Here is a 56,807-nt window from a genome sequence, read left to right as displayed (position 1 = left end):
CAGTTTATAGAACTTCCCGCTGCTATCTTGCCGCACGTTGAAATTGGGCAAAGCGTGCGTCTTTTATTACGAAGAAATCATCTGGTGCGGGTCTTTAATGTCTCCACCAACCAATTATATGAATCGGATTTTTTTGCTAATAAGCCCATACAGCGAAAATATCAGATCGTCCTATTTTTAGCCGTCGCTGCCGTTTGCGGGATCCCGGCGGTGGGTGCGCTGTTGGGCCTAGTGCTCATTGCCGCGCTTATCGGAACCACTTTCAGGCGCAGTGAGGCCGGTGCCTTACAGGTCGCGATGGTCAGCACCGTTACGGCATTACTTTATGTCGGAATTGGCGGCTATCTACTGATGACGGGACAGTTTTTATTGGCTTTCGTGGTTTGCACCACGCTGGTTTTCGGTGCATTTCTTTATGCGAGAACCATCAGAACAAAAGAGGCTTTGCTACTGAATCAAACGATAGTGAATGCCGCTGACGTTTAGCTGTCACGCTTAACAGACCTCAACCCCGCATAACGGTGTTGGGGTCTGTCCGGCACGGCTACGTTTGAAGATGAATAAACGCTATTTGATATAAGAGTCCAATACCTTCAACACCACGTCTAGGTCTTCTTCTCTTTTTATTTCATCACCTTGATGCACGATATGTTCGGTCAAATGGCCTTTAATTACTTCACGCATCAAACCATTTACCGCACCACGTATTGCCGCAATCTGTTGAAGCACTGCAGCACATTCATGTGGCTCATCCAGCATTTTTTTTAGCGCGACCACCTGCCCTTGAATCTTACTGGCTCGGGCCTGAAGCTTCTTTTTATCCCGGATTGTATGTGACACGGTGGGCCCTCCATTTTCGTAACGGTGCTCAGTATAGAGTTAATGATCTACTGGGGGGTAGTATTGCATACTGGGGGGGAGTAGAATTCATCCACTTAATATACAATCAAGAACTATTCTCATGAATGAGTTTTCAATACTACTTCAGCAGGGCAACGCTTGGTTCTTTATACCCAGTGCCATCTTATTGGGCGCTTTACATGGTCTGGAACCCGGCCATTCCAAAACCATGATGGCAGCCTTTATCATCGCGATAAAAGGCACCGTGCGTCAGGCGGTCATGCTTGGGCTTGCGGCAACGGCATCGCACACGGCAGTCGTCTGGTTAATTGCCTTTGGCGGCATGTACGTGAGTAATAAATTCACGGCGGAATATGCCGAACCGTGGTTACAACTGATCTCCGCTATCATCATTCTTTCTACAGCTTTTTGGATGTTCTGGCGCACATGGCGCGGGGAAAAAAACTGGCTGGAAGAGATGCAGGAAAGCAAAGGCCATCACCACGATGAGGCTCAGATCATCGACACCGGGCATGGCAAAGTAGAACTGTCTATCTTTGAAGAAGGTCAACTCCCACACTGGCGCTTACGCACGCTCAGCGGTACTAAATGGGAAGCCTGCGATGCCTCTCTAATCACCCTGCGAGACCCAGGAACATTATCGCAGGCCTTTGACTTTATAGACAAAGGTGATTATTTAGAATCACAATCACCCGTCCCAGAACCTCATAGTTTTCGTGCTCGCCTGACGCTCGGCCACCGCGGGCATGTCCATGATTATGATGTTGAGTTTCATGAACACGATCATGACCATTCGGCACTGGAAGGTTTGGATGTCACCTCGAAGGAATATCAGGACGCCCATGAGCTGGCCCATGCTAACGATATTCAACACCGCTTCAACGGGCGAGAAGTGACTAACTGGCAAATCCTGTTATTTGGTCTGACCGGGGGGCTAATTCCCTGCCCCGCGGCAATCACCGTACTGCTCATTTGTATCCAACTTAAAGCCTTAACGCTGGGTGCTACATTGGTGATTTGTTTCAGTATTGGGCTGGCATTAACGCTTGTCACCGTTGGCGTGGGGGCAGCAGTCAGCGTGCGCCAGGTAGCTAAACGCTGGAGTGGTTTTAGCCGTATAGCGAGGAGAGCACCTTACTTTTCAAGTGCGTTGATAGGTCTTGTCGGGCTTTACATGGGGATTCATGGCGTTATTGGAATCGCGGGTTAATTTCGGCCCCAGCCTCTGCCGTTTTATTTCAGATTCGCGCTCAAGGCAGATTTGAGCGCGTTTTCCGAACCAAATCACACTTTTCCATCTAACCAATACCCATGTTAAAACCGTGTGTTATCATTCACCTCGCAAATACCTTTCAACTCTACCCGAGGCTTTGATGCTGGAGAATGTAATCATCCGATAATCAGCTTACCGACCTTTTCAGGCCGGACTGATTATCAATGCGCCGAAATCGAATGCGGACACCGCTGTGTGTTTGCACGTTTTGCACATGATGATTAAACAGGTTTTCCAGTATGAATTTATCCCGTCAGGAACAACGTACCTTACACGTTCTCGCCAAAGGTGGCCGTATTGCGCACGTCCGCGATGCGTCTGGCCGCGTCACCGCCGTTGAATGCTACACCCGCGAAGGGCTGTTGCTCAGCGACTGCACCCTCGCCACCTTCAAAAAACTCAAAACCAAAAAACTTATCAAGTCCGTTAACGGTCAGCCGTACCGCATCAACACTACCGGGCTGAACAACGTTCGCGCACAGCTTGATAACCGCTAAGGAGAGCATGATGGATATCAGCACCCTTATTTCCGCATCCCGACACATCCGGCTATCAGCGGAGGAAAGCAAAATCCCGTGGGATGAACCGGCCTTCAGCCAGCGCATGCTGGCGAACCATTTGTCGCAGGATCACGACTGGGCCAGCCGCAGGCTAGAGGTCATCGAGCAGCAGGTGGCGTGGATCGCAAGCCAGCTATCACCTGGCGCACGCATCCTCGATCTCGGCTGCGGTCCCGGCTTTTATGCCCACCGCTTAGCGGAGCGCGGATTTCACTGCGTCGGCGTGGATTTCTCACCGGCATCGGTGAACTGGGCCCGTCAGCAGGCGCAGAATGCCGGTTTGAATATCGAATATATTCAGCAGGATATCCGCACATACTCGCCAACTCAGCCGTTCGATTTCATCATGATGACGTTCGGTGAACTGAATGTGTTTAGCACAGCGGATGTACGTGCCCTCGTTAGCCGCTGCGCGCAGTGGCTGATGCCTAGCGGAAGACTGCTTATTGAAGTCCATACTTTCGACGAAGTTAAGCGTCAAGGAATGGCTGAAGCAAGCTGGCAACGCTGCCCGGATGGGCTGTTTCTGGATGTTCCGCATCTACTGCTGACGGAACATCGCTGGGATGGAGAAGCCCAGACCAGCTCGACGCAGTTCTGGGCCATAGAGGCAAACGGTCACACCACCCGTTTCGGCAGCCAGATGACGGCCTGGCGGGATGAAGCTTACGCCAGCCTGCTCGAAAATAGCGGGTTTACCCTGCTTCCGCCGCCTGAAAGCCACGACTGGCCAGTCAGCGAGACATTTGAAGGAAAGTTGTTTGCTCTGCTGGCCGAAAAAGCAAAAACCTCAGAGGAACGTCCTCTTAATACTCAACGCAATAAAAGGAATTCCGCATTGGATATCCCACGTATTTTTACCATCAGTGAAAGTGAACACCGTATCCACAACCCGTTCACCGAAGAGAAGTACGCTACGCTGGGCCGCGTGCTGCGCATGAAGCCGGATACCCGCATTCTTGATCTTGGCAGCGGCTCGGGCGAGATGCTCTGTACTTGGGCCCGGGAGCACGCCATTACCGGTGTCGGCATCGATATGAGCCAGTTGTTCAGCGAGCAGGCCAAACGCCGCGCGGAAGAACTCGGCGTCAGCAGACGGGTTCAGTTCATACATGACGACGCTGCCGGATATGTGGCAGAAGAAAAATGCGATGTGGCTGCCTGCGTCGGTGCGACATGGATTGCCGGCGGATTTGCCGGGACAGTCGAACTGCTGGCACAAAGTCTGAAACCGGGCGGGATCATGCTTATCGGTGAACCTTACTGGCGTCAACTACCGGCGACGGACGAGATAGCCCAAGCCTGTGGCGTTAGCGCAATAGCGGATTTCCTCACACTGCCAGGGCTTGTCAGCGCGTTCGACGACCTCGGCTACGACGTGGTGGAAATGGTGCTAGCAGATCAGGAAGGCTGGGACCGGTATGAGGCCGCAAAATGGCTGACTATGCGCCGTTGGCTGGAAGCCAACCCTGACGACGACTTCGCGACGGAAATTAGGGCTGAGCTAAACATCTCGCCGAAACGCCACGTAACCTACGCGCGGGAATACTTTGGCTGGGGCGTGTTCGCGCTCATCAGCAGGTAACAACAGGTTACCGGTATTTCTGACTGGAGATACCGGGACTTCGTCTTTGCTTTGATCTGATGCATCACCTGCACATTACATATTCAGTATGTTTATTAATCAGGACATCACCATAAGGAGCATCATATGTCACAACATGAACAGTTCTGTCAGGCTTGCGGAATGCCAATGTCGGCACCCGATGCACACAGTGCCAGCGATCAATATTGCGCGTACTGCAGCGACAGCAACGGCAACCTTAAACCCTGGGAAGAAGCGGTATCAGGTTTAGCCAGCTTCCTTGATTCCTGGCAAAAAGTCGGCCCGGAAGAAGCACAGAAGCGCGCAAAACGTTATCTGACGGCAATGCCCGCCTGGGCTCATAAAGCGGACGAGTGATTTGAGCTGATTATCTACACTCCCCCTAAATCCATTAAGGAGAGCCAATGTTTTCTGACATTATGCTTGGAACCAATGACCTGCAACGCGCCATTATATTCTACGATCCGCTGATGGATATGCTGGGGTATGCCCGTGGCGGCAGGAATGAGGACATCGCATAGTGGGACGTTTTCAACGGCAACCACACGGCGGCACTGGGGATCGGCAGACCTTTTGATAAACAGGCGACCGGAAATGGTGCGATGGTCGCCCTGATTGCGCGCTCTGCCGAACATATTCAGCCGCTTCACGCGCTCGCTTTAAACCGCGGCGGCACGGACGAGGGAGCACTTAGCCTGCGCCCGCATTACGACGAAGGTTTCTACAGCGCCTATTAAGAGGCAAATCAGATGCCGTAGAAAATACGGTAGCAGCTCATGTTACAGTCAGAGCGACATGTGAAACATAGCAAGTTTTACCATATCGCCTTTTTAATACAGGCAGATGGTTATGAATAATTTAGCGTCACAACCCGAGCTTTAATTATCTTATTTTTAAAGCTGACGGTGACATTTTTAATTGTAGAGATAATACTGGCACCTTGTTTACTGTGACAGATATGTTCAACACCAAACGTCACTGCCTGCTCCACACATTGTTGCCTTGCCGATGCTGCATTATCCACCACCGCCCCAGAAAAATGAATTTTTCCCGCATATACTGGAGCGTTAAATAAGAACATTATAGAAGCAGCAATGCTTAATATGTTTTTCATTGTATCAGCCTCAATCTTAACAGGATAAACAACATACTACTTACAATACATCTTTATTCAAGAGAGAATGTTCAAATAAAAAAACATTTAATTTCAACTCTTCATATGACGATAAACCAAATAAAATAAATGGTTTCATTTTCAATTAACCAACATATTGTTATCATTCAGGTGATTTGAATTGTATACTCAGAAAATTCCGATGTGTTTGCGCATTGCTATTCGAGAAAAAGCACCAGCACTTTACCACTGGTGAGAGCATGCATATTGTGCCGAGGTAGAATTATCGGCAATGATTTTTTAGAGCCGTTGGCAATACCATTGTGCAACCCGTATGCCGCTATCCTCGCCGTTACTCTTCAAAGCTTTTAGTGAAGCACTCAAGCTTTTAGGTAGACTTGATCATCCAGCCAGGCGATAGGTTAACGAGTCAGTCACGAGATGATGGGGATGCGGAGGGGAAAATGATTCTTTGCCCGTCACATTGTGACGTCTACAGTAAGGTAATCTCTTTCTTATTTACCACGATGATCTGCTGCGCAACCATCGTATCAAGCGCCCGCGCCAGCGTTGATTGTGAAATCCCCAGTAGTTGCCCTAACTCTTTCTTGCTCAGAGGAAGTTCAAGATCGTGACAGTCAAAGCCATATTCTTTACGCATATCTGCCATTAGTTGGATGAAATCACTCACTTTCTGTAGCCCGTCGAGTTTTAGTAGCACGCTGATGAACTGCTGCTTTTCTTTAGCGGAGCGCGAGAGAATACGAATAATAAGGTTAGTAAAGTCTGGAGTAATCTGGCTAAGCTGATAAAAGTGGCGGTTTTGTAGCTCGCAAACTTCTACCTCAGTGGCTGCCTGAATGCTGTATTGATAGTGGCTGGCAAAGAGCTCATCCGCGCCCATAACCTGGCCTGGAAAGACAATGCCTTGCAGTGAATTTTGCGCATCGTAAATCTTAGCAATACCGCTTCGCAGCGCATACAATGCGTCAACCGGCGAGCCGCTTTGATAAATATACTCGTTTTTGGCCACTCTTTTTTTGCGTGACAGATCGTTAATAAACATCGGCTCCTGACGGTCGAAAAGATATGACCCGCAAGCGTCTGCAAAGCTACATTTGGCGCAACTAACGCAATTTGTTTTTTTTGTCGCTTGCTGCACAAGCACTTCCTTGTATTGTTGAATAGCCATCAGGATTGAATTACGCAATTCATCAGCGGCGATAGCGCATTGCCGATGGTGATAAAATTATTATCATTTTTCCTTATATACATAGAATACTCGCCATCGAGGAAGAAAATTTTAATGGCAAGCGGAGATAATTCGGCTGGAACGTTATCATGGGCCATCGTTTCCTGAGAAATAACCTTCACTCGGTAGGAATTGTCTTTGATGTTGGTGTAGGTGAACTTGACGTAACGGGATAAGGTATAATTATTGCCATGGTAACCCATATCACCGGATAAATTAAATTGTCCGGTTTTGTTTTTTGACATTTCAAACGCCATATTGCCCTTGAAACTGAAAGCATTACTGTCGGTATGATCGGTGTAAGTGAAGTTCGCAAAGCAACGGTCATCTAAATAGGATGAAGAATGATCCATCCATCCCCAAAAAAACGTCCCCACTAGGGTGGCTATCACCGCAGACAGTATTAGCGCAAACTTCATTTCATTCCCCAATTAAATGCGTAATGGTTTTCACAATAGGTCAGTGCGCCGTCCTCTGGATCCAAAGAGCACAGTGAATAAAAAATGCGCCCACGGCTGCCGTAAAACACGCTTGGCTGAATATTCACCATCAACTGTATCGGATGTTTAAGGCATTTCTCATTTAGATTGGGTTCGACAGCTCGCAGCACTTCCAGTATCCGTTTCCGCGTATCCGCTGAAAGACGTCCGTAGGTGCTGATAGTGCATTTTTCTAAGTTACCCATGAACGCCAGATTGGAATAGCGTTCATTCGTCTGCGAGGGATACCAGACCCACAGGTTAGCAATGAGAAGCACAATCACAATAAAGACGGCGAACGCATATTTTAACGGTGAGGACTTCTTTGGCGTATAGACCTGACCAGGCATCTCGTTGGCCTCATCCATACGCCGAACGTCGATATCCGCAGAAAAGAAAAAGCCCACTTTCGGAACCACAATAATCGATTCCTCAATATCAGTTAACGAAGTGAGCGTTTTGCGCAAAATGCTAATGTACTGATTTAACGATGAGCTTGAGCTAACGTGGCCCACGGACTCCCATACCTGTTCAAGCAGATACTGGCGTTCAAGTACTTCACCGGGCGAGGCGATAAGCAGTGACAGAATTCGGTTAGCCGTATGCGTGAGTTTTTTGCTTTCAATAAGCCCGCTATCAGGAATGTTCAGCTCTCCGCTTTCCGTATCGTAAACGACTTTATTGGCGATCAAATATTTCATTTTTGGTTCTTACAGAGTTAATACATCGCGACAAGTGGCTTCACAGTTGCAATATTATGGTCCAGTAATGCCACGATGTCCCTATCCAACCTATATTTTGCAGCCTCTTCACGGAGGATGGTCAGCGCTTTCTCACTCTGCATGCCTTGTCGGTAAGGGCGGTTCTCTGTCATGGCGGTAAAAACATCCGCGACGGCGAGAATGCGCGAAGGGATATCGAGCGAGGCTGCCCCAAGCCTGAAAGGGTAGCCGCTACCATCGAGTCGCTCGTGATGGTTCGCCGCCCAGTGCAAAATGTTGCCAAGCTCTGGAATCGGGTTAAGCATTACCAGCGTTTTGTAACTGTGCTGTTTCATCATGGCGTACTCGTCGTTTTCGAGTTTGCCCTTTTTTTCTAGGATATTGAGTGGCGTAAAAAGCTTGCCGATATCGTGCAGGTAGCCCGCGATACAGATTTTTTCCTGCATATCGCAATCGTAGCCGTACAGTTCGGCTAAGCGCGCGGCGACATGGGCCACGCTGGTGCTATGGGTGCGAGTAAAGCTGCTGTATTTATCCACAATTCTGGAAATCAGCTGGCATACCTCCAGAAGGTCATGGTGATCGAGCATGTTATCGTGTAACGGACTGATGGCGTTCAGTACCTGAGGGAGCATGGGGTTGCTAAGCCGGAACCAGAAACCGTCCTCGTTGCCGGACTCCTTTAGCGCCTCCACCAACTTTTCGGGCCACTGTTCGGGTTGTTGGAAAAACTGCGTCATAATCTGTTCGCGCTGGGCAATAAAATCGCCTTTAATACTGCGCAGAAAAAGTTCAAACGTGTCCGCCATATGCACCAAATGGTGTATCAGCGGCAGATTTTCGTCGTTAGCATCCGACCACTCCACGTGGTGATTTTCAAGAACCGGCGTAACGGGGTCGAGGAAACGGATCCCCGATGTCATCGATCCTCCCAGCTGTTCATGGTCCTTGAGAAAGTCTTCGCTGTCGACGGTGAGCCTAGTGCGACCTTTGCCGAGCGCGCCAATGTCATGAAGCATAGCGGCCAGAAATGCCGTGCTGACGGACTCTTGATCGAGCCGGGTATGACGGCTCAAATAATAGGTGATAATCGCCGTTCTTTGTAAGTGATTAACCAGATCCGCAGAAACTGGAATAATAATATTATGTAATAAGTTAAGCACGGTCTGAACTGATATTTTCATGGCAACCTTTCACGAAATCAAAAAAATAGATAAATAATTATTTAATCGTAACCAAGCATGATTTGTGCCGTTGCCACAACTGTGCCGGTGCTTAGCGCGGACGCGTTGTAGACTTTGTAATAGGCATGAAGATAAACATATTGGATTTCCTGAATATCATCATCTTTGGCGATATCAAGAATTTGCGTCGCATTTTCCATATCATTGCTGCTGGATATTCTAACTTCTTCATAATCACCCAAAACATAGCGACTGCGAATGGCAATACCGACACCGCCGGCAGTTGTTTCATCATTAACCATGATTTGATAGCTGGAATCAGTGGTGATCAGATCGTTGCTGGATAACCAGGCCTTAACACTCCGGGTCGCCGTTTTGACCCCTGCGAGGTTGCCGCATTTTAAGGGGATAGTGAAATCAGCCCCATTGGCCTTACCGTTTATTTTCAGAGTGTTCAGTGACGCTGGCGGTAATTTTACCGTCATATTATGCGTCATATTGCAGGTGGTCTCTTTAGGCTCAAACTGAATCGTCAGTTTCTCGTAGGCGAGAAAATAATCGGCATCCCAGCTTTTGCGGGCGGTATCCGACATCATATTGTTCCAGGCGCGATAGGCGTAAGTCTTACTGGATAGAAAAGGGGTAGAGGAGCCTGAACCGGTGCCGCTCATCACCGCGGGAATCACACTCAACGCGCCGTTATAAGTGGTCTTGGTATAGGTAGACACTCCGGTTGGTGGAGTGGTCAACAACTCTGCACGCACGGTATATTGCGTCTGGTAGGCAATCGAATGAATGCCAACGATACCGCTGACGGTAACTTTGGTATTACCGATGATTTCCGACGTTACTTTAATCCAATAGCTGTTCTCACCATCAGTGCTATTAAAGTTCAGGTAAACCGGGTTGCTATTGAAACCAGTGAAATAATAGAGGTGATCCTGCAACAGCCCGCCAATACCGACGTTACCATAAACGCAGGTCATACTGCCTGACCAGCTTGTGGTATAGGTTTTCTCGACGACATTCGATGCCATAAACTCGGTAGAAAGATTTAACGATTTATCCGCTTCGGCAACGCTGTTAAAGAGAATGCCACTATTCCGACAGGTATCGCCAGTTATCGCTCGGGCCTGAGCGTCTGCAGCCGCATTGGCGTAATGCAGTGGGAAAAATATCAAACTGAAAACAGCCATGATAATAAATAAGGATTTGTTCATCTTGGAATCAATACTCACGTGAGGTTATCGGCAGATATTGTTGGCATTTTCTTTTGGCTGCGTAATAATACAACTTCGCTTCACCCTACCTTTGCTGGTATTAATATGAATCATGTCAGGCATCGTGTCGGATTTAATAAAAATCTGACTTCCCTGAGACACATAACCCAACTCTTGATTTTGATTATCTGAAACCTGTGCGCCGAACGGTAATAGGCCACCGCTGCTGTCCTGAACCTCCAGCATAAATACCTTGCGGGTATCAGTTTTATATTTCAGATAAGTAATACTGCCTTCGTATGGAGCGATATTCAGCAGGTTTCCCTGTAAATCTACGTCGCTGCTTTTGGTACCATCCTGCTCCAGATGGAAGTTATTTTGCCGGTACGGCGTGGCGCTAGTGACCAAGGCAATACCGCGGCTATTGGTGCGCGTGGAAGAATCGCCGTTCACCACGGCATTTTCTACGCCGGGAGCTTCAAGGATAACGAAGTTACGTCCGGTATTCGGCGAGGCGATCACACCGCCCTGCCAGGCCAGAATATTACCGCTAGCGCCGAGGCTGGTCTGGCGATATTCACGGGCCATGCTCAGCCCGGCGTTAAGGCTGGTGAAGTTATTTTTCCAACTGGTATACAGATCGGCAGAACGCGAGTTGCCGTCGCGATCGTGCGCAAGCATTAAGCTGTAATCAGCATCTTGCGCGTTGCCGCTTAGGCTAACATCAGACGAGGCATACTTGCCCTTCTGAACGCTGGCATGCGTCGCGATACTGCCCGGAGTACCAAAGATAGACATCGGGATATTAACTGAAAAATAAAGATTATTTTCCGTATTACCCCGCGAGCGCAGTGAGCTGACAACGTCACCTTCGTTGTTAGTTTCATAATCGTAGTAGGACTGCGAAACCTCAGAGCGACGCAATGAAACGGAGTAGTTCACGCTGTTATAGACGTTACTCCACGTCAGGTTATATTGACGGCTGGTTTTTTGACCACGCCAGTAATCACGCCAATACGCCGACAGCATAAGTCGGCCAAAATTATCCGGCAGCGGCTGAGTAATATTGGCGCTAAAAGCCTGTTTGCTATTCAGCGTTGAGGTACTCGTGCCGCCATAGTCCGTAATATTAGCGCGGGTCTGAATGTAATCGCTGAACGAGGCGTAATCCTGCGTCCGGTAGAAATAGGAAGCCAGCGTCAGGTTGGTTTTGGTCGGGAAAAATTTACTCCACGAGAGCGAATATTTTTCACCGTGGCGCTGGCTGCTTCCCGGCAGTTGATACTGTGATCTCTCAGCAGACGCCGAGAGCGAACCTGCGTAGGGAATGGACAGCGCGCCGCCAACCAGAAACGAACGATAGTCGGCATTCCAGATGCTTCCCACGGAGGCAGTCACATAGTTGTTAATCCCACGCGAGTAGCTGAATTGCGCGAAGCTGCTGTGGTCGTTGAGACCACGGATATCCACTTCGCCGATGTTGAACTGATAATCGCTAGTCCCCGGGCGGAGCATGTCAGGAATGGAGGAGAAAGGCACTACAAAGCGCTCGGTATTGCCACCGTTGTTTTTCACTTCCACGGAAAGATCGCCTCGCGAACCGGTTGGCATTAAATCCCGAATTGAAAACGGACCGGCGGGAACGGTGATCTGATGAATGATATGCCCGTCCTGATATACACTCACCACCGCGGAACCTGTGGCGATGCCGTTAATCACCGGCATATACACGCGTTCGCTGTCGGGCAGCATCTGGCGACTTTTGTTCAACGTCAGGCCACGAAAGCGCACGGTATCAAAGTAGTCTGAAGTCGTATAAGCACGGCCAACGCGCATCAATGCGCCGATCTGCGCAATTGGCTTTTCCAGATAACGGGTGGTGTTAACCCAGTAGCTTTTACCGAGATTGCTGTAACGCATCCACGTTGAGTTGTCGATCAGGTGCCAGTTATACAGGTTCAAGCCGCTGTTCAAAGACAGATAGACGTTATCGCTGTTGGTATAGCCTTCGTTCAAGCCGTGAAAGTTGTAATAGTTTACGTTGTAATTGGTATAAATGCCGTTGATACCCTGGTCCCATTTCTGCGGGGAAACCCAATTACGGTTGTCCGTCATGACGTAGGCCTGCGGCACTTCCAGATCCAGACGCAACTCTCCCGGCGTCAGATTACTTTTCCCGCCATGCAGTAACGCATTCATATCGATCAGACGCCCTGGCACAGCTTCAAGCGCGGTGTCCAGCTCACGAATACCCAGCAATGACACATCATCGCGTGGAATCTGTACGGTGCCTTTATCGTCGTTGGCGATCGTCATGGCAAATTTGCCGCGCCATACATTGTTCACATAGATATCAAGATCGTACGTACCTGGAGTCATCACCAGTTTTGTATTGCTCCAGTCCATATCTGCGGAATTACCGACCAGTAGGCTACTGTTGAACGTTTCGCCGTGCGCGCCAAAGGTACATAAAGCGAGGCTGACGGAATGAACCAGCAGGCTTTTACGAAACAGAAAACTGTTCTTCATCAGAATGGAACCTGGTATCCGCAATAATTACGATTTATGAAGGAGGCTGAAGCGTTTGGTACCGTAATCATCGAGCCAGGTCAGACGGTACTGTCCACCGGAGCGGATTTTGTCGGAAACCAGTACGCAGCCGAACGGCTGAATAAACGCAGTATCGGAGAGTAAATTGTCTTTTCTGGCCTGCTTTAACTGACCGCCTTGCCAACTGACCACCTGAGGGATGGTTAAGTAGTACGGAGAGTCATTTTTCAGACAGGTCTGGCCGCCCGATGTAGAAATCGAGACCTTTTCGATGGTTTTATTATCTGGCGCCTCCAGCGAGGTTGGGCGATAAAAAACTTTAATGCGGTTGCGAATCGCCACTTGGAGGTAATTATCATTGGCATCCTCTGGCGTCGGTGGAACGTCCAGCACGTTAAGCCAGAATACGCTTTCTCTGTCAGACGGCAGCGTCTGGGCATTTTTCGCGGCGATTTTCAACGTTTGTCCGCTATTACCGCTCATTTTGACCACTGGCGGCATCAATGAGAATGGCACTTTAATCTTTTCTGGTGCGGCAGATGCATCACCGTTATCCAGCCAAGACTGTACCAGGTGAGTTTTATCACTATCGTTAACGAGCTGTACCGAAACAAATTTTGTTTCAGCTGGATAGATAACGCGGGTCTGATTAATGACGACGCTAGCGGCGGCCGTCTGTGAAACCAGCACCGCGAGGAAAAATACTATTAATTTTTTCATGATCTTTGAGGGCCGGGGCTAATGCCCCGGCTGATATTATTAATCGTAGCTAAAGGAATAGGTTGCATCGGTAACCACTTTACCGGTGGTCGCAGCGGCACCGCCGAAGTTGTAGTAGTTAGCGTGCATTGCCAGCGTAACGCCGTCGGCGCTAGATGCGTCAGCGGAGGTCAGGCCAGTGTTAAAGGCAGTATCAAACGGTACAGCGGTGGAACCGTCAGAGGTCAAAGCAATGCCCACGCCTTCTGCGCCGTTGTCGCTGTAGTTTTTCAGGTATTTGCCATCATCAGACAGATTGCTGCTGGTGAAGGTGATTTTCAGAGTCTGCGTATCTGCATCCGCTGCGGAGCAGTTTTTCAGGTTCATGGTGAAGTTTTTGCTGTTAGCAGTAACAATCCCCGTGGCGCTAGCCACATCAGTCAAGGTGATCGGCGCCAGGTTTACCGTGAAATCAGAACCATTATTGGTTGTCACATCACAGGTGGTATCGGAGACGGAACCGTTAAACGTGATGGTTCCCCCTGCTACGCCAGTGCTTTCCGCTGCCATTGCTGCGCCGGAAAATACGATTGCCGCTGCAATTAAAGTCTTCTTGAACATTCTTTTATATCCCGTTTTTCAATATCAATAGTGTTCTATGGGCAGCGATCCGATGAATGATAGAACATCGTATTACACCGCCGATTTTGGTTGGCATATAACACCACCGGACATGAATTCGGTAAACATAAATATCGATTAAATCGGTTTTTTAAACAATAAACACCACCTTTAAATCAATTAATAGATTTATATCCTTTTCACGGGCAAGAGACTAAGTGAAGGAAGAAAGGAATCGCTATTTAAAAAAAACTTAAAAATCTCCATATGACGACTTCCTCATGATGGGCACGGTGGCTTTAAAACACTCGAGCTCACAATGATTAAATATTGCGAAACACAATTAACATTTTGGAAGCATTTACAACGGTAAGAGCACATCAGAGAAAACGAGAAAGGCGGGGTAAACACGGAGGCGTTAATACGTAAACTGGCTTCTCAGGGAATATGAAGTGGGTCTAATCCACACGCTAACCAGAAACTTTAAGGAACTGGACTCAGAGATGCCTGTTAAATCTGCGGCGATCCAACCACCATCGCCCAGTCTGTGGGGTCTTTCATCGGATTTTGCAGTTAAACCTAGCGAGCAGCGAGTTTCATTGGGGGGGACGTCTCAGCAGAGGGAACAATGCTCCCCTATCCATAATCCTGCATTTGGGTTAGCCCAGGAGGGAGTGCCATTGAGGTCAATAGACTAATAGAATGCTATAACTGACTATTTATAAAGGGATATTTTTTGGAGTAGGACTTTAGAGGTGTTGATATTGGAGCGGGCGAAGGGATTAGAACAAGATAACCAATAACTTGAAAAATATAGAATTTTCAAGTTATATCTTAACTTATACCCCCAAAGATACCCCCAAAGCACAGAGGCTTTGAATTCAAGTAATTACCTTTGTCGATAAATCAGCAGGAAGCGAGATGATAGCAAATGGCAGGCATACTCGAAAGCAGCGATACCGTTAGCATCAGACTAATTACGATTCATTAAACCCAGATCGCGACGGGCCCTCATGATATCAATAATCGTGAGATATGGCGTTTGTTCTTGCCAGCTAAACCCTCTGCGATCGATACGAACCAGTTCGTACTTTTCCACTAGAAAGTTAATGGCATTAGCGAGAGTGATACCGGCATCGATATGTTCCTGTATGACGGTTTCATCACAGAAAGGTGTATCGTTTAGTGTCAGGCCATAATGCTGTTCCAGCAGACGACTAAGTAGCATTTTCCAGATAGTCACGGGCGACAGGCATGGCTTCGCCGCCCGCATATTTGTTGTAGGTAGAAATTTCATTTTTTCTCTCGTGAAAGTAATTAACGTTGGGTGGGATAAATGGCGATGTATACGTAGCCACAACTACCAAGCGTATCGGCTTCGCAGGTGAGTCCGTTGTGATAGAGGGTGACACAGTGCTGATGGCGGGGGGAGAGTTCTCCGCTGGTGAGTATCAGCTCCAGTTGTTTGAGAATCAACGGAAAGGCCTGATCCAGGTATAGCGCGTCATCGTCGCAGAAAACACCGTTAAATCCGGCCCGATCAGCAAGAAAATGCAGGCGGTCGCCTTCTTGCACCAGCCGAGCTCCAAAACAGGGTGTGATCTTACTCTTTAGCCCCCAATGCTGGCAGGGGGGATTCTCCGGTATGGCACCAGATTCTGAGTGATAGTTCATTATTGTTCCTGATTAAAGTGAAGGATTAATTGAGAGTGACGCTTCGAAGAATGACATAGGGACCATTGCGGTCCTGACGACGTTCAGCAAACACGGCCAGAACGCCGCGTATGTCCTCCACCTCGCGGCCAGCATAATGGCAGATACTGCCTGACCATTTATATTTGCCCGTACTGAAGCGAAACAGTCGGGAGCCAGGATGCTGCCGGTACAGGGTCATTGCCTGGCGTTTGCTGATGATTTTCATATCCAGCCTCGCTCTGCAAACGACACTATGCCCTCTGAACCGATGACTAGATGATCGAGCGTGTTCACATCAACCAGTGCCAGCGCTTCTTTAAGCCTGCCCGTAATGTTGCGGTCACACTGACTGGGCTCCGGATCACCGGATGGATGGTTATGCGCCAGTACGACAGCTTCAGCATTGAAGCGAAGCGCTGACTTCACTACCTCACGGGGATGGACCTGAACATGGTTAATCGAACCGGCAAATAGCGTTTCACTCTCCAGTAAACGGTGCTGGTTATCAAGATAGAGCACCATAAACACTTCCCGTTCTTGTCCTGCCAGATGTAACCGAAGCCAGTCACGGGCAGCAGTACTAGAGGTAAAGGATATACCGGGCTGGCGCAAATATTTATCCAGCAGGTTGATGGCACGACGAATGGTGCGTTGGGCATAGGGGGTTAATCCGGAGGTCGCGGGGAGCAAACAACCATGCTGGGCCATAATCGCCAGTGGAAAGAGTTCAGGCTGCGATGACACCGGGGATAATGCGGTATTCATGTCAGGCATTCCTCAGTCAATGAGATACATAATGGCGCTGCATTCCGGATGGTTCAGCGCGTAGTCGCGTAAACGATAATAGTGCTCAGTCATCGCGTCACACTCGGTACGACAGGCATGGTGGCTGTAAGCCATCAGGCAGGCGACTATCCCTGCAGCTTCACTGGTAAGCTCTGCGCCATTGCCATTCATGCTGTTGAACAATGTCCACTTCTCATCGTGATCTGACTCGGGAGCCATAAAAGCGCCGCCGTTGCTGAGTGTCGAAAAGCGCCAGATACCACCTTGGTAATCGGCACACAGCCGATCCATCCAGGCGAAAATGCGAGGTTCAAGGGTTATCCATTGTGGGATGGAGCCAAAGTGCTGCGGCCAGAAGCCGATGCGTAACTCGTCCGGGACCACTGAGGCAGTAATTGCGGTATGCTCCGCGAACTGATGATTTTGTGTATTCATTAAACTATCTCCTTATGCCGCAACTGTTTTTTAACGCCCGAAAAAATCGAGCATGTTTTCTGCCATTACCCACAGGGCGCGATTGAGCTTCACATCGCCATCAATACCGGTAACAGCACGGGTGCGGTTGCTTTTCCCCTGAGCGGTTCGCCCTGACAATCCACCTTTCATCAGGTTCTCCTGCACGCGCTGGTATACGGTCCACAGGTCATCGCTGTAGTCCTCCCGGCGACGTGGGGTCAGCAACTGCGATACCGTGACCGGCTGGTGGTCTTCACCAAAGCGATACTTCAGCGCGGCATTCGCCAGGGCGTTACGGGCTGGTTCTGGCAGTGCCAGTGACTGCATTGCATCGCGCTTCTCCTCCACCCGGTCAAACACACCGAGCACTTCGTAAGCCCCTTCAATCACCTTCTCAACAACATTCCCTTTATGTGGTACCCGCACTTCGCCAAATGACTGTCCGCAGACCAGACCGTTGGTACAGACGCCTCGAAATAGCCCCGGCAACATCTGGTAGCTTGATGAGCCGTCATGGCTGTTAAGTAGAATGATTTCCGGCACCTGATGTCCGGTCAGTTGACCGGCACGACGCAGGCGAAGCATATGTTTGGTGTGTTCCCGCTTACTCTGGTCCCGAACCTTCGTCTGGCAGGCAAAGAACGGCTCAAAACCTTCACGCTGCAGGCTTTCGAGGATGGTGATGGTCGGGATGTAGGTGTACCTGTTTGAACGAGATTCATGCTTGTCAGTCCCGAACACGCTGGGCACATGACTCATCAGCTCTTCGTGGGTCAGAGGCCGGTCACGTCGTATCTGGTTTATACGGCCAAAGCGGCTGGCTAATCGCATGGCTAACTCCTTATCTGATAATGAAATAAAAACAAAAAGGCCATGTTCCCGAAGGAGCATGGCCTGTTGCTATCTGGTGTTGGTGTGTTGCGGGCTGTAGAGAACTGAAATGTGGAGGATTAATCGCTGTAATGGGTGGTTCTGCAGCCACTGAGGTCAGATAATTCTTTCTGCGTATTCTTCAGCCCCGGACTGAAGGTGCCGACTTTTTTATCGTTGACGTAAACATCAAAATTCGCAGCCTGGCTCAGGGCGTCAATAAATGACACCCAGGCATTGTCACCGTTTCGCCAGCCGAGGAATGACGGTAACGGATACTGGCTGCTATCCATGACGACCGTTATTTCCGTCCCGTCGTCCTGAGAACTTACTGATGTTCCATTAGGCAGGGTGAGATCAACACCGTGTTGCAGAATATTCTGCGCATCCGGATTGCCAGTACAGTTCAGATTAAACACCACCTTATCCGGGCTGGTAATGATATATTCGGTCACGCCCATCCCAAAACCACTCGTCCACATATTGGGAATAGCCTGTGCTGTTGATACAGAAGCCAGCATAGCTAATGTAAATATTACGTAAGGCAGTCGCATAATGTTGTCCTCAAATCGTGTAATAAAGCTTTTGTTGTTTAAAACAATAAAGTAATGAAAAAACAGTTGGATTATTTTATTTGTTTGTAGCGAAACGCTTCTTTCCCGGCATAAATCCCGACGAGATCGTCATAACGAGGGTCCTTTTTATTCGGGCGGAACGTTACTTTCATATCGGGACTGCACATATCCTTCATGGTCAGATTGAATTCTTTACCCGGAGTAATGGTATACCCTGTTGCCACATCATCTTTACTGGGAGTGATCCACCCCCATATTCCCCCCGGACAATCTCTGGAAGGTTTCGAGCGAACAACAATAAACCATCCCATTGAATCCACTTCCGTCGCTGTACACAGTTTTCTGACCTGTCGATGGGCATCACACCAGAATATATTCCCACTTTTATTATTCACTGCCGCAGGCAGGAACCCGCTATAAGGACGTGCTGCGTGAGCATTACCTGCGATAAGTAAGGGGAAAAACATGACTGGCAGTAAAGACAATAATTTCAATTTTTTCATTAGATTAACCTTACATTCAATTGTGGAGACCATCTCTAATCAGTTTGTCCGGATTGCCCCCGACTTTCTGATGGAGAAAATGAATTCAGCGACTGCTGAATAAAACGGAAATGAGGTAAGGCAGAGATAAAATGTTTGTCCTCCGACAGCTGATAGAGAAGCTCACTGCGAATAAATGTTTCCCGCGATGGCCTTACCAGATGAATCTCATCCAGCCGGAAGACACGTAATTGCCTGTTATGTTCAGCGACAAGATACCAGTAACCGTCAAGAGCGATTAGCCGGTAAGGTGCGATGGCCTCATGACGCTCCCCTTCAGTCAGAACGGTGATGTGCTGACATCCCGAAATAGCTCTGACCAGCCTGTAGAAGGAGAGCTTTCCTGCCGGGGGATGTGGTCTGTCCTGATGCCATACCAGACAGGGTCTATCATCACAGTCCAGCAGGCTGCTGACCAGTCGCCGGTCAAAGCCCGGGAAAACTCCGGCCAACCCCGTGCGGTGAGCAAAGGTCAGAATATCTATTTCCTGCCGCGTACTGTGAATATCTGAGCGCAGACTGCACTGCCCCTGGTAGTAATCCAGGTCGAGATACATCAGACGCTCCCGAAAGTCACGACGCAGCGTGCGCTCTGACACCCCGAATTCAGTTGCCAGTTTGCGAATAAACAGAGTTTCGCCGGACACCAGGCGGCTGATAATCAACGACAACCTGACGGCAAGCCGGTCATGTCGCCGCTCCTGAAGCGTCATGAAAGATTTCTCCTGAGAAGTTAACTATCTGAATTAATAATGATTACTTTAAAGGAAGGGGTGGACAGGGTATGGACAACATCGGAACTATTTTTTATGAGCAGCCCGGCCTTATGAGCGCTCGTCTGACAGATAATGATGCTTCTCCTGATTTAGTTGATGATAAAACGCAATGGAAAGGACATGTCCACAATCAACAAATCATTAACAACCAGTTCATCATTCGCAGAGAAAATTGCGATATCAGAAGAATATCCAGTCCCAGACGGCCCGAGCGGCCGACACCACCGCATCACGCACGCTACGAATCACCGTTTTCAGCGATGCAGACAGGAACGAAGATGATTCTGCGGTATCGAAAACCCGGCTCACAGCTTCACCGAAACTGTCACGGGCCTGCGACTTTACCGGCTCTGTGCAGAATCTCCCTTGCAGTTGTGTCACCAACGGGCTGGTGGCGCGGTCAGGCAGACAGCGCATCATGGTTGCCACCATCTCCTCCACGCCCCAGCCGCTGCAGGCGGATACCACGCAGACCGGGTGATGCGGTTTAAACATCGCCATAATTGCAGCCTGCTTCGCTTTAAGATTTCTCAGTTGGTGCGGTGAAGGTTTGCTGGTGAGAGTATCCCATTCGTGACTGGGTTCGATTTTGTCGGACTGGTTCAGCACGAACAGCACCTGCTGCTGATGCATCTGCATCACGCCGTGCCAGAATTGCTCGTCCACCGACAGTGCCCGGTCATCGGCCTTGATGATCCACAGCACCAGGTCCAGTTCAGGTAGCATGCGCCTGTACAGCGCGCGGTATTCATGGTCCCGCTGCCCGTTTTCACCCACGCCCGGTAAATCAACAATCACTAGGCTGTGACGCCCGCTGCGTAACCGGAAGCGCAGCACGTCGCGAGTACAGGCATTCACGTCACTCACCGGGGACACTTCCCCCCGGAAAAGTTCGTTGCAGAGAGAGGATTTACCTGCACCACTTTTGCCCATGATGCCAATCACCGGTTCGTAGTGGGTCAGGTTCTGGATACGTTCAAGAATAAGCTGGCGAAGCGTGTGCGGAAGCGACGCGAGCGGTTGTTCAAGGGCCTGAAGGCCATCAGGTTTATTCATACAGTAGTCTCAGCGTGAAAAATTAAAAACCCCGCGTTCCAGTCAGGAAGGCGGGGATTCACAGAGATGATATCTATCTGAAATTATTTGGAATATTTGATTAACACGTAAAGGAAATTGTGCAGTCCAGAATTGAACGATGTCCGCTTAGTGCCAGGAGCGGACATTACTAAGATAGTAACGTATCAAACGGTGGGACAAGTCATGCCAAGTGCGGAAGTGGCTAACAACCATCTGTGTTGTTCAACGGGGAACAGGTCATTCCATTGACCCGATCATTTATGTTGCGCTTACGCTTAGGTGATAAAAAGCCGCCTATGCCCGTCTATCTTTGGGGATCCGCAATGAAGTTGATTGTGAGGTTATTAGGCTAGGTCTTCTCATTTATAAGTTGGTGAAGTAGCAACGAATTAGCGAGCGACTTATCCCGATTAAATGTCTCACTATTACTCTTAATCGGTAAATTCATAGTTTGGCTGCATTGAGAAACGCCACAGAGGCAGGCCTCCCCCTTTGTAATCATCAGGGATGGTTATCGTGAAAAGTCTGACATTCTGCCGGGTGTCAACTGACCTGACCTGGCTGTCGTGCACAGTCTGCTCGTTAAAAGCCGACGTGACCAGCGAACTCAGCGTGCCTATAAAGTCGAAACCCTGTCTTTTGTAATTTTCGTCGTCTTCCGGGGAAAATGTGTATCGGATGCTCTCAAGCTGACCATCAGTGAATATTGCCTCCGAACCGGGGCAGAGCCACTCTCCGTAGCGCATCAGATGAAACGCCGTGTTCATTTCAAATTTATCCGTTACTTCTCTGTCATTGCAGTAAATTTTAATCCCGCCAATTGTAAAATGGGCGATGCCTTCGGGACTAACTGAAACTTCTTTGGTCCGGTCGGGGATAAGCTCAAAAACCAGATCGGGCTCTGTTGCTATCGATAGGTCGCCCAGCAGGTACATCTCACTTTTTGCGAGCGCCGAGGCCGGCGTCAAGGTATGTTCACGCTCTAGCTCCTTCATTGAGGAGCGTGCAACCAGCGCCCACCGGCGCAGCATCCTGATGTAGATGGCGTAATAAACTGGAATACCATGGAGCTCACCGTAATTTTCAACCTTATCACTGTACGATTTCTTCAGGTGATAATCGTCAGTCACGTCATCCGCGTTAAAGTTTTTTACTTCCACAAAGATCTGACGGCGATCCTTCAGTATAATGCGGTAGTCAGGTGCCACCAGATCGGGATCGGCTGACATCATGTCTCCGGCGTCTTCCTGTTTAAGAAACTGGCAGTGGTTCAGTGCGGCGCAAACGTGTTTAAATAGGTTTTCTATTCTTTTCCCGTTCAGCAGAATTGGATTCTGATGGGAAGCGATTAATGACGTGGTGACCTTTTGTATAAAGTCATCCTGGTGCTCGGGGTTTTTAATATCGTAATTATAGATCTGGCCCAACGAGGAAAAAAGCTCAAAGGGTTCAAATCGTTCGGGATTCCTCTTGATTCTTTCCATTAATGACTCCGCAGCTAATAAATACAACGAAATGAGATCACTTGTTTCTCTGAAGTTACCTGAAAACTGCATTCTGCACGGCGATTAAAGCTGCTATGGGTCCATGCTGGCACACAGCCGTGCCGTGCGACTAGAGCGCTATCAGATTCGTCCATCGTATAGTTTTGCAATTTCCGTAGCCGCCTTCTCAATACCGGGGTACACCGTGCTTTCGTTAATGCCAAGGCGGCTCAGTTGCTGCATCAGATGCTCTTTGTTTCTAATAACAAGCTTTTTGATGTTCAGCGTACTGAGTCCCGTTTCCGGTAGGTCTACGTTTTCACCAAAGAGCAGGAAAGCGCCTGATTGGGACGAAATACGTGCGTTACTGAGCCGACCTTTGACCACAACAATTTTACTTAGATGGGCCGGATCGATGATGCTTTTGAAATAGGACTTTTCATCGCGGATCAGGTGTAGTAGTTGTCCGCACTCTTCAGATTCGTTAAACGCCGGAATGGTGAGATTAGTTTTCAGGCTGCTTTTGAAGCGAGAGGGAAGACGGGAAAGATTGGCTATGCAACTTACGGTATCCGAGTCGAAAAACTTAATTTCACTTTTGGGCGTCGTCAGAATAATGACGTTCCCGTCAATTTCATGATTATTTTCATCGTGCTTGATTTTAGAACAGGCAAAATATAGTGCGATCAAGGGGTTTGTTGATACATCAAGCAGGCGTGTGGGTAGGCCATAGTGTTGCATGCGCACGAGTTTATCTAGCATATACCGATCGTCTTTGAACTCGGCGGGCTGCACGGTCAGCAGCTCTGTTATCATGTCCGATTCGTGATGGCGGTAGCGATAGTTACCCTGAGTATCCTTGCGGAACAGTGAGGGTTCCAGTTGGTAGCTGATGTCCGAGTGACCGCGGTAAAATACCTCTTCATCGTTTCCCTGTGTATGATCGAGTATCACCTGCAAGTATTGATTGATATCCGCAATGATCTCAAGTTCTTCATTATTCTCCGGTGCTTCCGCACTCGCTGCTGCGGGCTCAACATTAGAATAGCCTTCAAGGCCTAAAACACGCAGAATCTCATTTACGGCAATCTCTTTGACCGCCCAGAACGTTCTGTTTAGTCCGAAACTACCCAACTCCAGCTCACTTACGTACTCTTTATCGCTGGTTAAGGGCTTATAGCCGATATCACTGGTAATTTCATAATCAAACGCTAAAACTTTTTCTCTGTTATACACGGACGTACTTATCTTGCTGATTTTTCCTAAGCGGATGTGGCTGAAATAACCTATTTTTTCATTATCTTCATCGAATTCAATTTCCGGCTCGGACATAAATACAACGGGCAGTTCCTGAAGAAAATGATAGGTTTTTTCAGTCAGGGGAAGCAATCTGCTTCTGAGAGACTCTGGCGTGGATTCGAAGAGTCGTGACACTGGGAAAGAGTCATGGCCGCTGGGTTCAGAAAAAAAAGTGTAGTAGTTGGGGTTTCCGACAACGATAAGATTCAGCATACTTGCGATCCTCGCATAAGTTAAGTTTCGCTCTCATCATGCCAGACTTGATAATTATTTAAACATCAGCACTGCTGTTTATATTTCACACCTTTTTGATCCGAAACAACACTGCCATCGGTAAGCCTGGATGATACATTCTGAAAATTCATCAGAAAAATTTACATCACGCTTTACTCCTGACGTATATCAGCACTAGCGTGCCATTGCGCACGCGCTAGCTATTTAGTAGCGCGTTCGCCGGAAAGAGATTCGGTAGTCAATGACTATATTTCGCTCATAGCGGACCTTCAGAGCTAGCTTGTATGCTTCGAGCCAGAAGTAAACGTTCTAATTTCCATACCTCGACTATGTGCTCTGTACATAACGGGACAAGAGAAAGGTAGCTATAGAACCTTGGTCGATTCAGATACATAACAATACAGAGAAATCAGACGAACAAACCACTGAGATCATAAAGCTATTTAGCGGATCGCCGATAAGATTTTGATGCCTGCCATGCATGTTTCATCTTCTCAATAAACTCCAGCTTCTCTTCAGGCTGGACATTCCACACATCTATAGCCGCAATAATCATGTCATAACGCATAGACGTGTTATATGGGCGAAGATAGCCTGCTATTCGTTTTTTTCCTTTGAGATAGTCCCAGAGATATACTAGCTGAGTTTCATCATCGCGGGACATCCAGTCAAAGTCTGTCAGAAAAAAATCGTATTGCTCAAGCCACCGATCATGCAGCTTTTTGAAATAAGAGATCTTATCTCCAAGGGAGCATGGAGCTTCATCAATGTACCTCATTATACCGTTGATCAGTTCACGCTCAGTTACCGGAGTGGGGTTGTACAGATAGGTACTTGCTCCCGCGTTCAGGTAAAATCGGGAGAAAACACGTTTCGGTTTTTTCGAAGCGGTAGCCTGTGGATTAGTTATCAGATCCCAATCAATATCGTCCAAATCAATATTCAAATTAGAGAAATCAAGATTTGTGAAGATATTGTCGTCCATTAAAAGAGAATTAAAACCACCTGCACAACCGACGTCATTCCCCAATCCACCAAGTGTCAACCCTGCAGATTTTACTGGGTATTCAAAAATATAATGGTGAGCAAACCACGATGCTCTTGTTGAACCTTTGAAACAATCAAAATAATCTTTATCAATCAGTTGCAGGTCGGCCCATTCTTTAAGTATTTTCCGCGCAGCTTTGATTCTGTCCTGATCGCCAAGAAAATGTCGTTCAAGTATCTGAGAGATCAAGCGTCGAAAATCATCCGGCGTATCATAAGTACTGCACAGTAACGAGTGATCTGTATTGAAAAAACTATCCAGCGCTTTTAGGTACATTATCTCGCTGCGGATCATATCGTAATGCAACATCGCCTTTCCCTCTGTTTCTGACTCCCAAAAACAGATTAGCATGAGTACCTTTTTGGTTGGTGGAGTCGGGTCACAGACCTGAGGGATGACTGATTTTTAACTGATATCTTACTGATTTTATTGTGATAATACTCTGATGTTTTACTGCGTTATTCCTATAATTTTTACTCTAGGATCCTCCTCTGTTCACCTCATTAGAATCGTTCACCAGCAGATATGAACATTTGGGTTTTTAGTATAATTAAGGGGCACTCCCTGTTTCTATACCACCCTGTTCACAGCTCCTTCCCCCAACAAGCAACCCTGCCTGTATTCCCCAGGATACACAGTTCCCTGTATCAGCCGTATCCCCGCTTCTCTTAAAAATTACATCTCATCCCATTCCTTTGTACTCCACCTGACAAAGGATAAATCAATGCACACACCTTACCCCTTTAATCCCAGATACACGATGAACTGGTTTCTACTGTCTCTACTCAATGACCATCTGAATCAGCTACTGAACCGATACTCCCGAATACAGGCACTCAGACTCGACCTGTTCTATCAGAAAGGTACAGAGCGCTATAAACGTCATTCCTGGAACGAAACTGAGCGAGAAGTACGCATGCTGGTTGAACGCACCCTGCAGCACACAAATCTGGCTGGGTATTTCTGGGTACTCGAGAATTCTGTAGACCACGGCTGCCATGCCCATATCGTGTTCTATCTCGACAGGCACCTTAACCAGGCCACCTACCCAATAGCTGAGAGAGTAGGAACAATATGGCGGGAAATAACGCAACGAGAAGGCTATTACAACCGCTGCGAATACAAGTCCACTTATGAAGTCAGTATTGATAGGCCAGTGAACTACGATGATACCGAAGCCATCCATAACCTGCGCTACATCATCAGCTATCTCGCCAAAGAAGAGCAAAAAAAAGGTCACTATCACTACGGAGCCAGTGAAGTACCGCCGCCCAGCGGACTGGGGCGTCCTCGCGCGGTGTAACTCACGTTCTGCACTTTTTTACGTATCAATCCATTGATGTGGAAGGGCTGGTGGTAACGAGCAATCAACCACCAGCTCAGGATAACCCCACAATGGAAGACTGCATCATGACAGAACAAATTTCTTTGCTCGATGATCAACTGGTGGATATGCGGTTCATCACGAAGCTAACGGGACTTACGGACAAGTGGTTCTACAAGCTCATTTCATTGGGTGAGTTCCCAAAGCCCATTAAGCTGGGCAGAAGCTCCCGCTGGCTTCAGAGCGAAGTGGAAGCCTGGCTACAGCAACGCATCGCGCAGTCCCGTCAGTAATCTATCGAACGCAATCACATCTCCCACCTGATTTAACTTCATCAGTCGTATGACCTGCACTGATGCTCTTCTTGGGACGGCTTAGCCCTGCGCGTCATCCGCCAAAGAACCAATATTATGACGATTTACGCCAAATCTTTTATCGCGCTTGATGGTAATAAGCGTCTCACGGGCGCGGTCAATGCACAGCTTCATCCTTACGACCGCTACACCTGCCATCTCTGCGGCAGTGCGCTGGTATTCCACCCTGAATGGAGTACTAACCTCCCATGGTTTGAACACACATGGGAAGACCTGACGGAGAACGGACGCCACCATTGTCCGTATGTACTCCCTAAGCCTAAGGAAGCCAGGCGGGTGCGCATGCTGTGTCGCTATGTGCCGGATGTCTTACCGCTGGTGCGCAAGGCGGAATGGCATTGTTCTGGCTGCAATAGCCACTACAACGGTGAACGGTTTTGCCTGAGTTGCCGTACCGGTGAGCACAGTACCGAACATTGCACCGAATGAGCCTACGTTATCTGCCGCTTGCTATCTGGACATCATTACAGGATTGACACCATGCAATTTCGCACCATTCGTACCGGCCTTGACCACAAGGGCGAAGTCACTTACATCCGGGACCTGTCTCCGCGTTCAAGGGGGCCCTAGTACTGCCGCTCCTGCAACAATCCCCTGCGTCTGCACTGGACGCATGATAGCGGCGGTTATTTCGAACATGACATGGAAGATGCTGACGAACGCAATTTAATGCGTTGTGAGTACCGGGTTATTTCTCAGGACAAACCGATATCAGCCTTTGAGCAGGCAGTTAATGCAATGCTGGAACGTGATGATTCAGCCTCCGCTGAGCCCTCAAAAAAATATTATTTCTGCGTACTATGCCAGTATGAATATTATGGTTTTCGATGCTGTCCGGCGTGCAAGCAGCACATCTACAGCACGGAAGTGAAAGATATCGATATGCTAACTGTGCCTGTGACATTTGCGAAATAAAACAGGCTATTCAGTGATAAGTGTGGGTTTACCCCCAAAGAAAAATTCTGTCCTCACGACGAGGCCTGTTCGAAGGCCTCCGGGCTGACGCCGATGAGATGACTTAGGCGCCGGGATCGATTATAGAAGACTTAAATATAATCGAAGATATCGGTCCGGGCCAGATCTTGGGTATTATAGATACGTTTTCTGATCCGTTCTTTTTTCAGCGAACTGAGGAACGATTCAGCCAAAGCATTATTCTTGTAGCTGCCACGCCGGCTCATGCTCGGTGCCAGATTATTGGCTCGACAGACCCATTGCCTAGTGTCGCAGCAGTACTGGCTGCCCTGGACGCCCTTCTAAGAGTGAAGTCATTATTTGGGTACTGTTGATCTTCCGATTTTGATTTAGCAGCAGCGTTTAGACTTCACACGAAATATAGTGCTTATGGCAACGCAGTGCTTCCATTTTAGAATAACCTTCTGCTACCCGCTTTGCCACATATTCCTGTGTTCTCGCGTCTTTCCGTAATCTACCGTTCGCGATAATATACAGGACACTATTGGCTGCGCGAACACCACCACGATTAAGTCGGTTCCGGTTTGTTTTTCCGGAAGTTAACTTTTTCAGCTATGACAGAGCTCCTGTGAGAAAACAGAATTGAATCTCCTGACAGATAACCCGTACAGGTCAGTAAAGAGACAAGCCGTCAGGCCTTTGTTGAGTCACGTACACCAGTGAGGAAATGCCATTTACGCAAGTCTGTTCGATATTAATAAAGGTTCACTGGCGGAATATGCCGCTGCGCTGGAAAGTGCTGCTGCATTAAAACCTAAGTCATTAAGTTTTACCGACGCGGCAAACAGCATTTCATTACTATAACGCTCACCGCAGCACGTCATCAGTGCATTTCGGATATCAATATTTATGATCACAAGACTTTTCATAACAATGATTCATTATTATAAAAATGAACACGATGCGGCAGGATTAAAAATGGCTCCGAATGGGAGCCGTTGATGTTTTTAGCCCTTCATCGCCGCATAGCGCTTGCGGTACTCCCCCGGCGGAATGCCGTTGTGTTTGCGGAACACCTTCGTGAAGTAGACCGGGTCGCTATAGCCGACCGACAGCGCTACTTTATTCAGCGGCAGCGTGGTGGTCTGCAGTAGCCACTTTGCCCGACTCACCCGCTGCATCTCGCGCCAGGCGTAGATGGTCTGCCCTAACTCATTCTTAAACAGGTGCGCCAGTCTGGAAGGCGACAGGAAAACCATCGCTGCCAGCGTCTCAATTTTCATCTCCTGGGCAATATTTTCGTTCAGGTAATCACAGATGGCGTTGATGCGCGGGTCGTGGGCATGGCGGTTGCTGATCGGCTGTAGCTGGAAGCAGCTCAAAATGAGCCTCTCAAGCGCGTTCATCGCCAGCGCTTCGGCGAGCGGGGCGGTATCATTGTGGTGATGGATAACCTCATAAAAAAGATCGCGTAGCGCCTGCTGCTGCTGGGGATCGTTGACCGTGGTTTTGCCAATACTATGGGTAGTGTGGTCCCACTTCAGCCAGTCGACCCAGTAAGGACGTGGAATAAAGTAGATCCACAGGTGGTCCCAATGTTCGCTGTGCTCATCGCGCCCGTAGTGGTGTGGCACGCCAGGCGGAAACAGCAGCAGTTCGTTTTCGCCAAACAGCAGCGCCCCTTCTCCCGCCTTCGCGCGCGCCTGGCCGCGCAGGGTCAGGTTGATGATATAACCCTTCATCCCCTGCGGGCGGTTGATGTAGTAGTCGAGCTTTGAACCGCGAGTAATAGGCGTAAAGCCAGCGACGACCCAGGCGTTGAAGGTGAAGGTTTTTATCAATGGTGAGAAGTGCAAAAACGCTTTGATATCTAACTCCATAACTCCTCCGCCCGTTGCCGTTAACTTTCAATGATACTAAATTCCCAGCCTTTGAGACGCAATGGCTCGCCGAGCGTCACCGTTCTACCGCTTAACAGCTCGGTGCCGCTGGTTTCGGCGAGCATCTCTTGACTATCGCCGCTGTAGTTAAACAGGAAGTGAATGCGTTTGCCGTCGCGGTTACGCAGGGTCCTAGTAATTAACGGATAGCGGTAGGCTGACGAGCGCGAACGGAGTTCCAGTCCGTCGGTCAGGGTGTCAAACAGCTGGCTAATCAGCGCCTTGTGCGGCAGGAAGCCAACGTACAGCGCCCGGCCTTTGCCGTAGTCCGCTTCGGTCGCCGCCGCATACTCGCTCCAGGCCGGATGCTGATAGCGCAGCAGCATGCGGGTACCCGGCGCAGGCGTTAACAGCTCCATCCACAGCTCGGCGGCGTTGTGTTCGCGGCAGTCCAGGGTCGAAGTACAGGCGGCAACGGTCACGTCCTCCGGCAGGGTGAACTGACTGTAGGTGACGCCACATGCACTGTGCAGAATACCCGGCTGCACGCTGCTGCGCACCTTCACATTTTCATCGCTGAAGCCTGACTTAAAGCCAATCAGCGCCCGTCCTCCTTGCTCAACGTAGCGGTTAATCCGCGTGAGCAGACCATCATCGGCGGCGTACAGGCCGGGTACGATTAGTGTTTTATAGCGCGACGTCACCTCGGTGACGTCGTTGATGATATCCAGTGCGATATTGTGGTCATACAGCGCGTCGTGGAAGCGGCGGAAAATATCGTTATAGACGTTGCCCTGCGCGTCGCCGGGGCGGAACTGATTGAGCGCATCCATGGCTTCATTGTTAATCAGCAGCGCCACGTCGTTTTCCGCGCGCAGCCCCGCTAGCTGAGGCGATAGTCGGGCGAAATCAGCGCCGATGGTGGTCGCTTCCTGCCAGGTCGCGTTGCGGGAAAAGTCATGGCTCAGCAGCCCCTTCCAGTAGGTTTCAAATGAATTGTGGATAGAGTGCCAGTGCCAGTACGAGACCATCGCCGCGCCCGACGCCACGTGGCTAAAGGCCTGGAGCCGCAACTGGCAGGGGAATGGCGTCCACTGGGCAAAGCCTTGCGCCTGGGTTTCCAGCACGAAGTAGTTATTGCCGCCTTTTAGCCCGCGGGTAATGGCGCCGCCGAAGGCAATTTCTCGTCCGGTTAAATGCTTCTGGCTGGGGTGATAAATATCGACCCCAGCAATATCCAGCGCTTTGGCCGCAGCAAAGTGGTCCACGCGCGGCTGGACGCCAAACGAATAGCCGCGCCATTCGAAATCAAAGTTGTGGGTGACGAACTGGTGCGGTTGCGCGTACTCGCGCACGATCTCTGCCTGCCACGCCAGATACTCAGTGACCTGCTGGCGCTGATAGCGCGAGAACGCGCAGGCGAGGCTGGCATTGATGGTGTTTTCTACCGGCGGGAAGTCATCCCAGCTGTCGATGCGGTTGCTCCAGTAGTCGAGGCCGAAGTCGCGGTTCAACCGATCGAGGCTGGGATATTTTTCCTGCAAGCTGCGCACAAAGCCTTCCTGCATATAGCGCCCGACGTTGTCGTAGTGCTTGGTTTCGTTATCCAACTGCCAGCCGATAATCGCCGGATGATTCTGCACATGGGCCATCAATGTGCGGAGAATGTTCTCTGCATAGCGGCGAAAAGTGGGGTTCACGATGTCCATAATCTGCCGCGGGCCGTACTTTTGCTGGCCTTCGGCAGTGGTCACCAGAATGTCAGGGTGCTTCGCCACCAGCCATGCCGGTACCGCGTAGGTCGGCGTACCGATAATCACCGCGATCCCCGCCTGGTGCATGGCGTTCAGCACGCGGTCGATGTGGTAGAAATGATATTCGCCTTCCTGCGGCTCCAGCGTACTCCAAGTAGATTCTGCGATGCGCACCACGTTGATGCCTGTCTCTCGCATCAACGCGATGTCCTGCGCAAGGCGATCCTCCGGCATATATTCGTCGTAATAAGCGACACCGTAATATAAATCAGACATGCGGTTACCTCGTGTCATTAGTGTGTGGTTGCGGTCTGCAGGGCGAAAAATCGCGCCTTATCCAATGTGATAAAGGAGAGCAGGGTGAAGCACAGGGCGATGCCGCCCAGCACGATGTAACTGCTGGTGAAACCCATGCTCTGATACATATGGCCAATCCCGGTGGAGAGGAAAATAGAGCTAAAGCTCTTGGCGAACTGGAAGCCAATCAGATAAACGGTGGCGGAAAGCAGCGGATTGAAGTTGGCGGCGATATATTTCAGCGCGGCCACCAGCAGCACCGAACTCTCGAAGCCGTGCAGCAGTTTGATCAGGCTGATGGAAACCGGGCCAATCGCCCAGGCCGAGCCGATGATGCGCAGGCTCATGATCATGCCGCAGTACAGCAGGGCGTTTTTCGGACCGATTTTATTGACGAACCACGGGGCGAAGAACATGACTACCGCATCGAGGAAGATCTGCCCGGTGGTCAGATAGCCGAAGACTTCCGCGCCGCGCGCTTTGCTCTCAAAGAAGTGGCTGTAGTAGATGGCAAACTGCTGGTCGTAGGTTTCATAGACCGCGCCGACGCCGATCGTATAGATGGCGAAAAACCAGAACTTTTTCAGCTTCAGCAGCGCCACCGCGTCGTGAAAGGTGACGGGGATGGTTTTCATTTGCTGTTGACCGGCTGTGCCGGAGGTATCCACCTTGGTTTTCCAGACTATCAGCAGCAGGCAGGCGCCAGCGGCGCTGGCCAGCCAGAAAATCATGTTCTGATCGATACCGTAGAGCTTGCCGGCGGCAAAAGTGCCGATGGCTGCTCCAATACCGCCAAACATGCGCGCGCGGCCAAACTCGAAGCCGGAGGCGCGGCTGACTTTATCAATATAGGCTTCACAGATACCGCAGCCCGCGCCGTAGGCCATCCCGATATACACCCCGCCCGCCAGCGCGCCGAGAATAACGTTGTACTTCAGCAGCGGGGCGAAAACGTAGATCCACCAAGGGGCAAACAGCGTGATGATGATGGCCAGCATCCACATCAGGTGTTTACGGTAGACCAGCTTGTCGGAGATAAAACCGAACAGCGGCTGCACGCAAACCGCGATGATGGCGGTAAACGAATAAACCAGACCAACGTCGGTATAGCTGATACCGATGGTTTCGGTCAGCCACAGCGACAGATAGGGGTAGCAGCAGCCCCAGCCGATAAAGAAAAACAGGAAGAACAAGCAGCTCATAGAGTAATTTTTATTCATGATACCCTCGTTTTCTCACACAGGAATCTTGTTGCAGAGACACGAGAAACGTTACCGTTTCGCATTACGAGGAGTCATAAATGTTTCGCTATCAACCAGTAATAATCTGCTGCGGCGAGACGAGCGTGAACTGCTTCACATTATGCGAGGATACACGGACTCAATACTCCAACACGCGCCAATTCTTCTTGAAGGCCCTTCTTCAATAGCAACGTTGTGAGTTCTGAGGTGGGTAAGCAGTTCTGCCATTGGTAACCGGACGATAAAGCATAAGTCCAAAGATCTGGGCACTGGCAGATGTGCCTTTGGCTCGATTTCCCTGCCATATTCATGGATGTTGATTTTCTGCTGCCCAAATTTAAGTGCCGTTCTGTCTGCACCGAACAGAATCACTTCCATACCAAGCACGTCGCGATAGAAATCGACACAAGCCTGCCGAGCGCGGGTAGTCAGAACATGATGGTCAAGATGAGAAATCATGATGATAAGCCCATTCATTTATTGAAGACTGTCTGGGTATCCTAGGTGTGCAGAAAAATGCATCTTTACTACCGAATGTGATATGTACCGAAAAATATATCCAGCTAATCAAGAAATTTTAGAACCACATGCTCATTCATACTTTACCCTAAGTTTCATCACTGTCTTTAGCTTATGACACAGGAGATGTAATACACCTGAAGCTCATCTTGAATCTGTCGTTCGGTAAAGCCCCAGCATAATGGCGAAACCAATATCAAGATGAGCTTCCTGCTTTTATCGTTGTTTCAGAGTGATCCTTCGTCTGGAATACAACGCATCCAGAGATAGTTGGAACTTATACTCCCCAGCCTTCAGCTTTCTCGATTTAAGCATCTTCATCGTAACACCGCTGATCTGTCCTGCTTCCACCCTTCTCTGAATTTCACCTGCGCTCAGCATGAGCTGCTGCTTCAAAACCGACAACAAGCTGACCTGAAATGAACGGGAAATCCTGACACTAACGCGGACCCACTGGTGGGCGGTGATGCTTACCGGCCAGCGCTCCTGAACGGTAAAATCAGGCCGACCCGATAGCTCCGCATTGTTCCGCTTCAGCATCGCGATATCACTCGCAAAGTGCTGTACCGTGACGGCATCGTTTGTCATTAGCCGATGATAAAGCTGGCGGTCGATTTTGCTGACGTGCAGGCGCGAAAACAGGGAGATATTCCAGGTGTAATGACAGTGTGTGCATTTATAGATACTCCACACGTCCAGCACCTTCTTTTGCGAATTAACCCGAAATGCACCTGACGGCGTGAAGTCCCGTTTAATGTTGCATGAAGGACATCGCTTCGCGATGCGCTGATGCCCCACAGGCGTGACAGTCCATGTAACTTTCATAACGTACCTTTTTTAACCCATACAAAACCGGATCCGTACTGAACGGACCATGAATGTTTATGTATGAAAAATATTTAAGAGATATTTTTCAGTGGGTTAAAAAAAGATTTCCAACGCAAAAATCCTATAGATAGTCAACGAGATAAGTCGAGACTATCAAAATGGCGCTAATCGGGTAAATGAGTTCAATCAATATTTATGGTGGTTAATCACGCTACTTAAACCCGGGAATTCCCTGACCGGGATGTAATTGCATTTATGGCTCATCAGAAGCAATTATCTCTCCAGTTCTCATGAGCGCCTATCAATTAGCGGTACTGGATAGTTCCACATTGTTTATTATTTGAGTGTGTATTATTCGAATGGCATTATTTAAATAAACGCTAAACAACCATTTATTTAATATGGATATACTGATTTTATTCGTTAACCTGTTCTGGCTAACAAACGAACAGCTCCCCAGCAGGAAACTGTCAACTCGGAAGGAAAACGTTTAGCCGCTTGTGGCTTGTTCTTACCGCCTTAACCGTTACGTTAGCTCCATGGCAACTAACCTTGCTCATAAGTGCCTTGCTTGTGGAATGATTCTTTTTTCATTGTGTAGCAGCCTGTGCAGGCGGCTCTTTTTCAGGAGGCAGCATGCCACTCAATAAAATGAAGCGTCATGCCATACTCCACACGCTCTCTATACCTGAACGTAAACTACGCCCCTTAAAATGGCTTGCTCTTATCTCATCCCTGCTCGTTATATTACAACTGGCAATTGAGAGCCTGGTCATAAGCGAATAACGGAATAGCAATTCCTGTACAAAGACCAAATCTGGAATGATTTTCTGATATCTGTCGGGTTCAGAGCACAAAACTTAATGTATTTTTTTTCCAACAACACAATCATTACGTAGAGTTGTGCCTCTGTTGAGTTTCATAGGTAAAGACCTGACTGACAGAATCTGAATAAGGAAATGAACCATGGATAACTATACGCTGCATCGTGGCAGACTTATCGACCATATCCAGCTCGTGGTAAACGACTTTGCCGCAAGCAAAGCGTTTTACACAGCAGTTCTGGCGGAACTTAAGATCCCCCTGGTTATCACCGATGACGATTATATCTGGGCTGACGAACTGGTCATTTCGTCCGTAAAAAGTTCGGAGTCTGGAGGGGTGTCTACAGGACGGCACCATCTGGCCTTTCAGGCCGCAGACCGTGAATCGGTGAACGCGTTTTACCACGCAGCACTAAATCATGGCGGACGTGATAACGGCGCACCTGCCGAACGAACCTATCATCCCGGATACTATGCCGCTTTTGTTCTGGATCCGGACGGTAACAACATCGAAGCTGTTTACCATGGTGAGGGCGATCGCAGTGCCCGCTCTGTAGAAATCAGCTTCACTGTCTGAGAAAACAGGGAGCATATTTTCCCCTGTAGCTCCCGGTAACCGCAATGGAGAGCTTTATCTATGACCGTTATTCCGGTATCAGCCCTTGAATGCAGCATTACTGAGCTGTGCCGTATTCTTGCAGACAGCTTTAATGAATCATTGACACCGTTTGCGTTGCCACCGGAAATGTTTGCCTCACGTTTCATTACCGAAGGACTCAGCCTTGAAGACTCGTTTGTCTGGCTGGTCAATGATAACCCGGCGGCAATAGCCATCGTAACCCGCAGAATGGACAAAGCGCGTCTGGCAGCATTTGGTGTGTTACCCGAGTACCGGAGCCAGGGACTGGCAAAACAGATGCTTACTCCTCTGTTTACCTCCTTAAAAGAGAAAAAGTTATCCAGCGTGAGGCTGGAAGTGATGCGCGAAAATACCCGGGCCATAGCTCTCTATCATGCGCTCGGTTTTCAGGTTCGCCGACATCTGTGCAAATACCGGGGAGATCCACAGTCTCGTCTGGAAATACCTTCAGGGGATATGGAATCCAAGGCTGTTGATGACTTCCTGCGTACCGTCTGGTCTGCACCAGATGATGATCTTCCCTGGCTGGCCAGCCCCCTGCAGCTCTTGTCTATTCCCTGCGACATCCTCAGGGATGACGAACATGCATGGTGTGCTGTCGCGAAGTTCATGGGACAACCTCAGCTCCGCTGTTTGTTTGTGGAACCGGTGTATCGTTACCAGGGACGGGCTAAAAGAATGCTTCAGAAAATGAATGCCAGATGGCCTGGCATAGGCACATCAGCAGCGATCCCAGAAACGCTGGCACCATTATTTACTGCGGCGGGTTATCAGGCTGAACCGTTATGCCAGTTTGAAATGGAACTGACATTTTAAACTATCGTTATGCTGCGTTCCGCATGACAGGAGAACAATGATGAGTTGCAAGTTTGAATGGATCAATGAGCCCGCCGTATGGTGCTACGAAAATAACGCCCTGTCGGTAATCACAGATGAGCATACTGATTTCTGGTGCCGTACCTGGTACGGGTTTGAGCGTTTTACCGGCCACATCTACGCTACTGACGTAACAGGGGATTTTACTTTTCAGGTCAGGATCCGCGCAAACTTCACCACACTCTATGACCAGGCCGGAATTATGATTCTCTCTGACGAACAGCACTGGCTCAAAGCTGGCATCGAATTCAACGATGGCGCACCTGCAATCGGGAGTGTACTCACGCAGGGATATTCCGACTGGGCTACAGGACTCTTTCCTGGGGGATCCGAAGGAGTTCTGGCTGCGTCTGACCCGTAAAAAAGATGCGTTACGACTGCAGTACTCCTCAGATGGACAGCACTGGCCATTACTTCGCTTATGCCATTTCCCTACGGGCCCTGTAAAAACGGGCATCATGTGTTGTACACCTCAGCGCAAGGGGTTGCAGGTAGAATTTCTTGATCTCAGACTGACTCCTGCGATGGATAAGGAACTGCACGATCTAAGTTGATAATAACCATTCAATAATAAAAAACGGAGAACCCGTTTATGAAGCCATTTTCGGGACGCATTGGCAGGTATGGCAGCGTGCTATTATTTCCACTGGCGATGATCATCTACGATTTTTCAGTCTACCTGACAACGGACCTTATTCAGCCGGGCGTCATTAACATTATAAATGAGTTACAGGCGGATGTTACGCTGGCTCCAGCATCAGTCAGTTTGTATATGGCAGGCGGACTGGCACTACAGTGGCTCCTGGGGCCACTCTCCGACAGGATTGGCCGCCGCCCGGTCCTGCTCACGGGTGCAATGATCTTTGCCTTAGCCTGCCTGAGCATGCTGTTTGTCACCTCGATCGAACAATACTTCGTCGCCCGCTTTATTCAGGGCACCAGCATCTGTTTTATCTCCACCGTTGGTTATGTATCAATACAGGAGGCCTTTGATGAAAAAGATTCCATCAGGATCATGGCTGCGCTGACCTCCATTGTTCTGCTCGCCCCAGTTATCGGGCCGGTGGCCGGCGCTGCGCTGATGGCGTTCATTCACTGGAAACTGCTCTTTGCCATCATCGGTGCGTTTGGTCTGATAGCATGGTTCTTACTACTGTTCAAAATGCCGGAGACAGTTATATCTCAGGGAAGAGAATTCAAACCGGGTGAAGTGCTGTCAGATTTCATCGAGGCATTTCGCCATCCAGTGGTGCTGACCGGCTCACTGGCAGTCGCTTTTGGTAACCTGCCTATCATCACCTGGGTAGCGCTCTCCCCTGTGATCCTGATTGAGCACGGGGGTATGTCTCCCGGTACCTATGCCTGGACACAGGTGCCCGTGTTTAGTGGGATCATTATCGCCAGTGCGATCGTAGCGAATTTTATCAAAGACCCGACTTCACCGCGTTTTATCTGGGGTACTGTCCCGATACAGCTTGCTGGCTTGCTGGCTTGCTGGCTTTGCTGGTCGGCAACCTGCTATGGCCACACGTCTGGCTATGGTCAGTACTGGGAACGAGCTTTTATGCCCTGGGTATTGGACTGCTCTATCCGGTGCTGTTTCGCTTCACGCTCTTTTCTCATAACCTGCCAAAGGGCACCGTTTCTGCCACGCTAAATATTCTGGCGCTCGGCATAATTGCCCTTAGCATTGAAATAACCCGCTGGGTTTACTTCCATGCCGGCGGCAGGATTGCTATCCACGGCGCGGCGCTGCTGGCCGGTATAGCCGTCATCATATCAGTTGCCCGCCTGCTTAAACTACGTGGGCAGCATCAGAGCCAGTCAGTATCACCGGCAGGCTGTCAGGAACAATAATACAAATGTAAGTAAGGAGGGGTTATGTTTTCTTACGTGATGCTGGGTACTAGCGATCTGCCACGCGCCATCCAATTCTACGATCCGTTGATGGAATTGCTTGGGTATCCAAAGGCAGGCCGGAATGAAGAAGGCGCGTCCTGGGGCACATTTAGTGCGAATACCACGACTGGCCTTTGCGTGGGCCGACCATTTGATAAACAACCGGCGTCCGTGGGTAATGGGACCATGGTGGCATTGAATGCTGTGTCCGTAGAACAGGTACAGCAGGCGCACACTCTCGCTCTGTCGCTTGGCGGTACGAATGAAGGGGGGCCGGGATATCGCCCCCAGTACGGTGACGGGTTCTATAGTGCCTATGTACGCGATCCGGATGGTAATAAACTGGCGTTTGTGTTCTACGATTTGGTGGAGTAACGGATGTGATATCGAAGACCTGCAGGGCTAAAATGTCTCAACCACTAGCGATCTTTCGAAAGAATCATTAATTGTTCGATTTCAACTGGTTGTTTAAAATCGTTGCCCCGTTGATTTTTACAAAAATAAAAAATTGACGTGATCAGCTTCTCAATTTTGGCACTCAAACTAGACAAGCTAATCCTGAGCATGTTAGTTATTTAAGCACGCAAGAGAACGGATTTAAATATAAACAAAGTTTAAACCCCTCTCAAATTGCAAAACAAATTAACTGATAATGATTTAGATTTCTGAACCATTATCGCAATGGGTATGTGAATAGAAAGCCCTCAGAGACGTGAGTCTCTGAGGGCTTTTTTTGTTTTTTTATCTTGTTAAGGAGTAAATAAATGTCTAAAGAACGCCGTCTCTCAAAGATTTTTGCAAAAGATGGTAAATCAGTGACATTAGCGCTGGATGGTTACTATTTTTCCACGAAAACAAATGGTATTGATAATACGATAAACCAACTGCCGGCATTGGTTGAGCAAGGGCTGGATTGTGCGTTGGTCACGTACGGCATGCTGAAAAATTTTCGTGAGCCATTAAATTCGGTTCCTGTTGTATTACGCGTCGATAGTACAGTCAGTATTTTTGATAATACCGTTCCCGATACTACCCCGATGTTTACCGTTGAAGATGCATTAAAAGTCGGCGCTGAAGGTGTCGTCTGCATGACCTTCCCGGGTGCCTTCAACGAAGAAAAAACGCACATCATGGCAATGCAACTGGCACAGGCCGCAGACCGCTGGAACGTGCCGCTAATTGTCGAATCACTTCCCTATGGCTACCCCGTGACCAGCGACGACTCGAACAACCCGGCAATTATCGCCGCCTCGGCTCGCGCCGCAGTGGAACTGGGGGCCGATGTCATCAAAACACGTTTTACAGGTACAGCGGAAGACCGCTTGATCGTCGAAGCGGCAGGCGTTCCCGTCCTTGCACTTGGGGGCCCAAAAACCGGCATTGATGGTTACTTCAAGTTTGTTCTGCACTGTATGCAGGTTGGGGCTAAAGGGGTGGCAGTGGGTCGAAATATCACTCAGGACCCGCGACCAGACAGAGTGGTCGCAGGCCTGAATGCTATCGTCCACGAAAATGCCTCTGCGGAAGAAGCATACAGCCTCTATATGGCTAAATAACATCGGATACTAATATGTTTTTAAATAACACCATCATTCCTTCAGTTAGAAAGTATAAGCATTTTGACAAGGCATTATCCTGTGCATCGGAATATGTTCTGTTGTCAGAGGCCAATATCGGCAATCTGCAATCACTGATAGGCAAATGTCATCAAAATGGTAAGAAGGTTCTGGTCCATCTGGAGTTACTCGGCGGGTTTAAACCCGATCAGGCTGGGATCAATTTACTGAAAAGTTATTATAAAGTTGATGGTGTTATTTCTTCCAATCTCTCCGCCCTGCGCTATGCAAAAAAAGAGGGGTTATTGACTATTTTTCGGGTGTTACTTATCGATTCTCGATCGCTGGATCAGTCTATCGACATCGTTAAACATAACCCGCCGGATGCAATAGAAATCTTACCTGCTGAATATGCCTGCCAGTGCCTGGAATTGATTAGCCGAAACTTAAATGGCTTTGACGTGATATTCATCGCCGGAGGCTTTGTAAAGCGGAAATACCTTGTAGATAAAATATTCCATGCCGGGTTTAAAGGAATAACCACCAGCGAGCCGGGTTTATGGTAACCAATAAGGAGTCCACGGTAATGAAAGATGAATATGTAATGGGTATCGATAATGGCGGGACAGTCACTAAGGCGGCTATCTACGATCGCAACGGCAGCGTGGTTTCTATCGCGTCAAAATCCACCCAGATGCTGACACCCAGGGAATTTCATACCGAACGCGATATTACCGAGCTGTGGGCGGCTAACATCGAGGTCATCAAAAAAGCGATTGAGCAATCAGGGATCGACGCCAGTAAAATCAAAGGAATCGCCGTCACCGGACATGGGAACGGTTTGTATCTGGTAGATGAAGCTGGCAACCCGGTCCGCAACGGCATTATCTCAACCGACAGTCGGGCAAAAGAGTACGTAGAAAAGTGGCAAAACTCACCCGAGTTTTTGACCGACATCCTGCCTAAAACCATGCAGTCAATCTGGGCCGGACAACCCATTGCTCTGCTGGCTTGGCTGAAGGATAACGAGCCGGAGGTGCTGCAGAAAGCACATACCATTTTTATGGTAAAAGACCTGATCCGCTTCTACCTGACCGGAGAGGCTTATCTTGAGCTTACTGACCTCTCCGGGACCAATCTGATTAACGTAAGTGACCGCAAGTATGACGATGAACTACTGGCATGGTGGGGGCTTGCTGACCTGCGCGCGAAATTGCCCCCCGTCAAACTGTCCACGGACTGCTGCGGTCGGATAACCGATGAAGTCGCCCGTCAGACAGGCTTATGCGCAGGCACCCCCGTCTCTGGCGGCGTGTTCGACATTTCCGCCTCGTCTGTCGCCTCCGGGATTAATACCCTCAATAAGCTGGCTATCATCACCGGAACCTGGAGCATCAATGAATATGTGACTGACCATCCGGTTATCGACAAAGATCTGTTTATGACGTCGATTTACCCGATCGACGGTAAATGGCTGATAACCGAAGCCAGCCCGACCTCTGCCAGCAATCTTGAATGGTTTATCAATAATTTCATGGAGAACGACCGGGAAACCGCTGCTGCTCAGGGATCTTCCGTCTATGAGTTGTGTAACTCGCTGGTCTTATCCACGACGCCAGAAGAAAGCCATCTGCTGTTCTTTCCTTTCGTATTTGGCTCTAACACCATTCCCGATGCCTCAGCAGGCTTTATTGGGGTGAACAGTTTCCATAAAAAAGCGCATTTCCTGCGCGCGATTTACGAAGGTGTGGCGTTCAGCCATCTCTATCACACCGAACGTTTACGAAACATCAATCCGGATTTGAGTCGCACCATACGAATTGCTGGGGGGGTCACCAACTCGCCGGTCTGGCTACAGGTCTTTGCCGATATCTTCCAGTGCACGCTTGAGATTGTCGATGTTAAAGAGCACGGCACACTCGGAACCGCAATGACAGCCGCTGTCATGATTGGCTGGTTTGATGATGTCTTCGCCGCGTCCAATGAAATGGTGCGCGTCGCGCGTACCGTGACGCCGAATCCGGCCCATCAGCAAGTGTACCAGGACAAATATCAGCTCTACAAAAACCTGTTATCTGAAATGCAGTCCCCATGGAAAAGCTGCAGTAACTACATCACGCATTAAGTGAGGAATGAATGGATCTAAATCTGAAACACCGCACAGCCATCGTCACCGGTGGAGCCACGGGGCTTGGCCGGGAATTTGTCCTTTCCCTGGCTAAAGAAGGCGTCAATATCTGTTTCACGTACCTGCGTGATGAAGAGTGCCCGGAATTACTGATTGAACAGGTGAAATCCACCACTGACGTCAAAATTATTGCGGTGAAAACCGATCTTGCCGATGAGAAAAGCCGGGAGCATCTCTTTGCGGCCTGCATTGAGCAGATGGGAAAGGCCGACATTCTGGTCAATAACGCCGGTATCTGGCTCAGTGGTTACGTTACCGAGATAACCCCACAAGACTGGGACTTGGTAATGAATGTGAACCTGAAAGCGGTATTCCATTTAAGCCAATTGTTTGTGAATCACTGCCTGCAACAAGATCAGGCAGGCAGCATTTTGAATATTACCTCACAGGCTGCATTCCATGGATCCACAACCGGCCATGCCCATTACGCGGCCAGTAAAGCGGGCCTGGTAGCTTTCTCTATCTCGCTGGCAAGAGAGGTAGCAAAACAAAATATCAACGTGAACAACATCGCTGTCGGGATTATGGACACCGCGATGATCCGTAAAAATATTGAACAGGACCCAGCCTATTACGTCAGCCGGATTCCAGTAGGTCGGGTAGCTCAGCCAAATGAAATTGCCGACATCGGGGTCTTCATGGTTTCTCCTAAAACCAGCTATATGACGGGAGCAACTGTGGATGTCACCGGCGGTATGTTGATGCGTTAATCTATGGAGAATCACTATGAAATATCTGGCAATTGCCGATCTTTTTATCAACAAAGCGATGATGGAAGCAGGTCTTAATGCGCTCAGGGATAAAGGTATCGACGTTGAAGTTCGTGAATGGTCGCATGATTCGATCGAAAAATTGCAGGAGGATAATCTGCGGGTCGAGCAGGAAGGCGCAGAAGCGGTTACGTTACCCGCAGCCTTACTCGAGGGTGCTGACGACGTTGAAATCCTGATAACCCAGTTTGCTCCGGTCAATACGGCAGTGCTGGATAAACTGCCAAAGCTCAAATACATCGGGGTATTGCGAGGGGGCGTTGAAAACGTCAACCAGCAGGTCGCACTGGCCCGGGGAATTGAGGTAATGAACACGCCGGGGCGCAATGCCCGCAGCGTGGCGGAATTTACGGTCGGGATGATGCTGGCCGAAATGCGCAATATTGCCCGTTCTCATGATGCGTTACGCGATAAGTTCTGGCGTAAAGACAGCCCGAATCATCAGGCTATTCCAGAGCTTGGCGGTAAGGTTGTCGGTCTGGTTGGCCTGGGTCATATTGCTCAACTCGTCGCGGGTTTTCTTAGCGCCTTCGGCACGGAAATTATCTTTTATGATAAGTACGTCTCCGGCCACGAACGCTATGAGAAAGTCGATACCCTTGACGAGCTGGTAACACGGGCTGACGTTGTCTCACTCCATGCCCGTATGACGCCGGAAACCGAAAACCTGATCAACGCACACCATTTCGGGTTAATGAAAAGCAGCGCCATTATTGTTAATACCGCGCGCTCCGGGCTAATCAATGAACGCGATCTGATTGACGCTCTACAGACCGGAAAAATCATGGGGGCGGCGCTGGATACTTTCGACGATGAGCCGTTACCTGACGACAGCGCGTTTTATTTACTGAATAACGTCACCATCACCCCGCATATTGCGGGCAGTACGCTCGACGCCTTCAGTAATTCACCCAAACTATTTGCTGAGATCTTGCTGAAGAAACTCAGTTAAATATAAAAAAGACCTTTAAGGTTTTTATACAGCCCATTGGGCTCGGCTTCGCTCGCGCCCAATTCGGCCGCCTTGTTAAGGAATCATTATGGATATTATCAACAGCATTATTAGTCTGGGGGCATCAGTCATGATGCCAGTAATATTCTTTATTATCGCACTTTGCTTTGGGGTAAAAATCGGTACGGCATTTAAAGCGGGGATGCTGGTCGGTATTGGGTTCGAAGGCGTCGGCCTGGTAATTGGCCTGCTGCTGACGAACATTGGCCCTGCATCACAGGCAATGGTCGAGCGCATCGGCCTGCAACTGAATGTCGTCGACACCGGGTGGCCGACCGCTTCAACGATTGGCTGGGGCTCTCCGCTGATGCTGCCTGTCGTGGTCGGTTTTATTGTCATCAATCTGGCCATGCTACTGCTCAAATTAACCAAAACGGTGAATATCGATATCTTCAACTACTGGATATTCCTGATCATGGGCTCGGTCGTGTATGCCGGAACCGGTAACTACTGGCTTTCTGTTGGCATAACATTTGGTATTTTTGTCTTAACGTTACTGGCAGCAGATTTAACCGCCCCGTATTTACAAAAAAATTATAATCTAAAAGGGATTTCTTTCCCTCACCTTACCTGTATAGCCTACGTCCCCTTTGGCATAGCCTGTAATTACATTATTGATAAGATTCCGCTTATCAATAAAATTAATTTTGATCCGGAAAGCATTAATAAAAAGTTCGGTGTATTTGGTGAGCCGTTAACGCTGGGTTTCGTACTGGGATTGCTGCTGGCATTCCTTGCCGGGTATGACGTTTCGGCTGCCGTTTCGCTGGCAATCAAGGTCTCCGCGGCGATGCTGCTGTTGCCAAAAATGATTGAAATACTGGTGCAGGGATTGCTTATCGTCCGTGATGCCGCAGAAGCAAAATTGAAGGCCAAATTCCCTGACCGTGACTTTTATATCGGCATGGATACCGCGTTATTGATTGGCGAACCTTCAGTCCTGGCCACCGGACTGCTGTTGATCCCGATGGCCGTAGTGCTGTCTATCATTCTGCCCGGTAACCGCGTTCTGCCATTTGTCGACCTCGCTTCATTGATGTTCCTGCTGGCGATGGTCACGCCATTCTGTAAACGCAATATGTTCCGCATGTTCATTAGCGGCACGCTGATCGTCAGCTGCATTTTGTACGTCGGAACGGACATTTCTAAGGAATACACTCAGGCGGCGGTTAACTCCAACATTCCGGTGCCGGAGGGAATGTCTGAAATTACCAATATTGTCGGGGGGGCGACCACACCGGTTGGCTGGCTGGCAGTGAAGTTTGGGGAGTTTTTCAGTACTGCGCCTTAATTCAGAGTCACAACACAAACAGAGGGCAATCCCCTGCCCTCTGTTTCTTTTTAAACATTTCAGAAAAATCTTCAACTGAATGACATATCAACCAGAGCATTCCTTAGAAAAAGATGACTTCAAAAGAAAAATCTTGCTATGAAATTTTCTGTATATGACTCATTTAACTTCGTCTCCAAATTGTGTTTTTTTTGAAAATAGAATTAACATCAAGCTCACGCTATTAATATCCCCATCCATTAAACCAGTTAACTACCCTGTTCTTTTCTCTTAGGGACATTAACTTACAAACGCCCACGTATAATCACGCCTCTCCCGAATAACGAGCTGTTCATTGTGATGGTATACATGCGTTCATTTCATGGTATTTCCTCGCATCATGAGAGTCGTTATAACTAACATCATTGAAGCGCCAACATTTCTTCGAAGGAGTGGATAATGAAAGTGCTGAGCAAAAGACAAATATCGCTGGTAAATCAATTAGCTCAGGAAGATGGTTGGCTAAGCACGGCTCAGGCCGCGAAAATCCTTCATATCTCAGTGAGCACGCTCAGAAGAGATGTTGATGCTATCAACGACTTTTTCGCTGATAAAGGCAATCACATACTCTGCAGACCTGGCCTGGGCATGAGGCTGGATGCAAGTGAAATAGTGTCTTTGCCAGTTACATCTCCAGACGAACATGTTGCTAACATATTAAAAAGCAAAAGACTCATTGGCATCATCACTGATTTGCTGACGCACTCACCCACGCCATTATCCATTACTTTTTTGTCAGACAAGTATTTCATCAGCCGCTCCTCAATCGTAGAGGATTTAAATAAAATTGATAAATGGCTGGGCAGTTTTTCACTTGTGATGATAAAGAATCATACGGGAACGTATGTTGAAGGTAATGACTATGATATTCGCATGGCTCTCAAGGAGATCATAACACATAGCGTATTATGTAATTATCAGATGACCGATAGTCGAATCGACAGATTTTCTCGTGTACAACTCATAAAAGAGTTTGGTAAAGAAAACGTCGCGAACTGTATCAACCTCATCACCTTCATAGAAGATAAATTAGCATGTGCAATCAGTGAACCTTACTACACCAATCTTTTTTCACATTTACTGGTCACCATCAGACGAATGGAGAAGTGTCATCCTCATACCGATAACGAGAAGATTCCAGTTCATGATAATAAAGAATGGAAAGTTGCAGTTAAAGCAATATCATGGCTAGAGGGAAAGTATACATTTTCCTTTCCAGAGATTGAAATTAACTACATCTATCAGTATCTGATTTCATCTGGAAAAGATACGACCTTAACCAACCTTCCAGATAACGATTTTCAGGATAAAGAGGCGGTAAGTTATGCCATAAATCTGACAAGTGACATCTCTCAGTCGCTTAAATGTGATTTAATATCAGACAAAACACTGTTGAACTCTCTGGTCATGCATATTAAGCCGATGCTAAATCGACTAACTTACCGGATAATTATTCACAACCCTCTTCTTGATGAAATAAAAAAAGAACTCTCAGATGTTTTCGCTGCTGTCAGAAGCGCCACTATAAAAATAAATAACTATGATAAACACGACCCCCCTTCAGAGGATGAAGTTGCTTATTTAAGCGTTTATATTCAGGCAGCAATAGAAAAGGTTAAAGAGAACAAAAAAATTATCCTTGTCTGTTCAAGTGGAGTCGGCACATCGCAGCTTCTGTATAGCCGGATCACCAAAGCATTCCCGGACTGGGAGATTGTCGACATTGTGCCTGGAAGCAGGCTTAAAAAAACATTATCTGAAAAGAAATGTGACTTAATCATTTCAACGGTGAGGATAGAAGAAATGATGATCCCTGTGGCATATGTATCCGCTCTTTTTTCAGCAAAAGATATTATTCGCGTGACGGAAACATTATTCACCGAACGCAACTCTCAGGAGAAATAGCATGTTAGATAAAATTGTTTTAAGTGATCTATTAAGCAAAGCCTGCGTGATAACTGATATGCAGGCGAACAGTAAAATGGATGTCATTGAGCAACTGACGCAGTCGCTATGCGAAGAAGGTGTAATCGATAATAAACAAGGTTTTATCGCTGACGTGCTTGCAAGAGAAGCACTGGGGTCAACGGGTTTCGAAAATCAGATTGCTATTCCACATGGAAAATCTCAGTGGGTTAAAGAAACAAGAATTGCTGTTGCCAGGCTAAAGGAGACTGTTGACTGGGAAACCATGGATAGTTCCGATGTCAAACTGGTGATTCTGTTTGCCGTGAAAGACGTCGACAGCGGAGCGGGACACATAAAAGTGCTGGCCCGTATATCAATTGCATTAGGAGATGATGACGTCGTCGACAAATTACTTAATGCCAGCTCACAAGAGGAACTGTACCGGTTAATTCTCAGCAATACCGGGGAGTAGCATCCTTACAAGGAGAATAAAATGAAAATCATTGCAATTACCGCCTGTCCAACTGGCGTTGCACACACATACCTTGCTGAAGCAAACCTCAAAAAGAACGCCTGTAAAAAAAGCATTCCCTTACTTGTTGAAACGCATGGCGCTGTTGAAAGTGAGTATATTTTTACAGATGATGATATCAGGCAGGCGGACGTAGTTTTAATCGCCGCTGATAAGTTTATTGATCTCTCGCGCTTTAATAATAAAAACATTATCCGCGTCTCGGTAACGCGTGCAGCGAAAGATGCATCTGGGTTACTGGATGATATTGTTTCTGGAAAATTACAGCCTGAACGGTATCTTGCGTCAGATATTTCGGAAAAGCAGTCACAAAAAGATACGGATAAATCTCTCGTTTCCCAGATTTATATTCATCTTATTACCGGCGTTAACTTGATGATTCCGTTCGTGGTTGCCGGTGGCATTCTGATTGCCCTGAGTTTCTCATTTGGCATTACCGCTGCAACACCTGGCGATCCAAATTTCAGCCCTGTTGCAAAAATGCTTTCTGATATCGGTGGGGGTGCCGCTTTTGCCCTGATGCTGCCCATTCTTTCACTTGGCATCAGTAAATCAATTAGCGGCAATATGGGCATGGTTTCCGGGGCCGTTGGCGGCATGATGGCGATACAAACGGGTTCGGGATTTCTCGGAGCACTACTGGCCGGATTCCTGGCGGGATATATCACGCTGCTGATTGTGAAATATATCAATCTCCCTAAGTCCGTGGCAGGCCTGAAGCCGATACTGATCGTCCCGTTACTGAGCGTTTTTATTACCGGTGCGTTGATGGTGTTAGTCATTGGCGAGCCCATTAAGTTTCTTCTCGACTCGCTAACCTTATTTCTTCAGAACCTCGGGAATACCAACGCAGCCATCATGGGACTTATGATAGGCATGATGGTGGCCTTCGACATGGGAGGACCGCTGAATAAAACCGTCTGTATGTTTGCTATTGGCCTAATGTCGACAGGTATCTATGAACCGATTGCCGCCTGCATGGCTGCTGGCATGGTACCGCCGTTAGGCATTGCGCTCGCCACCACGCTGTTTGGTCGTAAGTTTACCCGTCAGGAAAGAGACACCGGCAAAGTCACCTATGTTCTTGGCCTGTCTTTTATCACGGAAGGTGCAATCCCTTACGCAGTAGCTGATCCGCTACGTGTCATCCCTGCCATTGTTGCAGGGTCCGGGCTTGCAGGGGCCCTCTCTATGGCGCTGGGATGTGCATCAAGAGCCCCGCACGGTGGCGTATTTGTCATGTTTATTCCGAATGTGATCACCCATGTTGTCAGCTATATCGCTGCTATTGCTGCAGGCGCATTACTGACGGCCCTTATTCTTCGTTTTATTAAGAAAGACAGCCCTGAAACTGTACAGGAGATGTAACCATGCTTATGAATATGAAAGACGTTTTATCCATAGCTCAGCAAAATAAATTTGGCGTTGGCGCATTCAATATTGCCTCTGCCGAGTTTGCCAGGCTCGTCATTGAGGTTGCAGAAAAACTTCGTTCACCCGTCATTCTTGAAGTGCATCCTGATGAGCATGAATTTACCGGGGATGATTTTATTTACTATCTTCGCGAACTGGCGATTAAGGCAACGGTGCCCGTCGTCATCCATCTGGACCACGGGCAGACACTGGAACAGGTTATGCGGGCCATTCGCACCGGCTATACATCTGTCATGATCGACGCCTCAGCCCTTCCATTTGAGGAAAACATTGCGATCACACGCCATATTACCGAAGTGGCCCATGCTGCGGGCGTATCTGTTGAAGCGGAACTCGGCACGATAGGTGTGGCTGAGGGCAGCAGCGAAGGCGGACACGCTGAAATCCTTTATACCGATCCACAGCAGGCTGAACAGTTTGTGAGAGAGACAGGAGTCGACACGCTAGCGGTTGCGATTGGAACCTCACACGGATTATACCCGGCAGGAAAACAGCCGAAACTGGATATCGAGAGACTGAAAGCCATTAAGCAGCGACTGAGCATTCCTCTGGTTCTGCACGGTGGTTCAGGTAACAAAGATGCTGAGGTGGCAGAATCTGTCCAGCACGGTGTCAGCAAAATCAACATTTCCAGCGATATGAAAAAAGCATTCTATATTGCACTGGAAGAAGAACTGAAATCAGGAAGTCATGAACCTAACGCTCTATACCTTAAGCCAATGGATGCAGCGAAAGAGATTGTGATCCAGAAGATGGATTTATTCTCCTCCATCGGCAAGGCGGCGCTTTACGGCTAAGAAGGCAAGGCGATTCAATAAGGGAGCCCTGACAGGCTCCCATCGGGATCACACTTTTCATCCTTGGGTATTCACTTACTAAAATTAGGTGTTATCATTCACCCCGTAAATACCTTTCAACTCAACCCGAGGCTTTGATGCTGGAGAATGTAATCATCCGATAATCAGCTTCCCGACCTTTTCAGGCCGGACTGATTATCAATGCGCCGAAATCGAATGCGGACACCGCGGTGTGTTTGCACGTTTTGCACATGATGATTAAACAGGTTTTCCAGTATGAATTTATCCCGTCAGGAACAACGTACCTTACACGTTCTCGCCAAAGGTGGCCGTATTGCGCACGTTCGCGATGCGTCTGGCCGCGTCACCGCCGTTGAATGCTACACCCGCGAAGGCCTGTTGCTCATCGACTGCACCCTCGCCACCTTCAAAAAACTCAAAACCAAAAAACTGATCAAGTCCGTCAACGGTCAGCCGTACCGCATCAACACCACCGGGCTGAATAACGTTCGCGCACAGCTTGATAATCGTTAAGGAGAGCATGATGGATATCAGCACCCTTATTTCCTCATCCCGGCACATTCAACTGTCGGCGGAGGAGAGCAAAATCCCCTGGGACGAACCGGCCTTCAGCCAGCGGATGCTGGCAAATCATTTGTCGCAGGATCACGACTGGGCCAGCCGCAGGCAGGAGGTCATTGAGCAGCAGGTCGAATGGATCGCCAGCCAGTTACCCCCTGGCGCACATATCCTCGATCTCGGCTGCGGTCCCGGCTTTTATACCCACCGCTTAGCGGAACGCGGATTTTACTGCACCGGCGTGGATTTCTCACCGGCATCCGTGAGCTGGGCCCGTCAGCGGGCGCAGAATGCCGGATTGAATATCGACTATGTCCAGCAGGATATCCGCGCATACTGGCCGGATAAATCGTTCGATTTCATCATGATGACGTTCGGGGAACTGAATGTGTTTAGCACGGCAGATGCGCGCTCACTCGTCAGCCGCTGCGCGCTGTGGCTGGAGCCGGGTGGCAGGCTGCTCACTGAAGTCCATACTTTCGACGAAGTTAAACGTCAGGGAATTGCTGAACCGAGCTGGCAACGCTGTCCGGACGGATTGTTTCTTGACGTCCCTCACCTGTTGCTGACGGAGCATGGCTGGGATGAGGAAGCACAGACCAGCTCAACGCAGTTCTGGGCCATAGAGGCAAACGGTCACACCACCCGTTTCGGCAGCCAGATGACGGCCTGGCGCGATGAAGAGTACGTCAGTCTGCTCGGTAATGTCGGTTTTACCCTGCTTCCTCCTCCTGAAAGCCACGACTGGCCAGTCAGCGAGACATTTGAAGGAAAGCTGTTTGCTCTGTTGGCCGAAAAAGCAAAAACCTCAGAGAAACTTCCTCTTAATACTCAACGCAATAAAAGGAATTCCACATTGGATATCCCACGTATTTTTACCATCAGTGAAAGCGAACACCGCATCCACAACCCGTTCACCGAAGAGAAGTACGCCACGCTGGGCCGTGTGCTGCGCATGAAACCGGAGACCCGCATTCTTGACCTCGGCAGCGGTTCGGGCGAGATGCTCTGCACCTGGGCCCGAGATCATGGCATTACGGGGACTGGCATCGACATGAGTTCGCTCTTCACCGCGCAGGCAAAGCGACGCGCGGAAGAACTCGGCGTCAGCGAACGCGTACATTTTATTCATAACGATGCGGCCGGTTACGTCGCCAATGAGAAATGTGACGTGGCAGCCTGCGTCGGCGCGACATGGATTGCCGGTGGCTTTGCCGGGACGGTCGAACTGCTGGCTCAGAGCCTTAAACCGGGTGGGATCATGCTCATCGGTGAACCCTACTGGCGTCAGCTCCCCGCAACGGACGAGATAGCCCAGGCCTGTGGCGTCAGCTCGACGACCGATTTTCTGACGCTACCAGGACTTGTGAGTGCGTTCGATGAACTCGGCTACGACGTGGTGGAAATGGTACTGGCAGACCAGGAAGGCTGGGACCGGTATGAAGCCGCGAAATGGCTGACCATGCGTCGCTGGCTGGAAGCGAATCCTGACGACGACTTCGCAGCCGAGGTCAGGGCCGAGCTAAACATCTCGCCGAAACGCCACGTAACGTACGCGCGGGAATACTTTGGCTGGGGCGTGTTCGCGCTCATCGCCAGGTAACAACAGGTTCCCGGTATTTCTGACTGGAGATACCGGGGCTTCGTCTTTGCTTTGATCTGATACATCACCTGCATACTACATATTCAGTATATTTATTAATCAGGATGTCCCCATAAGGAGCATCATATGTCACAACATGAACAGTTCTGTCAGGCTTGCGGGATGCCGATGTCTGCACCCGATGCACACAGTGCCAGCGATCAATATTGCGCGTACTGCTGTGACAGTAACGGCAATCTTAAACCCTGGGAAGAAGCGGTATCAGGTTTAGCCAGCTTCCTTGATTCCTGGCAAAAAGTCGGCCCGGAAGAAGCACAGAAGCGTGCAAAACGTTATCTGACGGCAATGCCCGCCTGGGTTCATAAAGCAGACGAGTGAAGAACAAAGCCTGAGTAATTTAGGCAGACTATCTTCACTCCCCTGATTCCATAAAGGAGAGACGATGTTTTCTTACATTATGCCCGGCGACCTGCCACACGCCATCACATTCTACGATCCGCTGATGGATATGCTGGGGTAATAGCGTTACATAGTGAAGAACCAATTGGTATTGACCTACTGGAATAATTGACGAAATAAAGATGAAGGGGCATTTGCCCCTTCATCTTTATTTCAGTCGTTTACCTGCCTCATCAACAACTTTTTCACCGTCTTCCTTGGTGAAAGCCGCTTTCTGAGCATCTGGAAGGATATCCAGAACCACCTCGGAAGGACGGCACAGTTTAGTACCCAACGGTGTCACCACAATCGGACGGTTAATCAGGATCGGATGCTGAAGCATAAAATCGATTAACTGATCGTCAGTAAACTTATCTTCCGCAAGCCCCAGTTCTTCATAAGTCTCGACGTTTTTGCGCAGCAGAGCCCGGACTGAAATGCCCATATCTGCAATGAGTTTGACCAGCTCATCGCGTGAAGGTGGATTTTCAAGATAAAGAATAACGTTCGGTTCAGTACCGCTGTTGCTGATCATCTCCAGCGTATTACGCGACGTGCCGCAGGCCGGGTTGTGATAGATGGTGATGTTGCTCATATCAGTATCTCATTACAAAGTGAAAGAGAGACGTAGCGCCAGCGCTGCCAGCGTTACAAACAGCACAGGCAGAGTCATGACAATCCCGGTGCGGAAATAGTATCCCCAGGTGATGGTCATATTCTTCTGTGAAAGTACATGCAGCCAGAGCAGCGTTGCGAGGCTACCAATAGGTGTAATTTTCGGGCCCAGATCGCAGCCAATCACGTTGGCGTAGATCATCGCTTCTTTGATAACGCCTGTTGCGGTGCTTCCATCGATAGAAAGAGCGCCAACCAGCACGGTTGGCATGTTGTTCATGATGGAAGACAGGAAAGCCGTCAGGAAGCCAGTACCCAGCGTCGCAGCCCAGAGTCCTTTATCCGCCAGTACATTCAGCACACCTGAAAGGTATTCGGTTAGCCCGGCGTTGCGCAGACCGTAGACCACCAGGTACATCCCCAATGAGAAGATGACGATCTGCCATGGCGCACCGCGCAGCACTTTGCCAGTGTTAATGGCATGGCCTCGTTTAGCTACTGCAAACAGGATCACCGCTCCAACAGCCGCAATCGCGCTAACGGGAATACCGAGCGGCTCAAGGACAAAGAACCCAACCAGCAGAAGTATTAAAACTATCCAGCCGGTTCTGAAGGTTGCCAGATCTTTAATCGCTTTTGCCGGTGCTTTCAGAAGAGCCAGGTCGTAAGTCGGTGGGATATCCTTGCGGAAGAACAGATGCAGCATAACCAGCGTGGCAACAATGGCTGCAATATCAACCGGCACCATTACCGACGCATACTCGGTGAAGCCCAGTCCAAAGAAGTCCGCCGAGACTATATTCACCAGGTTCGACACGATAAGTGGCAGGCTGGCTGTATCGGCAATAAACCCGGCAGCCATGACGAATGCCAGTGTCGTGCCTTTGCTGAACCCTAATGCCAGTAGCATGGCGATGACTATTGGCGTCAGAATAAGTGCCGCACCATCGTTGGCAAACAGTGCCGCCACCGCTGCACCAAGCAGAACGATATACGTAAAGAGCAAACGGCCACGACCGTTACCCCAGCGCGAAACATGCAATGCCGCCCATTCGAAAAAGCCTGATTCATCAAGCAGCAGGCTGATAATAATCACGGCAATAAAGGTCGCCGTCGCGTTCCAGACGATATTCCACACCACCGGAATATCGCCCACATGCACAACGCCAGATATCAGAGCCAGTCCCGCGCCTAGCATTGCACTCCAGCCGATCCCTAATCCCTTTGGTTGCCAGATAACCAAAACAATGGTCAGGACAAAAATAGCGCCTGCCAGTAACATAAAACCTCCTGACAGGGCGACTTTGTCGCCCTGTATATGCCAAAAAATTAACTCATCAACTCTCTGAGCTTTTCAATACCGGCGGGCTCTGACGCCAGCACCGGAACAAGCGCTATACGGTCAGCATGCTGATTCTTAACAGCCTCAATCTGAGGCAGTTCCTGATGAGCACGCTGACAAAGCAACGGAGAACGCGTATCCGCAATGCAAAGGCTGTTATTGATAATCCAGCCCCACGGATGAATCCCCGCTCTTTCAAGGTCAGCCTGCAGGTTTGCCGCTTCCAGCACTGGTGTGGTTTCTGGAAGCGTAACAAGCAGAACTTTGGTTCTATCCGGATCCTGAAGCTGCATCATTGGGGTCGTAAAATGACCTTTACTCCCCATTTTTCTGGCAATCTCTCGGTGGTAAGCCCCGGTCGCATCCAGCAGCAATAGCGTGTGTCCCGTAGGGGCGGTATCCATGACAACAAACCGTCTACCCGCTTCACGAATCACCCTGGAAAAGGCCTGAAACACGGCAATTTCTTCTGTACAGGGAGAGCGTAAATCCTCTTCCAGTAGCCGTTTCCCTGCTTCGTCCAGATCTCTTCCCTTCGTCTCAAGAACATGCTGGCGATAGCGTTCGGTTTCATCGTGAGGGTTGATGCGGCTGACCTGCAGGTTTTTGAGGCTGCCGTTCAGCGTTGTACTCAGGTGCGCTGCAGGATCAGAGGTCGTGAGATGCACGTCAAATCCCATGTCTGCCAGCCTGACGGCGATAGCCGCTGCCATCGTGGTTTTACCTACGCCACCTTTGCCCATCAACATAATCAGGCCGTGCTCACTGCGAGCGATATCATCGACCAGGCCAGAGAGCGATAAGTTTTCAGGCGTGTACTGGATGTTCGTTACCGGGAGTGGTAATGCCTCAGAACCGGTATCCAGCAGTCCCTTCAAGGCTGAAACACCAACCATATTGACTGGCTGTAGTAATAGGGTATCTGTCGGTAGCTCAGATAAACCGGCAGGAAGATTTGCCAGTGCCTCCTGCTCACGTTGCCATATCGCAGCGGCCAGGGCGTCATTTTCAGCTTCGGCTTTAGGCAGCACACCATTAATCACCAGGTACTGGTTTTTCAGGCCAATTGCGGCGAGTTCTTCATGGGTACGGGTGACTTCCTGCAGCGTAGATTTTTGCAGTCGTGCAACCAGAACCAGGCGGGTACGTTCCGGATCGGATAACGCCTCTACCGCATGAGAATACTGCTCACGCTGCTTTTCCAGCCCGGCCATTGGGCCAAGACAGGAAGCACCATCTGGATTGCTTTCAATAAAGCTACTCCAGGCACCAGGAAGCTGGAGAAGGCGAATAGTGTGTCCCGTCGGCGCTGTATCAAAAATGATGTGCTCAAAGCGGGTCAGCAGGGAAGTGTCTGTTAGCAAGCCAGTAAATTCATCGAACGCCGCAATCTCAGTGGTACAGGCTCCTGAAAGCTGCTCGCTGATACTGTTAACAACGTCATCAGGCAGAAGGCCTTTGATAGGGTCAACGATTCTGGCGCGGTATTGCTGGGCGGCTTCCTGCGGGTCAATTTCCAGAGCGGAAAGTCCAGGAACTGCCATCACAGGACGAATGTTGTTACCGATAGCCTGATCGAATACCTGGCCGACATTGGAAGCCGGATCGGTACTGACCAGCAAAACCCGCTTCCCCTGTTCGGCAAGGCGGATAGCCGTCGCGCAGGAAATGGACGTTTTTCCTACACCTCCCTTACCGGTAAAAAACAGGTAAGGCGGGATGTTCTGTAAGAATTTCATATGTCCTCCTGACATATTCAACAACAGGAAGTATTACCACCACAGCAGCTGGTGGGCGCTAACCCAACCTTCTCCAGCGGAATGCCGAACCAGCGAGCCAGCTCAGCGCGTTTTGGGTATCGCCCTGCCATCACCGTTTCGCCGTCCAACAGCAGTAGCGGAAGACCTTCTGCTCCAGATGCTTCGAGGAATGCTTTCGCTTTCTCATTCTGCACAAAGCTCATGGGCTGCTGCGCCAGGTTGTAACGTTCAACCTGTACACCACGTCCTTTCAGCCACTGCACATCAGCAGAAAAATCAACCAGAACCTGATCGACATCTGAGCCACATACGCCGGTACTGCAGCACATTGCTGGGTCAAACACCGTTAACGTCTTCATTCTGAATACCTCACATTTGGAAAAACATATATGTTCAGGCAAATTTTTTAGATGCAAACAGCCTTACCGCTACCAGAGCAGTTTGCCGATGCCAGCTTACGGGCGATGGCCTGTACGTCGTCCTGTTGGCTTAACCAGGCCTGCTCAATCACCTGAGCAGCCCAGGAAGGAATATGCGGGGATAAGCGGTAGTGAACCCACTTGCCCTGCTTGCGATCCAGCAATAGACC

57 protein-coding genes and 7 pseudogenes (2 of these 64 only partly in view) are annotated in these 56,807 nt (G+C 49.1%); 29 read left to right on the top strand and 35 right to left on the bottom strand.

Annotated features, from left to right (window positions below):
• A protein-coding gene (locus tag AB4K05_RS02265; RefSeq protein ID WP_368478393.1) for a hypothetical protein crosses the window boundary here: on the top strand, positions 1–486 show its 3' portion. Its footprint begins 78 nt before the window's first position; 486 of the gene's 564 nt are visible here — the last part of the coding sequence; its start codon lies beyond the left edge, outside the window; it ends in the stop codon at positions 484–486.
• Positions 487–567: 81 nt separating this feature from the next.
• Here AB4K05_RS02265 and rcnR read toward each other — a convergent pair whose 3' ends face one another.
• Positions 568–840, bottom strand: coding sequence for a Ni(II)/Co(II)-binding transcriptional repressor RcnR (rcnR, locus tag AB4K05_RS02260; protein ID WP_368478392.1), 273 nt, complete (start codon positions 838–840; stop codon positions 568–570).
• Between the two features lie 121 nt (positions 841–961).
• On the opposite strand from rcnR, the gene AB4K05_RS02255 reads away from it, so the two are divergent.
• The 5 genes and pseudogenes from AB4K05_RS02255 (at position 962) to AB4K05_RS02235 (ending at position 5,037) form a co-directional block, all read left to right on the top strand.
• The gene (locus AB4K05_RS02255; RefSeq protein ID WP_368478391.1) at positions 962–2,071 is read left to right on the top strand and encodes a nickel/cobalt efflux protein RcnA; all 1,110 of its coding nucleotides are present in this window, start codon (positions 962–964) and stop codon (positions 2,069–2,071) included.
• Between the two features lie 302 nt (positions 2,072–2,373).
• Positions 2,374–2,631, top strand: a complete 258-nt coding sequence (locus AB4K05_RS02250; RefSeq protein ID WP_368478390.1) for a YjhX family toxin — start codon at positions 2,374–2,376, stop codon at positions 2,629–2,631.
• A gap of 7 nt (positions 2,632–2,638) precedes the next feature.
• On the top strand, positions 2,639–4,279 hold the full coding sequence (locus AB4K05_RS02245) for a methyltransferase domain-containing protein (RefSeq protein ID WP_368478389.1): 1,641 nt from the start codon (positions 2,639–2,641) through the stop codon (positions 4,277–4,279).
• 126 nt (positions 4,280–4,405) lie between these two features.
• Positions 4,406–4,657, top strand: a complete 252-nt coding sequence (locus AB4K05_RS02240; RefSeq protein ID WP_063163721.1) for a zinc ribbon domain-containing protein — start codon at positions 4,406–4,408, stop codon at positions 4,655–4,657.
• A gap of 47 nt (positions 4,658–4,704) precedes the next feature.
• Positions 4,705–5,037, top strand: a pseudogene (locus AB4K05_RS02235) (VOC family protein).
• 110 nt (positions 5,038–5,147) lie between these two features.
• On the opposite strand, the gene AB4K05_RS02230 reads toward AB4K05_RS02235, so the two are convergent.
• The 22 genes from AB4K05_RS02230 to AB4K05_RS02125 all read right to left on the bottom strand — a co-directional run bounded on the left by AB4K05_RS02230 (position 5,148) and on the right by AB4K05_RS02125 (position 25,292).
• A complete protein-coding gene (locus tag AB4K05_RS02230) occupies positions 5,148–5,414 on the bottom strand; it encodes a hypothetical protein (RefSeq protein ID WP_368478388.1) in 267 nt (88 codons plus the stop codon).
• Positions 5,415–5,907: 493 nt separating this feature from the next.
• Positions 5,908–6,480, bottom strand: coding sequence for a Crp/Fnr family transcriptional regulator (locus tag AB4K05_RS02225; protein WP_368478387.1), 573 nt, complete (start codon positions 6,478–6,480; stop codon positions 5,908–5,910).
• Between the two features lie 125 nt (positions 6,481–6,605).
• Positions 6,606–7,085 (bottom strand): hypothetical protein, encoded by a 480-nt coding sequence (locus AB4K05_RS02220; RefSeq protein WP_368478386.1) that lies wholly within the window; start codon positions 7,083–7,085, stop codon positions 6,606–6,608.
• Entirely contained in the window at positions 7,082–7,846 is a 765-nt protein-coding gene (locus AB4K05_RS02215) for a transcriptional regulator (protein ID WP_368478385.1), read from the bottom strand. The genes AB4K05_RS02220 and AB4K05_RS02215 overlap by 4 nt, the downstream gene beginning before the upstream one ends.
• Before the next feature lie 17 nt (positions 7,847–7,863).
• A complete protein-coding gene (locus AB4K05_RS02210) occupies positions 7,864–9,051 on the bottom strand; it encodes an HD domain-containing phosphohydrolase (RefSeq protein ID WP_368478384.1) in 1,188 nt (395 codons plus the stop codon).
• Positions 9,052–9,092: 41 nt separating this feature from the next.
• A complete protein-coding gene (locus AB4K05_RS02205; RefSeq protein WP_368478383.1) occupies positions 9,093–10,271 on the bottom strand; it encodes a fimbrial protein in 1,179 nt (392 codons plus the stop codon).
• A gap of 24 nt (positions 10,272–10,295) precedes the next feature.
• Complete coding sequence (locus AB4K05_RS02200) at positions 10,296–12,800, bottom strand: fimbria/pilus outer membrane usher protein (protein ID WP_368478382.1); 2,505 nt, start codon at positions 12,798–12,800, stop codon at positions 10,296–10,298.
• Positions 12,801–12,827: 27 nt separating this feature from the next.
• On the bottom strand, positions 12,828–13,541 hold the full coding sequence (locus AB4K05_RS02195) for a molecular chaperone (RefSeq protein ID WP_368478381.1): 714 nt from the start codon (positions 13,539–13,541) through the stop codon (positions 12,828–12,830).
• Between the two features lie 39 nt (positions 13,542–13,580).
• Complete coding sequence (locus tag AB4K05_RS02190) at positions 13,581–14,141, bottom strand: fimbrial protein (RefSeq protein ID WP_368478380.1); 561 nt, start codon at positions 14,139–14,141, stop codon at positions 13,581–13,583.
• Positions 14,142–15,114: 973 nt separating this feature from the next.
• Positions 15,115–15,438 (bottom strand): TA system toxin CbtA family protein, encoded by a 324-nt coding sequence (locus tag AB4K05_RS02185; protein ID WP_166465534.1) that lies wholly within the window; start codon positions 15,436–15,438, stop codon positions 15,115–15,117.
• Positions 15,439–15,458: 20 nt separating this feature from the next.
• Positions 15,459–15,815 carry a type IV toxin-antitoxin system YeeU family antitoxin gene (locus AB4K05_RS02180; RefSeq protein WP_284923923.1) on the bottom strand — a complete coding sequence of 119 codons (357 nt, stop codon included), beginning with the start codon at positions 15,813–15,815 and terminating at the stop codon, positions 15,459–15,461.
• A 25-nt stretch (positions 15,816–15,840) separates the two neighbouring features.
• Positions 15,841–16,062, bottom strand: coding sequence for a DUF987 domain-containing protein (locus tag AB4K05_RS02175; protein ID WP_012543032.1), 222 nt, complete (start codon positions 16,060–16,062; stop codon positions 15,841–15,843).
• Positions 16,059–16,601 (bottom strand): DNA repair protein RadC, encoded by a 543-nt coding sequence (gene radC / locus AB4K05_RS02170; RefSeq protein WP_166465532.1) that lies wholly within the window; start codon positions 16,599–16,601, stop codon positions 16,059–16,061. Before radC ends, AB4K05_RS02175 begins: the two co-directional genes overlap by 4 nt.
• 12 nt (positions 16,602–16,613) lie before the next feature.
• Positions 16,614–17,057 carry an antirestriction protein gene (locus AB4K05_RS02165; RefSeq protein WP_368478379.1) on the bottom strand — a complete coding sequence of 148 codons (444 nt, stop codon included), beginning with the start codon at positions 17,055–17,057 and terminating at the stop codon, positions 16,614–16,616.
• Positions 17,058–17,087: 30 nt separating this feature from the next.
• Entirely contained in the window at positions 17,088–17,909 is an 822-nt protein-coding gene (locus AB4K05_RS02160) for a DUF932 domain-containing protein (RefSeq protein ID WP_142477675.1), read from the bottom strand.
• Positions 17,910–18,028: 119 nt separating this feature from the next.
• Positions 18,029–18,502, bottom strand: a complete 474-nt coding sequence (locus AB4K05_RS02155) for a hypothetical protein (RefSeq protein WP_142477674.1) — start codon at positions 18,500–18,502, stop codon at positions 18,029–18,031.
• Positions 18,503–18,573: 71 nt separating this feature from the next.
• Positions 18,574–19,026: a hypothetical protein gene (locus AB4K05_RS02150; protein ID WP_000734321.1), complete on the bottom strand. Its 453-nt coding sequence runs from the start codon at positions 19,024–19,026 to the stop codon at positions 18,574–18,576.
• Between the two features lie 35 nt (positions 19,027–19,061).
• Complete coding sequence (locus AB4K05_RS02145) at positions 19,062–19,778, bottom strand: YafY family protein (protein WP_123907371.1); 717 nt, start codon at positions 19,776–19,778, stop codon at positions 19,062–19,064.
• Between the two features lie 243 nt (positions 19,779–20,021).
• A complete protein-coding gene (locus AB4K05_RS02140; protein WP_368478378.1) occupies positions 20,022–20,897 on the bottom strand; it encodes a GTPase family protein in 876 nt (291 codons plus the stop codon).
• Between the two features lie 452 nt (positions 20,898–21,349).
• Positions 21,350–22,402, bottom strand: coding sequence for a hypothetical protein (locus tag AB4K05_RS02135; RefSeq protein ID WP_368478377.1), 1,053 nt, complete (start codon positions 22,400–22,402; stop codon positions 21,350–21,352).
• 141 nt (positions 22,403–22,543) lie between these two features.
• A complete protein-coding gene (locus AB4K05_RS02130) occupies positions 22,544–23,914 on the bottom strand; it encodes an FRG domain-containing protein (RefSeq protein ID WP_046449093.1) in 1,371 nt (456 codons plus the stop codon).
• A gap of 460 nt (positions 23,915–24,374) precedes the next feature.
• Positions 24,375–25,292, bottom strand: coding sequence for a hypothetical protein (locus AB4K05_RS02125; protein ID WP_039567658.1), 918 nt, complete (start codon positions 25,290–25,292; stop codon positions 24,375–24,377).
• Between the two features lie 415 nt (positions 25,293–25,707).
• On the opposite strand from AB4K05_RS02125, the gene AB4K05_RS02120 reads away from it, so the two are divergent.
• The 4 genes and pseudogenes from AB4K05_RS02120 to AB4K05_RS02105 form a co-directional block, all read left to right on the top strand.
• Entirely contained in the window at positions 25,708–26,286 is a 579-nt protein-coding gene (locus AB4K05_RS02120) for an inovirus-type Gp2 protein (RefSeq protein ID WP_368478376.1), read from the top strand.
• A 107-nt stretch (positions 26,287–26,393) separates the two neighbouring features.
• Positions 26,394–26,600, top strand: a complete 207-nt coding sequence (locus AB4K05_RS02115; protein ID WP_032682063.1) for an AlpA family transcriptional regulator — start codon at positions 26,394–26,396, stop codon at positions 26,598–26,600.
• Between the two features lie 117 nt (positions 26,601–26,717).
• Positions 26,718–27,110: a putative zinc ribbon protein gene (locus AB4K05_RS02110; RefSeq protein ID WP_072040327.1), complete on the top strand. Its 393-nt coding sequence runs from the start codon at positions 26,718–26,720 to the stop codon at positions 27,108–27,110.
• Positions 27,111–27,266: 156 nt separating this feature from the next.
• Positions 27,267–27,596, top strand: a pseudogene (locus AB4K05_RS02105) (putative zinc ribbon protein); the annotation flags it as partial.
• A 53-nt stretch (positions 27,597–27,649) separates the two neighbouring features.
• Here the strand turns inward: AB4K05_RS02105 and AB4K05_RS02100 are convergent.
• The 7 genes and pseudogenes from AB4K05_RS02100 to AB4K05_RS02070 all read right to left on the bottom strand — a co-directional run.
• Positions 27,650–27,928: pseudogene (locus AB4K05_RS02100) on the bottom strand (IS3 family transposase); the annotation flags it as partial.
• Positions 27,929–27,998: 70 nt separating this feature from the next.
• Positions 27,999–28,199, bottom strand: a pseudogene (locus tag AB4K05_RS02095) (IS110 family transposase); the annotation flags it as partial.
• A gap of 131 nt (positions 28,200–28,330) precedes the next feature.
• Complete coding sequence (locus AB4K05_RS02090; RefSeq protein WP_140418745.1) at positions 28,331–28,525, bottom strand: hypothetical protein; 195 nt, start codon at positions 28,523–28,525, stop codon at positions 28,331–28,333.
• A gap of 78 nt (positions 28,526–28,603) precedes the next feature.
• Positions 28,604–29,476: an arabinose operon transcriptional regulator AraC gene (gene araC, locus AB4K05_RS02085; protein ID WP_032681788.1), complete on the bottom strand. Its 873-nt coding sequence runs from the start codon at positions 29,474–29,476 to the stop codon at positions 28,604–28,606.
• A 20-nt stretch (positions 29,477–29,496) separates the two neighbouring features.
• A complete protein-coding gene (locus tag AB4K05_RS02080) occupies positions 29,497–31,506 on the bottom strand; it encodes a beta-galactosidase (protein ID WP_032681789.1) in 2,010 nt (669 codons plus the stop codon).
• 17 nt (positions 31,507–31,523) lie between these two features.
• On the bottom strand, positions 31,524–32,747 hold the full coding sequence (locus AB4K05_RS02075) for an oligosaccharide MFS transporter (protein ID WP_368478375.1): 1,224 nt from the start codon (positions 32,745–32,747) through the stop codon (positions 31,524–31,526).
• 756 nt (positions 32,748–33,503) lie between these two features.
• Positions 33,504–34,112: a DUF1062 domain-containing protein gene (locus AB4K05_RS02070; protein ID WP_368478374.1), complete on the bottom strand. Its 609-nt coding sequence runs from the start codon at positions 34,110–34,112 to the stop codon at positions 33,504–33,506.
• A gap of 969 nt (positions 34,113–35,081) precedes the next feature.
• Between AB4K05_RS02070 and AB4K05_RS02065 the strand changes: the two genes are divergently transcribed.
• From AB4K05_RS02065 to AB4K05_RS01975, 19 genes and pseudogenes are all read left to right on the top strand, one after another.
• The gene (locus tag AB4K05_RS02065) at positions 35,082–35,516 is read left to right on the top strand and encodes a VOC family protein (RefSeq protein WP_138110046.1); all 435 of its coding nucleotides are present in this window, start codon (positions 35,082–35,084) and stop codon (positions 35,514–35,516) included.
• A gap of 60 nt (positions 35,517–35,576) precedes the next feature.
• Positions 35,577–36,395: a GNAT family N-acetyltransferase gene (locus AB4K05_RS02060; protein WP_368478373.1), complete on the top strand. Its 819-nt coding sequence runs from the start codon at positions 35,577–35,579 to the stop codon at positions 36,393–36,395.
• 40 nt (positions 36,396–36,435) lie between these two features.
• Positions 36,436–37,009: pseudogene (locus AB4K05_RS02055) on the top strand (DUF1349 domain-containing protein).
• Between the two features lie 38 nt (positions 37,010–37,047).
• Positions 37,048–38,312 (top strand): annotated as a pseudogene (locus tag AB4K05_RS02050) (MFS transporter).
• Between the two features lie 24 nt (positions 38,313–38,336).
• Positions 38,337–38,729 (top strand): VOC family protein, encoded by a 393-nt coding sequence (locus AB4K05_RS02045; protein ID WP_032681803.1) that lies wholly within the window; start codon positions 38,337–38,339, stop codon positions 38,727–38,729.
• A 389-nt stretch (positions 38,730–39,118) separates the two neighbouring features.
• Positions 39,119–39,910, top strand: coding sequence for a class I fructose-bisphosphate aldolase (locus AB4K05_RS02040; protein WP_032681805.1), 792 nt, complete (start codon positions 39,119–39,121; stop codon positions 39,908–39,910).
• 14 nt (positions 39,911–39,924) lie between these two features.
• Positions 39,925–40,476, top strand: coding sequence for a glycerol-3-phosphate responsive antiterminator (locus tag AB4K05_RS02035; RefSeq protein WP_311132729.1), 552 nt, complete (start codon positions 39,925–39,927; stop codon positions 40,474–40,476).
• 20 nt (positions 40,477–40,496) lie between these two features.
• Complete coding sequence (locus AB4K05_RS02030) at positions 40,497–42,035, top strand: FGGY-family carbohydrate kinase (RefSeq protein ID WP_368478372.1); 1,539 nt, start codon at positions 40,497–40,499, stop codon at positions 42,033–42,035.
• 11 nt (positions 42,036–42,046) lie between these two features.
• Entirely contained in the window at positions 42,047–42,808 is a 762-nt protein-coding gene (locus AB4K05_RS02025; RefSeq protein WP_059356766.1) for an SDR family NAD(P)-dependent oxidoreductase, read from the top strand.
• Between the two features lie 16 nt (positions 42,809–42,824).
• Complete coding sequence (locus AB4K05_RS02020; protein WP_368478371.1) at positions 42,825–43,820, top strand: 2-hydroxyacid dehydrogenase; 996 nt, start codon at positions 42,825–42,827, stop codon at positions 43,818–43,820.
• Positions 43,821–43,908: 88 nt separating this feature from the next.
• Positions 43,909–45,171 (top strand): PTS galactitol transporter subunit IIC, encoded by a 1,263-nt coding sequence (locus AB4K05_RS02015; RefSeq protein WP_001546979.1) that lies wholly within the window; start codon positions 43,909–43,911, stop codon positions 45,169–45,171.
• Between the two features lie 438 nt (positions 45,172–45,609).
• Positions 45,610–47,115 carry a transcription antiterminator gene (locus AB4K05_RS02010; protein WP_368478370.1) on the top strand — a complete coding sequence of 502 codons (1,506 nt, stop codon included), beginning with the start codon at positions 45,610–45,612 and terminating at the stop codon, positions 47,113–47,115.
• A 1-nt stretch (position 47,116) separates the two neighbouring features.
• Positions 47,117–47,590 carry a PTS sugar transporter subunit IIA gene (locus tag AB4K05_RS02005; protein ID WP_032681816.1) on the top strand — a complete coding sequence of 158 codons (474 nt, stop codon included), beginning with the start codon at positions 47,117–47,119 and terminating at the stop codon, positions 47,588–47,590.
• Between the two features lie 21 nt (positions 47,591–47,611).
• Positions 47,612–49,018: a PTS fructose transporter subunit IIC gene (locus tag AB4K05_RS02000; RefSeq protein WP_368478369.1), complete on the top strand. Its 1,407-nt coding sequence runs from the start codon at positions 47,612–47,614 to the stop codon at positions 49,016–49,018.
• Positions 49,019–49,020: 2 nt separating this feature from the next.
• Entirely contained in the window at positions 49,021–49,881 is an 861-nt protein-coding gene (locus AB4K05_RS01995) for a ketose-bisphosphate aldolase (protein WP_040018505.1), read from the top strand.
• Positions 49,882–50,157: 276 nt separating this feature from the next.
• A complete protein-coding gene (locus AB4K05_RS01990) occupies positions 50,158–50,415 on the top strand; it encodes a YjhX family toxin (protein WP_059356770.1) in 258 nt (85 codons plus the stop codon).
• A gap of 7 nt (positions 50,416–50,422) precedes the next feature.
• Positions 50,423–52,063 (top strand): methyltransferase domain-containing protein, encoded by a 1,641-nt coding sequence (locus tag AB4K05_RS01985; RefSeq protein WP_368478368.1) that lies wholly within the window; start codon positions 50,423–50,425, stop codon positions 52,061–52,063.
• 126 nt (positions 52,064–52,189) lie between these two features.
• Positions 52,190–52,441, top strand: a complete 252-nt coding sequence (locus AB4K05_RS01980; protein WP_059356218.1) for a zinc ribbon domain-containing protein — start codon at positions 52,190–52,192, stop codon at positions 52,439–52,441.
• A 64-nt stretch (positions 52,442–52,505) separates the two neighbouring features.
• A pseudogene (locus AB4K05_RS01975) lies at positions 52,506–52,580 on the top strand (VOC family protein); the annotation flags it as partial.
• Between the two features lie 90 nt (positions 52,581–52,670).
• Here AB4K05_RS01975 and arsC read toward each other — a convergent pair.
• The 5 genes in view from arsC to arsR are tightly spaced (at most 47 nt apart) and all read right to left on the bottom strand, a layout consistent with a single transcriptional unit that may run on beyond the window.
• On the bottom strand, positions 52,671–53,096 hold the full coding sequence (arsC, locus tag AB4K05_RS01970) for a glutaredoxin-dependent arsenate reductase (RefSeq protein ID WP_059356155.1): 426 nt from the start codon (positions 53,094–53,096) through the stop codon (positions 52,671–52,673).
• Between the two features lie 12 nt (positions 53,097–53,108).
• Positions 53,109–54,398 carry an arsenite efflux transporter membrane subunit ArsB gene (arsB, locus tag AB4K05_RS01965; protein WP_004129384.1) on the bottom strand — a complete coding sequence of 430 codons (1,290 nt, stop codon included), beginning with the start codon at positions 54,396–54,398 and terminating at the stop codon, positions 53,109–53,111.
• Positions 54,399–54,445: 47 nt separating this feature from the next.
• Positions 54,446–56,197: an arsenite efflux transporter ATPase subunit ArsA gene (gene arsA / locus AB4K05_RS01960; protein WP_089518003.1), complete on the bottom strand. Its 1,752-nt coding sequence runs from the start codon at positions 56,195–56,197 to the stop codon at positions 54,446–54,448.
• Between the two features lie 17 nt (positions 56,198–56,214).
• A complete protein-coding gene (gene arsD / locus AB4K05_RS01955; protein WP_000855179.1) occupies positions 56,215–56,577 on the bottom strand; it encodes an arsenite efflux transporter metallochaperone ArsD in 363 nt (120 codons plus the stop codon).
• Positions 56,578–56,624: 47 nt separating this feature from the next.
• Positions 56,625–56,807: the 3' portion of an As(III)-sensing metalloregulatory transcriptional repressor ArsR gene (arsR, locus tag AB4K05_RS01950; protein WP_047620677.1), read on the bottom strand. The gene runs 168 nt beyond the window's last position; 183 of the gene's 351 nt are visible here — the last part of the coding sequence; its start codon lies off the right edge, out of view; its stop codon occupies positions 56,625–56,627.

This window comes from Kluyvera sp. STS39-E (assembly GCF_040932435.1).
Lineage (GTDB): Bacteria > Pseudomonadota > Gammaproteobacteria > Enterobacterales > Enterobacteriaceae > Kluyvera.
The sequence above is the reverse complement of the archived record's forward strand: the minus strand, read 5'-3'. Positions and strand labels throughout refer to the sequence as shown.

What these genes read in the sequence shown, in the direction of transcription:
- AB4K05_RS02165 (WP_368478379.1), bottom strand. Translation starts at nt 17,057, where the DNA reads ATGAATACACAAAATCATCAGTTCGCGGAGCATACCGCAATTACTGCC.
- AB4K05_RS02035 (WP_311132729.1), top strand. Translation starts at nt 39,925, where the DNA reads ATGTTTTTAAATAACACCATCATTCCTTCAGTTAGAAAGTATAAGCAT.
- AB4K05_RS02130 (WP_046449093.1), bottom strand. Translation starts at nt 23,914, where the DNA reads ATGCTGAATCTTATCGTTGTCGGAAACCCCAACTACTACACTTTTTTT.
- AB4K05_RS02220 (WP_368478386.1), bottom strand. Translation starts at nt 7,085, where the DNA reads ATGAAGTTTGCGCTAATACTGTCTGCGGTGATAGCCACCCTAGTGGGG.
- AB4K05_RS02135 (WP_368478377.1), bottom strand. Translation starts at nt 22,402, where the DNA reads ATGGAAAGAATCAAGAGGAATCCCGAACGATTTGAACCCTTTGAGCTT.
- AB4K05_RS02225 (WP_368478387.1), bottom strand. Translation starts at nt 6,480, where the DNA reads ATGTTTATTAACGATCTGTCACGCAAAAAAAGAGTGGCCAAAAACGAG.
- AB4K05_RS02090 (WP_140418745.1), bottom strand. Translation starts at nt 28,525, where the DNA reads ATGAAAAGTCTTGTGATCATAAATATTGATATCCGAAATGCACTGATG.
- AB4K05_RS02245 (WP_368478389.1), top strand. Translation starts at nt 2,639, where the DNA reads ATGATGGATATCAGCACCCTTATTTCCGCATCCCGACACATCCGGCTA.
- radC (WP_166465532.1), bottom strand. Translation starts at nt 16,601, where the DNA reads ATGAATACCGCATTATCCCCGGTGTCATCGCAGCCTGAACTCTTTCCA.
- AB4K05_RS01990 (WP_059356770.1), top strand. Translation starts at nt 50,158, where the DNA reads ATGAATTTATCCCGTCAGGAACAACGTACCTTACACGTTCTCGCCAAA.
- AB4K05_RS02040 (WP_032681805.1), top strand. Translation starts at nt 39,119, where the DNA reads ATGTCTAAAGAACGCCGTCTCTCAAAGATTTTTGCAAAAGATGGTAAA.
- AB4K05_RS02080 (WP_032681789.1), bottom strand. Translation starts at nt 31,506, where the DNA reads ATGTCTGATTTATATTACGGTGTCGCTTATTACGACGAATATATGCCG.
- AB4K05_RS02015 (WP_001546979.1), top strand. Translation starts at nt 43,909, where the DNA reads ATGGATATTATCAACAGCATTATTAGTCTGGGGGCATCAGTCATGATG.
- AB4K05_RS02250 (WP_368478390.1), top strand. Translation starts at nt 2,374, where the DNA reads ATGAATTTATCCCGTCAGGAACAACGTACCTTACACGTTCTCGCCAAA.
- arsC (WP_059356155.1), bottom strand. Translation starts at nt 53,096, where the DNA reads ATGAGCAACATCACCATCTATCACAACCCGGCCTGCGGCACGTCGCGT.
- AB4K05_RS02125 (WP_039567658.1), bottom strand. Translation starts at nt 25,292, where the DNA reads ATGTTGCATTACGATATGATCCGCAGCGAGATAATGTACCTAAAAGCG.
- AB4K05_RS02005 (WP_032681816.1), top strand. Translation starts at nt 47,117, where the DNA reads ATGTTAGATAAAATTGTTTTAAGTGATCTATTAAGCAAAGCCTGCGTG.
- arsD (WP_000855179.1), bottom strand. Translation starts at nt 56,577, where the DNA reads ATGAAGACGTTAACGGTGTTTGACCCAGCAATGTGCTGCAGTACCGGC.
- AB4K05_RS01995 (WP_040018505.1), top strand. Translation starts at nt 49,021, where the DNA reads ATGCTTATGAATATGAAAGACGTTTTATCCATAGCTCAGCAAAATAAA.
- AB4K05_RS02115 (WP_032682063.1), top strand. Translation starts at nt 26,394, where the DNA reads ATGACAGAACAAATTTCTTTGCTCGATGATCAACTGGTGGATATGCGG.
- araC (WP_032681788.1), bottom strand. Translation starts at nt 29,476, where the DNA reads ATGGAGTTAGATATCAAAGCGTTTTTGCACTTCTCACCATTGATAAAA.
- arsA (WP_089518003.1), bottom strand. Translation starts at nt 56,197, where the DNA reads ATGAAATTCTTACAGAACATCCCGCCTTACCTGTTTTTTACCGGTAAG.
- AB4K05_RS02045 (WP_032681803.1), top strand. Translation starts at nt 38,337, where the DNA reads ATGTTTTCTTACGTGATGCTGGGTACTAGCGATCTGCCACGCGCCATC.
- AB4K05_RS02200 (WP_368478382.1), bottom strand. Translation starts at nt 12,800, where the DNA reads ATGAAGAACAGTTTTCTGTTTCGTAAAAGCCTGCTGGTTCATTCCGTC.
- AB4K05_RS02185 (WP_166465534.1), bottom strand. Translation starts at nt 15,438, where the DNA reads ATGAAATTTCTACCTACAACAAATATGCGGGCGGCGAAGCCATGCCTG.
- AB4K05_RS02180 (WP_284923923.1), bottom strand. Translation starts at nt 15,815, where the DNA reads ATGAACTATCACTCAGAATCTGGTGCCATACCGGAGAATCCCCCCTGC.
- AB4K05_RS02175 (WP_012543032.1), bottom strand. Translation starts at nt 16,062, where the DNA reads ATGAAAATCATCAGCAAACGCCAGGCAATGACCCTGTACCGGCAGCAT.
- AB4K05_RS02215 (WP_368478385.1), bottom strand. Translation starts at nt 7,846, where the DNA reads ATGAAATATTTGATCGCCAATAAAGTCGTTTACGATACGGAAAGCGGA.
- AB4K05_RS02120 (WP_368478376.1), top strand. Translation starts at nt 25,708, where the DNA reads ATGCACACACCTTACCCCTTTAATCCCAGATACACGATGAACTGGTTT.
- AB4K05_RS02190 (WP_368478380.1), bottom strand. Translation starts at nt 14,141, where the DNA reads ATGTTCAAGAAGACTTTAATTGCAGCGGCAATCGTATTTTCCGGCGCA.
- AB4K05_RS02000 (WP_368478369.1), top strand. Translation starts at nt 47,612, where the DNA reads ATGAAAATCATTGCAATTACCGCCTGTCCAACTGGCGTTGCACACACA.
- AB4K05_RS02010 (WP_368478370.1), top strand. Translation starts at nt 45,610, where the DNA reads ATGAAAGTGCTGAGCAAAAGACAAATATCGCTGGTAAATCAATTAGCT.
- AB4K05_RS02205 (WP_368478383.1), bottom strand. Translation starts at nt 10,271, where the DNA reads ATGAACAAATCCTTATTTATTATCATGGCTGTTTTCAGTTTGATATTT.
- AB4K05_RS02240 (WP_063163721.1), top strand. Translation starts at nt 4,406, where the DNA reads ATGTCACAACATGAACAGTTCTGTCAGGCTTGCGGAATGCCAATGTCG.
- AB4K05_RS02230 (WP_368478388.1), bottom strand. Translation starts at nt 5,414, where the DNA reads ATGAAAAACATATTAAGCATTGCTGCTTCTATAATGTTCTTATTTAAC.
- AB4K05_RS02195 (WP_368478381.1), bottom strand. Translation starts at nt 13,541, where the DNA reads ATGAAAAAATTAATAGTATTTTTCCTCGCGGTGCTGGTTTCACAGACG.
- AB4K05_RS02210 (WP_368478384.1), bottom strand. Translation starts at nt 9,051, where the DNA reads ATGAAAATATCAGTTCAGACCGTGCTTAACTTATTACATAATATTATT.
- AB4K05_RS01980 (WP_059356218.1), top strand. Translation starts at nt 52,190, where the DNA reads ATGTCACAACATGAACAGTTCTGTCAGGCTTGCGGGATGCCGATGTCT.
- arsB (WP_004129384.1), bottom strand. Translation starts at nt 54,398, where the DNA reads ATGTTACTGGCAGGCGCTATTTTTGTCCTGACCATTGTTTTGGTTATC.
- AB4K05_RS02070 (WP_368478374.1), bottom strand. Translation starts at nt 34,112, where the DNA reads ATGAAAGTTACATGGACTGTCACGCCTGTGGGGCATCAGCGCATCGCG.
- AB4K05_RS02255 (WP_368478391.1), top strand. Translation starts at nt 962, where the DNA reads ATGAATGAGTTTTCAATACTACTTCAGCAGGGCAACGCTTGGTTCTTT.
- AB4K05_RS02030 (WP_368478372.1), top strand. Translation starts at nt 40,497, where the DNA reads ATGAAAGATGAATATGTAATGGGTATCGATAATGGCGGGACAGTCACT.
- AB4K05_RS02155 (WP_142477674.1), bottom strand. Translation starts at nt 18,502, where the DNA reads ATGCGACTGCCTTACGTAATATTTACATTAGCTATGCTGGCTTCTGTA.
- AB4K05_RS02150 (WP_000734321.1), bottom strand. Translation starts at nt 19,026, where the DNA reads ATGAAAAAATTGAAATTATTGTCTTTACTGCCAGTCATGTTTTTCCCC.
- AB4K05_RS02075 (WP_368478375.1), bottom strand. Translation starts at nt 32,747, where the DNA reads ATGAATAAAAATTACTCTATGAGCTGCTTGTTCTTCCTGTTTTTCTTT.
- AB4K05_RS02025 (WP_059356766.1), top strand. Translation starts at nt 42,047, where the DNA reads ATGGATCTAAATCTGAAACACCGCACAGCCATCGTCACCGGTGGAGCC.
- AB4K05_RS02020 (WP_368478371.1), top strand. Translation starts at nt 42,825, where the DNA reads ATGAAATATCTGGCAATTGCCGATCTTTTTATCAACAAAGCGATGATG.
- AB4K05_RS02140 (WP_368478378.1), bottom strand. Translation starts at nt 20,897, where the DNA reads ATGAATAAACCTGATGGCCTTCAGGCCCTTGAACAACCGCTCGCGTCG.
- AB4K05_RS02060 (WP_368478373.1), top strand. Translation starts at nt 35,577, where the DNA reads ATGACCGTTATTCCGGTATCAGCCCTTGAATGCAGCATTACTGAGCTG.
- AB4K05_RS02160 (WP_142477675.1), bottom strand. Translation starts at nt 17,909, where the DNA reads ATGCGATTAGCCAGCCGCTTTGGCCGTATAAACCAGATACGACGTGAC.
- AB4K05_RS02110 (WP_072040327.1), top strand. Translation starts at nt 26,718, where the DNA reads ATGACGATTTACGCCAAATCTTTTATCGCGCTTGATGGTAATAAGCGT.
- AB4K05_RS02065 (WP_138110046.1), top strand. Translation starts at nt 35,082, where the DNA reads ATGGATAACTATACGCTGCATCGTGGCAGACTTATCGACCATATCCAG.
- AB4K05_RS01985 (WP_368478368.1), top strand. Translation starts at nt 50,423, where the DNA reads ATGATGGATATCAGCACCCTTATTTCCTCATCCCGGCACATTCAACTG.
- AB4K05_RS02145 (WP_123907371.1), bottom strand. Translation starts at nt 19,778, where the DNA reads ATGACGCTTCAGGAGCGGCGACATGACCGGCTTGCCGTCAGGTTGTCG.